We start from the raw sequence: 57,671 nt of genomic DNA, 5'->3' as shown, positions 1-57,671 counted from the left end.
TACCGTCCGCGTCGTCGTCGCCGGGGAAGTCCGTCGAGACGGGGGGAGCGGGGGAGTCCGGCAGGTCGGTGTCGTAGACGAAGCGGCAGTAGCCGGTGCTGGGCGAATAGGCGCTGCTGGTCGTGGCGTCCCAGGCGCGTACCCGCCACTGGTAGGTGACGCCGTTGTCGAGCCCGGTGAGGACGGCGGTGGCGGCGGCCCCGTTGGTCGTCGGCCTGCTGTAGACGGTCTTCGCGCCGGTGTCGGTTCGGGTGAGTTCGAACTCCAGCCTGCTGAGCACGCCGTCCGGATCGGTGGCCTTGGCGCCGATGGAGATGCTCGCGGACTTGCCGACCTTGATGTACGGGGCCGCGCTGGTGTCGCAGGAGCCGGGGCTCATGGTGAGGGTCGTCGGAGCGTTCGGCTTGCGGTTGTAGGTGATGGACACCGAGGGCGAACCGCCGCCCTCTGCCTGGAACTTCTTCCAGGAGTACGTGTCCGTCTCCAGGCTGCTGGCGGATCCCGTCGGCGCGGTGGACGCGGTGGAGGCGACCAGGCCCACGGTGAAGTCGGTCCAGCCGTTGTCCGCGACCTCCTGGGCCAGCGAGGTGACGGTGAAGTTGACGTAGGCGTCCGGGCAGGCGCTGTTGGACTTCCAGCCGTAGGCGAAGGACTTGGAGGTGATCTTCCGCTTCCAGGCCGGCTGGTTGTTCCAGGTGGTCTTGGTGCTGATGGGATCGGTGCGCCACACCTGCACGGTGCGCTTGCTGCAGGACCAGGAGTGGGTTTCGAGGACCTTCAAGGTGGCGCTGGAGACGACCGCGCCCTTGATCGCGCTCGCGATCTTCATCTTGAAGAAGGACCGGGCGGTGCCCCAGGTCTGCGCCTCGAAGCCGACGCGGGCTTCCTTGGTGTCCTCGTTGTAGTTGGCGCCGTCGTAGAAGCTGGAGCCCGGGTACTTCTTGTAGGCAGTGGTCCAGTTGGCGCGGACGGCGGTCGTGGAGGGGTCGACGAAGATCGGGTAGGTCAGGTTCTCGGTGGCGGTGAGGTAGTCCTTCGGCGGGATGACAGTCAGGACGCCGCCCTCGAAGTCGGCGGCCACGACGGCGGCGTGAGCACCGTCGCCGGGGCCGTTCACGGCGGGCAGGGCGAGTGTGCCGTTCGCCGCGGCGGTCAGTGTGTAGGCGGCCGGGTCGGCGTTCTGCCCGGCGGCGTCCGTGCCGTCCGTGCCGTCCGCAGCGTCCGTGCCGTCTGCGGTGTCCGCAGCATCCGGGGTGTCCGCGACGGTGCCTTCCACCACCTCGGGGTTCTCGTTGGTCCCGGTCGCGGCCTCCGGGTCGGCGGACGCGGTGTCCGTGTCGTGGGTGCCCGCGGAGTCCCACAGGAACGGGGTGGGGGAGACGGCTATCTCCTTGCCCACGCTGTCCTTGGCCATCAGTACGTCGGTCGACGGGTCGAGGGCGAAGGTGAGGCTGGACGAGGTGACGCGGTAGCGCGGCGGGGTGGCGGCCAGGTTCGCGGCGGCCTCGGGTGTGTGCACGACGAGGACGTGGGTGAAGCCGGTGTCGCGCGCGGACAGCATCAGGTCCACGCCGGGCAGTACGCCTTCGTACAGTGCGCGGTTGTCCTCGACGACCGGCTCGGGGAGCGCGCCGGGCCACTCGAAGCCGATCTCGTGGCCTTCGGCGGTCATCGTCAGCAGCGGGGTCCACGGGCTGTCGGCGGTGTCGTCGATCTGCTCGATCTGCTCGATCCGCTCGGCGGAGCGGCTCTGACCACCGGTGTGGAATGCGGCCGTCCGGACCGTGGAACCGGAGGTGCGCGCCGCTGCCTCGCGGGTCGTGCCGCCGCCCTTCCTGCCGGCTGAAAAGGTCACCGAGTAAGGACTGTTGACGGTGCGCCAGCCCTCGTCGCCCCGCTTCAGCGAGGTGTCGATCGGTGCCCATTCGCCCTTGGCGTTCTTCGCACGCACCGGTGCGACCGACGACGTGTAGGTGAACGACCCGTCGGCGTTGGCGTACGTCGTGGAGAACTCGTCGGTCAGCGTGGCGACTTCGACCTGCTTGCCGCTCTTGCGGGCCCGGCGTTGGGCCTCATCCTCGTCGACCGGCTTCGCGGCGCGCGTGGACTTGGCGTCGGCGGGGGCCGTGTCGTCTTCGCGCAGGGCGAGCACGGTGGCGCCGCCGGCCAGCATGGCGAGCGCGGCGGTGGCGGCCAGCGCGCGCCGAACACGCCGTCTGCCGGGCGGACTTGGTTCCGTGGCGGTGCCGAGGTCGCTCAAGGGGCCCTCTCCGTGTTCTTCGGAATGCCCTCTGACCTTGCGAACGCGCGACGCGTCGGAATGGGCGGTTGGAGTATGAACAGTTACTCCGGGTGAGATCAACACCCTTCGGACGGCTGCGGCTTGGCAATGTCGACGCAAAGAGCTCTGGACAAGTTTTTTGCTGTTTTTTGTCTGCCTTTGATCGGTGACATAACTAACACAGACTTGTCACATCTTGACGTGGATCTTCACAGCACCTTTATGTTCGTGCTCGTTCAGTAAAATACTGATCACCATGTGCCATCGGTCCGAGTGTTTCTGATGGTTTATGACTCGGAAAGGGTCGATTGGCCGTGCGTGTGGCGCTGTCTTGGTGCGGCAAGGGTTCGTTGGCGAGATCGCCGCGTGAACGTCTGGTCCGTCGTAGAGCCCGGGTCGGCCTCATAGCCGGGCTCGTCCTCGCCCTCAACGTGACTCTCCTGCCCGGCGCCGTGGCGTTCGGTCCCGCAGACACCCGTACGCCGGTCGAACTCGCCGAACTTCAGGAGACGGAACCCGTCCCTGTTGACGAGCAGTTGACCGACGGCCTCAAGGAGCTGTCCGGCCAGGTTCCGGCCGAGCCGGAGGACTACGTACCCGCGGCGGTCGCCGAGGTGCCGGAGGCGTCCGGCACCAAGGCTGTCGACGATCTCACCGCGGGCGGCACGACGGAGGTCGCCAAGTCGGACGACGGCACGATGAGCATCGGAGTCGGTGCGCCGGAGGACGCCTCCGCCGCCGAGGTCGACGCCCTCGAAGGTCAGTGGAGCGTCGCCGCCGCGTCCGAGGAGGAGGCCGTGGCCAACGGCGCGCAGGGCTTCATGCTCGCGGTCGACGCGCCCGACACCGCCACCGGCGAGGCGGTCGTCTCCATCGACGCCACCAAGCTCGCCGAAACCTACAGCGCTCAGTGGCTCGACCGGCTCTCGTTCACGCTGATGCCGCCCTGCTACGCCACGACGCCCGACGTCGAGGAGTGCTCCACCGGTGTCCCGGTGAGCACCGCGGTCGAGCGCACCGGCGAGACCGTCGACATCGCCGTGGACGCCGGGGACTCCTCGGGTTCCGAAGCGGACACCGGTGAGGACGGCGCGGACGACGAGGTCGTCGGCTCCACCGACGAAGACGTGCCGGTGCCGGAGACCTTCGTCAACATAACCCTGGACACGGCCGCGCTGCAGGCCGTCTCGGGCACCACGTCCACGACGACCGCCGACTCCGCAATGAGCAGCGGGAACGACTCCACCGTCAGCTCCGCGGTCTGGCGCGGCGGCCGTGCCGCGAACGCCGTGCAGCAGATCGCCGATTCGGCCGGCGGCGGGCTGCTGGTGGGCAGTTCCTACGGTTCGGGTTCCGGCGGTGACTTCGCCGCGAGCCCGATCGTGTCGGCGGGTTCCTGGACGGCCGGGGGGTCGTCCGGCGCGTTCACCTACGCGTACACGATGGCGGGTCCGCAGGTCCCGAACGGGCCGTCCCCGAACGTCACCCTCAGCTACAGCTCGCAGACCTCGGACGGGCGGACGTCCGCCACCAACAACCAGGTCTCCTGGGCCGGGGAGGGCTGGGACTACAACCCCGGCTCGATCACCCGGACTTTCGTGGGCTGTGCCGCGGACACCGCGAACGGCAACAACGACAAGCACTTCACCGGCGACCAGTGCTGGGGCAGCGACAACGCCGTCCTCTCCCTCAACGGGACCACCACCGAGCTGGTCCGTGTCGGCACCACCAAGGAGTGGAAGAGCGCCCGCGGCGAGAACACGCGGGTGGAGCTGCTGACCGAGGCCGACTACGAGTCCGTCGTCGGCAACGTGTCCCACACCTCGGGCAACGGTGACAACGACGGCGAGTTCTGGCGCGCCACCACCGACGACGGCACGCAGTACTACTTCGGTCTCAACCGCCTGCCGGGCTGGTCCTCGGGCAAGCCGGAGACGAACTCGGTGCTGAACGTGCCCGTCGCGGGCAACCACAGCGCCGACCCCTGCCACGCGGCGAAGTTCGCGGACTCCTTCTGCGACCAGGGCTGGCGCTTCCAGCTCGACTACGTCGTGGACACCAGCGGCAACGCGATGACGCTGTGGTGGGAGAAGGAGAAGAACGCCTACGCCCAGAACATGAAGGAGAAGCCCCCGGTCGCCTACGACCGGGCCGGCTACCTCACCCACATCGACTACGGCCAGCGCTCCGGCTCCCTGTTCAGCGACGAGCCGCTCGGCCGGATGCGCTTCCACGCCGCCGAGCGCTGCTTCGACGACCCCGCCCTGAACGTGGCGTGCTCGGACAGCAACTTCGAGTCCAAGCAGTCCGACCGCACCCGGCCCTGGTTCGACACCCCCGCCGACCTCGCCTGCGCGACCGGCAAGAAGTGCCAGACGTACTCCCCGACCTTCTGGTCGCGGAAGCGCCTGGCCTCGATCGACGCCTGCGCCCAGCGTGAGCAGGGCGTACGGCTGACCGAGTACACCTCCGACGCCGACGGCAACGAGAGCGGGCAGCGCAACGCCTGTGGCCTGGCCGGCGACTCGGCGACCACGACCCTGCTGTCGAAGGTCGACTCCTGGGGCCTCAAGCAGTCCTTCCCCTGGAACCTGACCGGCGAATACACCGCGCTCTGGCTGGAGTCCATCACCCGCACCGGCTACGCGGTGGACGGCTCCCCCTCCTCCCTCAACCCGGTCTCCTTCTCCCACAACGAGACCGCACTGCCCAACCGCGTCCAGAACGGCGCCTCCGACACCTCCCCGGTCTTCGCCCGGCTGCGCATCCAGGACGTCGTCTCCGAGTACGGCGGCCGCACCCACGTCGCCTACAAGTCGCCCGAGGGCAAGTGCCTCGTCAATACCGCGCGCGCGGTGATCGACAGGAACGACCAGCTCTGCTACCCGGCCTACTGGCACGCGGACGGCGAGCTGGAGGACAAGCGCATCTCCTGGTTCCACAAGTACGTCGTCGACAAGATCACCGAGTTTCCACGCCTGGCGGACGCGAAGGAGATCGTGACGCAGTACCGGTACGAGACCTTCCCCGACGCGGTGAACGGCGCCCTGTGGGCGAAGAGCCAGGGGGAGTTCTCCCGCCCCAAGACCCGCACCTGGGACGACTGGCGCGGCTACCCGATCGTCACCACGATCACCGGTGTGACGGACGCCGGCGAGGGCACCGCCGCGTCCAAGTCGGTCACCCGCTACTTCCGCGGCATGAGCGACGACGTCCTCGCCGACGACACCCCGGAGAAGGCGTCCGACGACGTCAAGCGCTCCTATGACATGACGGACGTGACCGGTGAGGTACTCGGAAAGGACCTCAAGGCGTACGCCGGCATGGTCGCCGAGTCGCTGACCTACCCGGACGCGAGCGCGGCCACCGCCACCGGCTGGACGGCCCGTTCGATCAACTTCCCCGACGCCCCGGTCCGCCTGGCCACCCGCAACCGCACCGACGGCCCCGACGTCGTCGCCGAGCGCGTCACGCTCGGCGAGACCAGGACCATCAGCAAGGCTTCGGTCGCAGGCCCGGACGGCAAGCTCCTGCGCACGGTGACCACCAAGACCGACTACGACTCCTACGGTCTGCCGACCAAGGTCCACGAGTTGGGCGACGAGTCCGTCACCGGCGATGAGTCGTGCACGGCGACGTCGTACGTGCACAACACATCGGGGACGAACCACCTCGTCGGCCTGGTCGCGCAGACCGTCACCACCACTGGTGCCGACACCTGCTCCGCCGACGTCACCAGCGCGACGGCGTTGACGCTGGTCAGCGCCTCGCGCATGTACTACGACGGTGCAGCCCTGCACACCGCCGCGCCCACCAAGGGCCTGGTGACCAGGACGGAAGCGCCGACCGGCGCGGGCACGGGCTGGGCGGAGACCAACCCCGAGTCGCGGACGGAGTACGACGCGGTCGGCCGTGTCGTCAAGGTCACCGACCCGACGGGCGTGGTCAACAAGACCGAGTACACACCGGACAGCGGCCAGGTCTACGGGATCAAGACCATCACCGGTAGCAAGGTCGAGGCCGGCGTGGACATCGGCTTCACCGACATCACCGTCCTGGAGCCGGGCCGCGGCACCACCGTCAAGTCGACGGACGCCAACAACCGCGTCACGTCGTACGAGTACGACCCGCTCGGCCGTGCCGTCGCAGCCTGGGACGCCACCCAGTCCGCGACCGACGACCCGACGGTCAGGTACACGTACAACACCGATTCGAACAAACCGGTGTCCGTGGTCGTCGAGTCGCTCTCGGAGAACCCGAGCACCGCCGCCGGCGACGGTACGTACAAGTCCTCCACCACTCTCTACGACGGCCTGGGCCGCCAGCGACAGACCCAGACCCCGGCGGTGGACGGCGGCCGCCTGGTCACCGACACCCTCCACAACAGTTCCGGCCAGGTGCGCTACACCCGCAACGCGTACTACATGGAGGGCGACCCGGACACCAACCTGGTCGTCCCCGATTCCGAGTCGCTGGTTCCCAACGCGACCACGTACACGTACGACGGTCTGGGCCGTGTCCTGACGGTCACGCCCGTGTACAGCTCGTACCCGCAGACGGGCGAGACGTTCACCAACGCCGGCAAGCCCGTGCCGACGACGGACCGCCGCACCCGTTATCAGTACGGCCTCGACCACACGATCGTCCGCCAGCCGCAAGGCACCCCCGCCTCCCGGGTGTGGACGGACGCGCTGGGCCGCACCACCAGCCAGGACACGTTCAGCGACACCTCGCTGACCGAGGCCGGAGCGGTCACCACGACCTACGCGTACGACCTTCGCGGCGACATGGTGACCAGCACCGACGAAGTCGGCAACACCCGCACGTGGAAGTACGACGCCCTGGGCCGGGTCACCGACACCACCGACCCGGACGCCGGCGCGACCCACACCGACTACGACGCGTTCGGCCGTGTGGACAAGGCGACCGACGCCCGAGGCCAGACCGTCTCGTACAGCTACGAGCGCCTCAACCGGGTGTCGGAGATCAAGGTCACCCCCAAGGACTCCACGACCGCCACCGTCGCCCAGGTGTACGCCTACGACGGCGCGCCCGGCGGCAAGGGCCAGCTCGCCTCGGCCACCCGCTTCACCGACGGCAAGCCCTACATCACCTCCATCGGCGGCTACACGGCCGACTACCAGCCGACGGCGATGACCACGGCCCTGCCCCCGGGCTCGACCGCGGGCTTGACCGCCGAGGGATTCGCCACCCAGTACACCTACACGTACGCCTACAACGACGACGGTCAGCTGAAGAAGTACACCGCCCCGGCGGCCGGCGGCCTCGACGCCGAGGACGTGATCACCCGCTACAACGAGGCAGGTCTGCCGACCTCGGTGTCCGGCCAGGACTGGTACGCCTCGGAGACGTCGTACTCGCCGTACGGGCAGGTGCTGCGCTCGACCGCGGGCGAGGTGGGCCGTCGGCTGTGGCAGGAGAACACCTTCAACGAGTCCACCGGCGAGCTGCTGACCACCAGGCTCGTCCGGGAGACCCCGACCCCCGACACGACCGTTGTTCCCGGCAGTGAGGTCAGCAAGCGTTCCTACGCCTACGACGCCTCGGGCAACGTCCTGTCCGTCGCGGACCGTATGGGCACGACGACCGACCAGCAGTGCTTCAAGTACGACGCGCTCGGCCAGCTGAAGGTGGCGTGGACGACGCCGGGCGGCGGCGCCTGCACCGCCACCGGCAAGACCGACGCCGAGCCGGTCTACTCCGACGGCACGGTCAACGTCTCCTCCGGCAACGACGGTTACTGGCAGTCGTACGACTACGACGTGCTGGGCAACCGCACGAAGAAGACGGCGTACAAGGCCGACCCGACCATCACGGCCGGGGTGCGCGACACCAAGGGCGACGTGGTCACCGACTACGCCTACGGCACCAGCGACACGGCGAAGAACGACCAGCCGCACACGCTGACCTCCTACACCACGACCTCCACGTCGGCGGCGGGCGCACAGGTCAAGACGCGCTCGACGCAGAGCTACGACGCCGCGGGCGCGGTGGAATCCCGTTCCACGGGCGGTGACACGGCACAGGCGCTGACCTGGACCTGGGACGGCCAGATCGAGTCCGTGACCGGCTTCGGCACGGACGGCTCCGGGGCCTGGACGGGTGCGGGCGACATGTGCCTGGACCTTTCCAACGGGAGCAACGCCGCGGGCACCGCCATCCAGATCTACGTGTGCAACGGCAGCAAGGCGCAGAACTTCCGGGTCCAAGCGGTCGATGCCGACAACAACGGCACGGTCGAGGACACCACGGTCGGGCAGTTCGTCGCCGGCGGGCGCTGCGCACAGCCGAACGGCACCGCGGCGGGCTCGGCCGTCCTGATCCAGGTCTGCGACAACGCCGTGGCCGCGCAGCGCTGGCAGACGCTGAGCACCGGCCAGCTCAAGCACGTGGCGACGGGCTTGTGCATGTCGGTGCCCACCGCCACGGTCACCACCGACCTGACCCTGGCGGCGTGCAACTCGACCGTCGCGACCCAGCTGTGGAAGCCCGCGTCGAAGACGTCGTACGTCTACGACGCGATGGGCAACCGTCTGCTGGAGCGCACCAGCGTCGGCGCGGTGCTGCACCTGCCCGACACCAAGGTCTCCCTGACGACCACGGGCAAGGTCCGCTACACCGAACGTACTTACGCGGGTATCGGCGGTCCGGCGATCACCCGTTACCGCGAGGGCACCAACAACGCGGCGGGCGTGACCGAGTACAAGTTCGCCCAGTCGACCGACCTCAACGGCACTCCGCTGGCCGAGGTCCGTCTCGACAGCGGCATGATCGTGCGCACGGCGAAGAGGGACCCGTGGGGCGAGGACCGTGCCGCGAATCTCGCACCGCGTTCGCACACGACGTTCCACACCGGCGACGACGACACTCAGTCGGGCCTGGTCCACCTGGGCGCGCGAGAGTACGACCCGACCACGGGCCGCTTCCTCTCGGCCGACCCGGTCCTGGACGACAGCGACCCGCTCCAGGCCAACGGCTACTCGTACGCCAACAACAACCCGGTGACCCATGCGGATCCGTCGGGTCTGACGTCGTCGGCGTCGGAGTCGTCGGCGTCGAGCTTCGACTCGTCGATCGCGGCGCTGGACGCGGAGATCGCGGCGCATCAGCGGACTTTGAACCGTTCTCTGGGCGATGTGATCCTGTCGACCGGTTGGGCTGTGTTCAAGGGGTTCGTCGGCTGGGACGACGTGGTGGGCTGCTTCTCGCAGGGCGATCTGTGGGCGTGCGGCAGCCTGCTGATGGATGCCGTTCCGGTCACCAAGCTCTTCTCGGGGAGCAAGAGGATGTGGGGGGCCTTCCAGAACACGCGGCGGGCGGTGAAGGCGTGGCGTGCGGCGAGGGCGGCGGCCGAGGTCGGCTTGAAGGCGGCCAAGGCGGCAAAGGCTGCTCTGATCAAGGCGAAGAAGGCCGCGGAGGCGGCTGCGGCGGAAGCCAAGCGCAAGGCGCGAGAGGCCGCGAAACGTGCCGCGGAGGCGGCGAGGAAGAAGTCCCATACGGGCTCGGCGGGCGCCCGCGGCAACCCGGCCCAGGCCAAGGCCGGCCGATCCGCCCAGTCGAAGGGCTCGGCGGGCGGCGGCAAGGCGGAGAACAAGTCGGGTGGGTCGCGGAGCGGGTCGGGCAAGGAGGACTCGGGGGGCGGGGGTGAGGGCGCGAGCTGCCCGACGCCCAACAGCTTCACCCCGGACACCAAGGTCCTGATGGCCGACGGCTCGACCAAGCAGATCAAGGACGTCAAGGCCGGCGACAAGGTCCTGGCGACCGATCCGGAAACGGGCGAGACCACGACACAGACGGTCACGGCCGAGATCCTCGGCAAGGGCGTCAAGCACCTGGTCAAGGTCACGATCGACACGGACGGAAAGAAGGGCACGAAGACCGCCGAGGTCACCGCGACCGACAACCACCCCTTCTGGGTCCCGGAACTGGGCGACTGGATCGACGCGACCGACCTGCGGTCGGGCCAGTGGCTCCGCACGGGCGCGGGCACGCTGGTCCAGATCACTGCGGTCAAGCGGTGGACGGCGCTGGACGCGACGGTTCACAACCTGACTGTCAGCGTGGTGCATACGTACTATGTGGTGGCGGGGGCCACGCCCGTACTCGTTCACAACTGCGGTTGGAGTGAACTCGCGGCCTATCGAGCCCGCGAAGGAATGCCCGCACGCGGCAGCGCGGACGATTCCTTCACGGCCGCCCGCCTGCAAATCGATGGGCAGGTCTTCTTCGGGAGGAACGCGCACGGTCGCGCGGTCGATATTCGTGTGAACGCTCAGACGAAGACTCATGCTGAAGCCGATGTGTTTCAGCAGGCGAAGGATGCCGGGGTGTCCGGCACCAGAGCAGTTCTCCATGTGGATCGGGACTTCTGTCGATCATGCGGAGCAACTGGTGGAGTTGGGTCCTTGATGCGTGGCCTGGGAGTTGAAGAGCTACTGGTCCATTCGCCCTCCGGTATATTTACAATCAACGCAGTTCGAAGACCATCTACGCCGAGACCGCTAGGGTAGGGTTCCATGATTAGGCTGGTAGGAGACGACCGCCACGGCTCCAAGACACGCGACTGGGAAGTTGAGAATCCGACGCTGGAACGAATCTCTCAGTCGATCGCGGATCTTGATGGAAGTCGATGGACTGAAGTTTCCGTGACAGATGATGACCCTTTTCGGTACCTCTCAATTGCGGGTGGTCCGGATCTCTTCTTGGTTACGGGTGAATCCCCCGATGGGGAAATTATCCAGTTGAAGAATCCCGAGTGCAGTGAGGAGGAGGTAAGGCTCGTATGCGGTGGCCAGATGGGGATTTTTCAACGATCTGATCTGGTTGACCGGGATCAAGCTGTCGAGGCTGTTTCGGAATTCCTGAATGGTTTTCCTGCCGGATTCAGATCGGCCTGGTCTGTAGAATAGGAAAGGTTGCCGGGGAGTGCGTTGTAGCACTTTCCCAGCGGCCTTCTTGTTCAGTCACCGCCCGTCGTTGACGGCAACGTCAGCGGACGACGGCTGCGGCGGGTGGGTCGTCGTGGTTGCCGTCGGTCGGGCTGAAGGTGTTGCCGAGGGTGTCGATGGCGTGGCGTTGAAGGCGGAGTCTTACGTGGGCGTAGACGCCGGCGGTGACGCCGATGTCGTGGGCAATGATGGGGCTTTGGAGGCTGACAACTATCGCTGGGTCGGAGCCGAGTCAGAGACTGCGCCCGGTGTGACTCTTGGGGACGGATGAACAGGCGCGTCGGGTGGCATGGTCAACGAATCACGGCGAGGCGCGCGGCCAACCGCAGGTGAAGTGCGGAATCAAGGGTTTGTGCATTACGACTCGGAAGGGAACTCCGCAGGGCAACTCTGGCGGTGCTACCCGCAGCGACCTGCGGTTACGTCCGCACGGGGGATGGTCTTCCGTAGTCACGGTTCGTTCGACGGTGCGGTCCCCGAAGAACAGACGGCGGCCGACGACTTCGCCGCACCGGCGGCCGTGCTGGACGCCCAGCGGTGGCCAAGCTGTCGTACGGACAAGGCGTCTCTCACCAAGGCCGAAGCGGGAGTGTATGAGGTGACCACGCCCCCCAAGGCGGAGGTCGCCGCCGCGGACGCGGTGGAGGTCGCCGACGACGCATGCCTGCCCCTGGGCCGCACGTTTGCCGGTTCCGCAGTGGGCGAACCCGCTGCCACCACCCACCGCCGTGCGACCGGCAACGCGAGCGCCGAGGCCACCCCCACCACGGAGGAGGCGGCCATCGACATCAACACCGGCGTGATCACCCTCGCCTCCTACGCGAGTGCGGATGCCGCCGCCGCTGCCCTGAAGTCCGTCAGCGACGCGGTGACCGCGTGCGCGAGCGGTCTCCGGTGGACGGCCGACGGCGAGGAGACGAAGGCGACCAAGATCACGAAGGACACGGCACCCGCGGCAGGCGAGGAAGCGGTCGCGTTCACCGCTGTCACTCCGCTCGCCGGCGTCGACACCCGCTGGAAGGCCGTCGTCTTCCGCTCAGGTGTCACCCTCGCCCACTTCACGTTCGCCAACGCGGGCTCGTTGGTCTCCGGTGGAGACTTCGCCTTCCCGGCCGAACTGGTCACCGCCCAGGCAGAGAAGCTGGCCTGACGCGCGGACGGCCACGGCCCCCTCAGATCGAGCCCGCGCGTATGCCTGCGAGGAGGCTCGAGAGGGGGCTGACGGTCGTGGTGAGGACGGTGGTCGGATCTTGGGATTCGCGGAGGTGGAGGGTGGTGGGGGTGGCGGTGAGTTCGAGGCAGTTGTTGCCGTCGCCGAAGCCTGAGAAAGACGACTTCTGCCAGTTGTCGGGGGGTGCAGCGTGCATCACAGTTCCTTCGTCAGCCTGTGGATGAAGTCACGCGAACGTTCGGGGTTCAGTGACGCTGCTTCCACCTTACGGAAGAGCGTTCGAAGTGCACCGAGTTGAGCCTCCGAGTCCATGTAGGCCGTGCCGTGCGGCGTATCACGCAACGCGGTATCCAGCTTGGGCACAATCCCTCCCGCGTACACCATGGCGCTTGCGGCACCGGCGAACCTGTCCAGGTCGAAGGGGATGACGCGTACGGTGACTTGGTCTGCTTCGGAGAGTTCGAGGACTTGAGTGAGCTGAACGCGGGAAGCGGCCCGGTCGCTGACTCGGATGCGCAGCGCCGACTCGTGGATCACCGCTTCATAGGGGATCGGGGCGGGGTCCTCGATGACGACCTTCCGGTCCATCCGGTGGCGCACGCGCAACTCAAGGTCACCGTAAGGCAGTTCCGGAACCCTGTAGGAGAAGATGGCGCGGGCGTAGTCCTCCGTCTGAAGCAGTCCAGGGATGTACAGGAACTCCACGTCGTATCGGTGAACGGCGTGGTGCTCCAGTTCGGCGAGGTCCAGGAAGGGCGTGGGCAGCAACCCCCGGTACTTCTCCCACCAGCCGTGCGTCCTGTCGGTGGCCATCGCAACCAGAGCGTCGATGAATGCCTCGTCCATACAGGCGTAGTGGGATGCCAGACTGCGCAACCGTTCTTCGCTCACGCCGGCGACTCCGGATTCCATCTGGCTCATCTGAGCCGAGTCGGTCCCGATGAGGGCGGCGGCTTCCCGCGCTTTGAGGCCTGCGGCTTCACGCAGTTTGCGTAGCTCGGCACCTAGGCGTTCCTGGCGTGCGGTGGGCTGCCGTCTGCGCGGCATGGCTTCCTCCTAGCCCCAACTGCCCTGAGGGCAGCGACTCGTTCGAGGGGCAGATTACGGCAACGGCTTGCAGCGTCCCAAATTTTACCCGTACTGTCGGTGACGCAACGCACACGCTGCGGAAGCGCACCGCTCCGTCCTGCCAGGACGGCTGAGGCATGCCACCGCCCGCGATCCGACTCCCTCCACCGAACCGGAGCTGACCCATGCCTGAAACCGGCCCCGCCCCCGACTCCTGGGAGTACTCCCTCTACATCCCCACCGACCCCCGCGCCGTCACCGTCTGCCGTCGCACCCTGCGCCTGATCCTCACCCTCCACGGCCTCGCCTACCTCGTCGACACCGCCGAACTCCTCGCCTCCGAGCTGATCTCCAACGCCGTCCTGTACACCAAGGGCCCCGCCTGCCTGCGCCTCCGCTTTCGGGACGGCGTCCTCCAGATCGGCGCGTGGGACGCCGACCCCGAACCGCCGGACCCGCCGCGCCGGTTGGAGGAACTCGGCGAGGAGGAGGGCGGCCGGGGCATGGCCCTCGTGCGGGCCTGTTCCGATCTCTGGCACTGGCAGCCGCTGTCCCGCATGGGGCACCGGGGCAAGCTCGTGTGGTGCGAACTGAACGCGGCGTAGCTCGTTGATCACGTCGGACAGACGCTCAGGCGCAGCGGATGTGGAGGGAACTCATGACCGCGATGCAGTACTTCTGGCGTCACCCCCTCGCAGAGGAGGTACGTGAACAGGGCCGCGAAGAAGGCCGCGAAGAGGGCCGAGTCGCGGACCGGGCCGAGATGACCCTTCGTATCCTCGAATGGCGTGGCATCCCCGTGTCGGACGCCGTCCGTGAGCGCGTCGAAGCCTGCGCCGACCTCGACCAGCTCACCACCTGGTCGCAGCGCGCGGTCCACGCCGCCGTCGCTGACGATCTCTTCGCGGCGACCGAGTAGCCGGTCGTCGGCCCGGCACCCGCACCGGCGTCCCCGCCACATGCGCCCGCCCCCCGCTGGCATGTCGGCGATGTCACAGAGAACGCTCCGCGCGATCTCTTTCTGCCCCTCGGTGTCGTAGATGTGAAGGTCGCGGCCTTGGGGGAGGGCAGCTCGTGGCTGAAGTTCGTCCGTCGACGCGCCAAGAGGAAGAAGGAGAACCCTCACAAAAGCGAAGCAAAATGAGGGGGCGACGGAGCAACGTCCACACCTGAGGCAACATCTAGGTTAACGACGAAGCCGCATGGGACGCGGTCGCCGTCGAGAGCCGGACGAAGTGAGGGACGTGGTGGAGCCGAGGATCGCCGTTGCCGTGGTGACCATGGGCAACCGACCTGCAGAGGTCGACGCGCTGTTGGAGTCCGTGGCCAAGCAGGACCTGGCCGCTACGCGCGTCGTGATTGTAGGCAATGGCTGTCGCCTCCCCGACTTCGCCGAGCGCCTTGCGATCCCCGGCGAGGTCACCACGATCGACGTCGACGAGAACCTCGGCTGCCCCGGCGGCCGCAACGTCGCCCTCGCCCGCCTCCGCGAGTTCGCTGACGTGGACGTCGTCGTCGAACTGGACGACGACGGGCTCCTCGTCGACGCCGACGTCCTGAGCCGCGTCCGGGACCTCTACGCCGCCGACCCCCGCCTCGGCATCGTCGGCTTCCGCATCGCCGACGAGCACGGCGAGACCCAGCGCCGGCACGTGCCGCGCGTCGGCGCTGCCGACCCGATGCAGGGCGGGTACGTCACCGGCTTCCTCGGCGGCGGTCACGCCCTGAGCATGGCCATGCTGGCCGAGACCGGCGACTGGCCCGCCGAGTTCTTCTTCGCGCACGAGGAGACCGACCTCGCCTGGCGCGCCACCGACGCCGGCTGGAAGATCCTCTACGCGCCCGAGCTGCTCCTCCAGCACCCCAAGACCTCGCCCGCCCGGCACGCCATATACCACCGCGTCACGGCCCGGAACCGGGTCTGGCTGGTCCGGCGCAACCTCCCGCTGCCTCTCATCCCGGTCCACCTGGGCGTCTGGATCGCCGTCACCCTCCTGCGCACCCGCTCGCTCGGCGGCCTCAAGGCCTGGTTCGGCGGGTTCGCGGAGGGCGTGCGGAAACCGGCGGGTCCCCGGCGTCCCATGAAGTGGCGGACCGTGTGGCAGCTGACCCGGCTGGGCAGGCCTCCGATCATCTGACCCGCCCTCAGCGCATTCGGGGGGCTCGAAGACAACGAGGCGCGGGGCCCCCGGTCGTTCACCTCCGCCGACCTGAGACCCCGCACGCCCCCGGAGCCGGCCGTGGCGGCGACACTCCCCCGAGTTGCGCGTCGACACGCGCGCGCCGTCGGGCCGGTTCCGATGATGTGATCACATCAGATCGCGCCAACGAGTCGCTAACATATGGCCAACGGTTCTCCGCGTCATCCCTGGTCACTGGCGTTCACTTGGCCTGAAGTCGTCGGACGAACACGGGTTCCGGCCAGACCGACAGCCGATTCTCGCCGGAACCGTCAGGGAACAGGATGGCGGAATATCGTCGTGCCGAGGGCGGGATTCCGCCCGGACGGTATGACGGCCCGGACGGACGGACGGACGGACGGTACGTCGGCCGGGTGGCCGGGTGGCCGGGTGGATGCGGAAGGGCGATGGGCGGCGTGATGCGGCGGCACGGGCTGCGGTTCGGACTGCTGGGCCCACCGGTTTTGTACACGCCGAACGACACGCCGGACGGCATAGCGGTCGAGACGCCGGACGACATACCGGTCAACACGCCGGACGGCGTACCGGGCGACGGTGACCTCCCGTACGACACCGTCCGCAGCCCCAAAGTGCGTGTCCTGCTCGCCGCCCTCCTTCTCGACGCGGGCCGGATCGTCCCCGTCGAGTCGCTCAAGGAGGCGCTGTGGGGCGGCACGCCGCCGGCGTCCGCGCAGGCCTCGCTGCACAACCACGTGACCAGGCTGCGTCGACTGCTGGACGACCCGGATCGGCTGCGGGCGGTGCCGCCCGGCTACCAACTCAGGGTCGAACAGGGCGAGCTCGACGTCCACGTGTTCGAGTGTCACGTCGCCGCGGCGCGCGGCGCGCATGCCGCCCGGAACTGGGAACGGGTCCTGCGCGAGTGCGCGGCGGCGCTCGCGCTGTGGCGGGGCGCCCCGCTCAGCGGCCTCCCGGCCGACCTGGGCGGATACGCCTTCGTGCGACGCCTGCGGGAGGCCCGGCTGCTTCTGCTGGAGTGGCGATACGACGCCGAACTCGCCCTCGGCGGAGTCGACGGGCTCGGCCCACTCGGTGGACTCGACGACCTCGACGGCCTCGATGGAACTCGGTTCGAACGCATCGTCCCGGAGTTGACGGCCCTGGCCGCCGAGTATCCGCTGCGCGAGGCGTACCAGCGTCAGCTGATGCTCGCCCTGCACCGCACAGGCCGTCAGGCCGAGGCCCTCGCCGTCCATCGCGACCTGCGCGCCCGTCTCGTCGAGGAACTCGGCATCGAACCGGGCCCGGCCATACGCGAGGCCCATGCGGAGGTGCTGGGCCCGACGGCGACCGACGATCTCCAGCCCCAGGGCCGGCCCGCACCTGCGACCCCGGCTCCCATCCCCGTCTCACCTCTGATCCCGGTCCTGTCTCCCCTCCCCGTCCCGACTCCGGTGCCCGACCCCTCCTCCCGACGCACCCCTCACCCGGTCCAACTCCCCGCCCAACTCCCACCACCACCAGCCCACTTCACCGGCCGCGGCGAAACCCTGCGCCAGCTGCTCCGCACCCTCGCCGCCACCTCGCCCAGCCCGTCCGACGCGCCCACCTCGCCCAGCCCGTCCGACGCGCCCACCCCGCCCGCAGACCTCACCGACAACCTCGCAGACCTCGCCGACGGCAACTACCCCGTCGTCGTCCTGAGCGGCATGGCCGGCGTAGGCAAAAGCGCGCTCGCGCTCCACGCCGCCCACGCTCTGAAGGAACGTTTCTTCGACGGTCAGCTCTACCTCCACCTGCACGGTGCCACCCCCGGCATGACCCCCCTCACCGCAGGCCAGGCGCTCGTCGCCCTGCTCCGCGACCTCGGTACCGAACCCCGGAACATCCCCGAACACCCGGACGCCGCAGCCGCGTTGCTGCGCACCCTGCTCGCCCCGACCCGCACCCTCCTCGTACTGGACGACGCCGCCACCGCCGCCCAGGTCCGCCCGCTGCTGCCGGCCGGCCCCGGCTGCGCGGTGATCGTCACCAGCCGCTCGCCCCTGACCGCCCTCGACGGAGCCCACCGCTTTCCGCTCGCTCCATTGTCCGGCGAGGACAGCGCGGCCCTGCTGCGTGCGGCCTCCGGTCCCGGCGAGGGGCGCGCCGGCCTGGACGCGGCCCACCCCCTCGTCGACCTCACCGGACGTCTCCCGCTCGCGCTGCGTGTCGTCGCCGCCCGCCTCGCCGCCCGCAGTGCCCTCACACCGGATGCGTTGGCAGGCCAACTCGCCGCGACGGAGGGCAGGTTGTCGCACCTGGAGTACGACGACCTCAGCGTCCGCCGCTCTCTCGCCGTCGCCCACGACGCACTCGCCGCCTCCGGACGCCAGGCCGACCGGGACGCCGCGCTCGCCCTCCGCCGCATCGGCGCGCTCGACCTCCCCGCCTACGGAGCCCCTCTGCTCGCCCGGCTCACCGGCACCGACGAACCCCGCGCCGAGGCCGCCCTGAACCGGCTGGTCGACGTCGCCCTGCTGGAGGAGCGGGCATACGGCCGCTACACCCCCCACGACCTGGTCCGGGACTTCGCCCGCGAGCTCGCGGAACTCGCGGAACTCGCGGAACTCGCGGAACTCGCGGAACTCCCGGGGGCCGACGGCACTGCCGACCCCCTGCGCACCGCACTCCACCACTACGCCGCCGTAGCCGAACGCGCCCTCACCGCCATCCTCGGAGCGGGCCCCGACGAGGACGACCGGCGCCGTCCGACCGCCGCCCAGCCGCCCGCCCACGCGGCGCACGTCACGGACGTACCCCCCTTCCCCGGCCCCGAAGAAGCCTTCGCCTGGGGCGACACGGAACTGGAGAACATCGTCGCGCTGGTGGAGGGCAGCACCACAAGAGATGAGGAAGCGGGCGCGCCCGTGGCTGCCCTCGTCTCCACCCTCCTCCGCCTCCTCTTCCCCTATCTCCAGCGCAAGGGCCGCGTCGCCGAGATGGAGGTGCTCGGGCGGACCGCGCTACGGGCGGCGCGTCGGCTCGGGGACGCGGCGGCCGAGGCGTACGCGCTCGGCGACCTCGCCGGCCTGCACTTCCTGACCGGCCGCCAGCAGGACGCCCTCGCCCTCAACGACCGGGCCCTCGCCATCTGGCGGCGGCTCGACCGGCTCTCCTGGATCCGGCGCTGCCTCAACAACCGGGGGCTGTTGCTGGAAGGCCTCGGCCGCTACGCGGAGTCCTGCACGGCGCTGCGCCAGAGCCTCGAGTACTCGCGGCAGTTGGCCGACCGGCACGGTGAGGCCGTCACCCACAGCCACCTCGGCAACCTGTACGAGCACACCGATCCGCGGGCCGCCATCGAACAGCACTGCCGCTCGCTCGCCATCGGGGACGAGATCGGCGCCGTCATCGTGCAGCACTCGGCGCACTGCAACATCGGCTACGCCCATCTCGCCCTCGGCGAACCGGCCGCCGCGCTCCCGCACTTCGAGGAGAGCCTGCGCATCCCCGGCGGCCATGACGACTGGCACGGCGAGTCCCAGACCCGGCTCGGCCTCGTCCGCGCCCTGCGCGCGCTGGGCCCGGACAGCAGCGCCCGCGCGCTGCGGGAGTGCGCCGAACTCCTGCGCCGCGCCGACGCCCGCGCCGACCGCTACACCGGGGGTCTGGCCCGGCACCAGCACGGTCTCCTGCTGCGGGAGCAGGGGGAGTGGGAGCACGCGCGCGAGGAGTGGCGGGCGGCCCTCGACGCGCTGGACGGGACGGACGAGAAGGCCGTCGTACAGGAACTCACGGAGCTGATCGACGAGCCGTTTCGCAAGCCGGTCCACGAGCCGGGCACCGGACCCGGCTGATCGCACCGCGCCTGCTCACACCGCGCCTGCTCACACCGCACCCGCTCACTTCGCGTCGGCATAGCACTCCACCACCGCCGCAGTGAACGGAAACCGTACCGGCGTCTCCCCGAACGTCAGTCGTCCGGCCAGGTCGGAGGCCTCCCGGATCGCGGCGACGACCGTCTCGGCCTCCTCCTCGGGACAGTGCACGATCACTTCGTCGTGCTGGAAGAAGACCAGTTCGGCCGCCATCCCCGCACAGGTCTGCCGCAGCGCGGCGAGCAGCAGCAGTGCCCAGTCGGCGGCGCTGCCCTGGACGACGAAGTTGCGGGCGAAGCGGCCACGCGCGCGTGCGTTGGTCGAGGCATACCCCGGCACCCATTCCTGGCCCGTAGGTTGTGCGCCGTCGTCCTCCGGGGTGATCGGGATGCCGGCCTCCTCCGCCGACTCGCCCCCCGCCCCGGCCGCCGGCGGGCAGGTCCGCCCCAGCCAGGTCCGTACGAGTCGGCCCTCCTCGCCGGCCTTGGCCGCGTCGTCGACGTACGCCACCGCGCGCGGGAAGCGGCGGCGCAGGGCGGCGAGGTTCTTCAGACCGTCCCCGGAGGTCTGGCCGTAGACCGCGCCCAGGACGGCGAGCTTGGCCTGGGCCCGGTCGCCGGAGAAGGCGCGGTCGGAGACGGACTGGTAGAGGTCGGTCTCCCGGCCCGCCACCTCCATCAGCCCGGGGTCGCGGGAGATCGCCGCCAGCACGCGCGGCTCCATCTGGTCGGCGTCGGCGACCACGAGCCGCCAGCCGGGGTCGGCGACCACGGCCCGCCGGATGACCTTGGGGATCTGCAGCGCGCCCCCGCCGTTGGTCACCCAACGGCCGGTGACCGTGCCGTGTGCGAGGAACTCCGGCCGGAACCGCCCGTCCCGCACCCAGTCCTGCAGCCAGGACCAGCCATGGGCCACCCAGATGCGGTACAGCTTCTTGTACTCGATCAGGGGCTTCACGGCCGGGTGGTCGAGGCTCTCGATCTCCCAGCGCCGTGTCGACTTGATCCGGATGCCCGCCTGCGCGAAGGCCTTGACGACGTCGGCGGGCAGGTCGGGGCGGACCCGGCGCCCGAACGCGGCGGACACCTCGTCGGCCAGCTCGGCCAGCCGCCGGGGCTCGCCGCCGCCCGCGTACCGCTCGCCGAGCAGGTCGTGCAGGACCGCGCGGTGCACCTCCGCGCTCCACGGCAGCCCGGCCCGGTTCATCTCGGCGGCCACCAGCATCCCCGCCGACTCGGCCGCCGTCAGCAGTCGCATCCGCGCGGGGTGTTCGGCCCGCTCGTGCCGCCGCTGCTGCTCGGCGTAGACGGCGAGGAGGTCGTCGAGCGGCAGCCGGACGGCGGTGTCCTGCGCCTCGAACAGCGAGGACTGCGCACCGGGCGCGGCGGAGCGCTGCGGCGGATCCGGCGGTACGGGGCCGCCGCGCAGCCGGGCCAGCGCGGCGGCCGCCGAACGGGGCTCACCGGAGCGCCCCTCGTGGCCCAGGAGGAGGGTCTCGGCGTCCTCGACGTCGTAGCACCGCTCGACTCGCACCCCCGTGGCGAGCAGACGCGGATACACCTCGGCCGTGGAACGCCAGACCCAGCGGGTGACGTCGGGCCGCTCGCGCACGGCCCGCGCCAGGTCTGCCTCCCGCAGCACCGGACCGGCGGGCAGCCCTGCCGGACCGAGGGGGGCGAGTTCCACGCCACCGTCCTCGGCCGGAGCGAGTGCCCACCGGTCGGCCATGCTGCGAGTGTGGCAGGGGGGTCTGACAACGGCCCCGATCGAACGCGCCAGGAACGCCCCCGACGCCCGACGCCCGACGCCCGACGTCCGACGCCGGACACCCGGCGGCTCAGGAAACTCAGGAAGCTCAGGAAGCTCAGGAACCCTCCTGCTCCCCCTGCTCCCCCTGCTCCTCCTCCGCGCGGGCCTTCACGAGCTTGGCCAGCGCATTCGCCACGTACTTCTCGGTCTCCGACTTGTCGACGCCGAGGCCGCTGAGCACGCCCTCGCCGTTCTCGTGCTCCAGCAGGGCCAGCAGGAGATGCTCGGTGCCGACGTAGTTGTGGCCGAGGCGGAGCGCCTCGCGGAAGGTGAGCTCCAGGGCCTTCTTGGCGTCCGGGCCGAAGGGGATCAGTTCGGGCGCCTCTCCGGCGCTGGGCGGGAGTGCGGCGGTCGCGGCCTCGCGGACCGCGTCCAGGGAGATGCGCTGCTCGACGACCGCCTTCGCCGCGAGTCCCTCCGGCTCGGCGAGCAGGCCGAGGACCAGGTGCGCGGGCAGGATCTCGGCGTTTCCGGCCGCCTTGGAGGCGCTGTGGGCGGCCATGACGACGCTCCGCGCGCGCGGGGTGTACCGGGTGAAGCCCTGACTGGGGTCGAGGTCGGCCGACTCCTTGGGCACGAAGCGCTTCTGGGCGGCCTGCCGGGTGACGCCCATGCTCCGGCCGATGTCGGTCCAGGAGGCGCCCGAGCGGCGGGCCTGGTCGACGAAGTGACCGATCAGGTGGTCCGCGACGTCGCCGAGGTGGTCGGCGGCGATGACGGCGTCCTGGAGCTGGTCGAGCGGCTCGTTGTGGACCTTCTTGATGGCGTCGATGAGGTCGTCGAGGCGGATGGAGGTACCAGGGCCGGTGGTGGCGGGTCGTGGAGTCGTCATATGTCAACCCTAGGTTGACAGTCCATGACTGTCAACCCGAGGTTGTCACTTGCTCGCGCGCGCATGGCACGATCGACCCGTGAGCAGCACAGTCGAACGAGCCTTCCAGGCCGCCCTCTACGAAACCGCCGACGCGGCCCTCGACACCGGCGCGTCGGTCCTCGCCGCCGACCCCGCGGCCGACGCCGAGCTCGCGCGGCGGGGCGCGGAGTTCGTGGCGGCGCTCTGGCGGCGCGGCTGGCAGCCCGCGGACGTGGTGCGGATCGTGCGGCGCGACCTGGACGCCGTCCACGCACGCGTGCTCGCGTCGCTGATCCGGGCGCAGTCGGCCGACGACCGTGCGCGCGGCCCCCGCTGGTCCGCGCAGCTCGAAGAGCTCGACGAGCCCACCACGGAGCCCTCGCCCCGCGCCGACCGCTTCTCGCACGCCACCACGGTCCTGGAGCTGTACCGCCTGCTGCTGCGGCTGCCCGCCCTCGAACCGCTTCAGGAGCGTCAGCCGGGCTCCGGGTCGGGCCGTCGGTCGGACTCCCGCATGCTCACCCGTATCCGCGCCCTGCTCGCCAAGGCCGAGGCGACCGGGTTTCCGCAGGAGGCGGAGGCGCTGACGGCGAAGGCGCAGGAGCTGATGGCCCGGCACAGCGTCGACGAGGCGCTGCTCGACGCCCAGGCCCCGGACCCGGACGCGCCCGGCGCCTGCCGGATCGGCGTCGAGCCGCCGTACGAGCAGGCGAAGGCGGTGCTGCTGGACGCGGTCGCCGACGCCAACCACTGCCGGGCGGTGTGGAACGAACCCTTCGCCTTCTCCACGGTCGTCGGCTTCGAGGCCGACCTGGAGACGGTGGAGCTGCTCTACACCTCGCTGTTGGTGCAGGCGCAGTCCGCGATGGCGAAGGCGGAGGCGGCCCAGCGGGCCGGCGGCCGCAGACGGACCAAGTCCTTCCGGCAGTCCTTCCTCGCCGCCTACGCCCACCGCATCGGCGCCCGGCTCGGCGAGATCGCGGCCGCCGCCGGGACCCAGGTGACCGACGACCTGTTGCCGGTGCTCGCCTCCCGCGAGGTCGCGGTCACCGCGGCCACGGACCGGATGTTCCCGGAGACGGTCTCCACCCGCCTGCGCGGCGTCACCGACGAGGCGGGCTGGACCGAGGGCGCCGAAGCGGCGGACCGGGCCAGGATGCACTCCCGGCCCCGGCTGCCGTGACGCCCTGGCTGCCGTGACGCCCCGGCCGTAGGTCAGTCGCCGGCCTGCTGGAAGGCGCTGACGGTCGCGTCCGCCGCGTCCGTGCTCTTCAGGGCGACCTCGCCGTACGACCACGGGAAGCTCTGGGTGGCCGAGGCGTTCGGCACCGCGTACTGCACCGTTTTGACGGCGAGGCTCTTGTCGCCGCCGTCCTCGCCGCGCACATAGGTGATCGTGAAGGTGGCGGTGCCCTGCGCCGGGAGGGTCAGCGCCTGGGCCTGGGCGGCCGCGTCGTTCGCCACGGTCGCGGAGCTGTCGCCGGCCTGGAGCTCGATCTTGGGGAAGCCCTCCAGGATGCACTCCTCGCCCTTGTTGGTGAGCGTGACGGTGACGTTGCCGCTGTCTCCGGCGGCGGGCGCGGCGTTGACGGGGCCGACCTCCTGGCCGAGGTCGCCGACGGCGCAGGTGGTCCCGTTGGGGCCTGCGGACTCGGCGGCGCTCGCGGTTTCGGCGGACTTGCTCTCGTCGCTGTCGGAGCCGCTGTCGTCCCCGCCGCCACAGGCGGTGAGGAGCAGGGCCGCGGCGAGGGCGGCGACGGTGAGGGGAACGGCGCGCATGAGTGATCCCTAGGGTTACGTGACGGTGCTCGAAGGATCATCACGCACGCGTGCGGCGAATTCTCGCGCGCCCCCGGCCTCGTGACCGCTTCGCTACCCGAGGCCGGGCGTCACCGGAAGCCCGTCGTCATCCGAGGCCGGGGGTCACCGGAGTCCGTCGTCATCCGAGGCCGGGCGTCGGGAGTCCTGACGGCCACTGGCCGCCCTCCGCCTTGGCGAAGGTCTCCTTGCCGACCGCGCCGGTCCAGGTGACCGCGAGGGACTTCGTGTCGACGGAGTCGACCATGCCGGTCGTCCGTGCGCCGTCCGTCCCGCTGGTGCACTTGAGGTGGATCATCTGCATGCCCGCCTCCTCGCCGGCGGTCCCGCTGCACACGGTCCCGCCGGTCACGAAGAGCGCGGCCTGCTTCCCGGTGACGATCAGGGCGACGGCCTTGCCGTCCGTCGTGGCCAGCCAGCTGCCCTCCAACTCGGCGGAGACGGAGACGGAGGAGGAGGAATCCGTCGCGCTGCTCGTCGCCCCGGCGCCTGCGGCCGACGTCGACGTGGACGTGGACGCCGTCGTGGGCGTGGCCGACGAGCCGGCGTCGGACCCCCCGTCGTCGCTGCACGCGGTCAGCACGAGCGTGCCCGTCAGCGCGGCGGCCACGGCCGCGGCCCGCACCGGCCGACGGGACATGCCTCGCGAGAAGATCGCCGAAGTCACTGCAAGCTCCCAAGCTGTAGCCGGGCCGGCTCGGTCGACCGGAGGAGCCCGATCGACCGGGAAGGACCGCAGCAAGCTACCAGCAAGCCTCAGCAGAACCCTGGGGACGGCCTGTGATCTTCGGGGACTACCAGGACGACTTCCGGACCCCGGGCAGAAACCCCGCGTGCGCCTGCTGTCGCAGCCCCACTCGGGACAGCCCGAACGTGCGGAAGTACCCGCGCGGGCGGCCGTCCACCTGGTCCCGATTGCGGACGCGCGTCGCGCTGGCGTCCCGCGGCTGTGCGCGCAACTCCCGCTGCGCCGCGTCCCGCTCGGCCTCGGTCGACGACGGCCGCCGGACGATCTCCTTCAGTTCGGCCCGCCGCGCCGCGTACCGCGCGACGACCTCCTGCCGCTGGTCGTTCTTCGCGATCTTGCTCTTCTTCGCCATCAGACCCGCACCCCCCGCGCGCGGATGCGCGCCACGGCCGCCTCGACGCCGATCACGTCGACGGTCTTGATCCCCTTCGTGCTCAGCCGCAGCCGTACGTGGCGGCCCTCGCTCGCCAGCCAGTACCGCTTGCTCTGGATGTTCGGGTCGAAGCGGCGGGACGTGCGCCGGTGGGAGTGGGAGATGCGGTTGCCGAAGCCCGGCTGGGCGCCGGTCAGCATGCAGTGCGCGGACACGGGTGACGTACCTCTCCTCGGTCGATGCCAGGATCGATAGTGCTAATGGAATTCATTTTCAGTAAGATAGCAGCATGGCACGCAACGAACTCCGCCCGGTCATCAAGCTCCGGTCCACGGTGGGCACGGGCTTCACCTATGTGACCCGCAAGAACCGCCGCAACGATCCGGACCGCATGACTCTGCGCAAGTACGACCCCGTCGTCGGCCGTCACGTCGACTTCCGAGAGGAGCGCTGAACCACCGCCATGCGCAAGGGAATCCACCCGGCCTACGGTCTTGTCGTCTTCCGTGACCGCGCCGCGAACCACGCCTTCCTCACCCGCTCCACCATGAGCGGCGACAAGACGATCGAGTGGGCGGACGGCAACACCTACCCCGTCGTCGACGTCGAGATCTCCGACGTCAGCCACCCCTTCTACACGGGCACGGCCCGCGTCCTGGACACGGCCGGCCGCGTCGAGCGCTTCGAGCGCCGCTACGGGAAGCGGGGCGGGGCGTGAGCCTGTCGGTCGTGATCGTCGGCGGGCTGCACGCCGACGCCCGCCGGGCGACGGTCGCGCGTCTGCTCGCCGACGTCCCCGGCAGCGTCGTCCTCCACCACGACCTCGCGACGGCCGCGGGGGGCACGGTCGTGCGGACCGTCGGCGACGCCACCGGCATCCTCTCGGCCGGCGAGGCGCCCCTGGTCAACGACTGCGCCTGCTGCGCGCTGCGCGAGGACCTGGTGCCCGAGCTGCGCCGGCTGGCGGACGACGGCGGCACGCGCCTCGCGGTGGTCGAACTGTGGGACTCCGTCGAGCCCAAGGCCATGGCCGAGGTGGTCGTGGCCGGCGGGCTCACGGTCACCGGCGTCGTCACCGCCGTCGACCCGGCACTGCTCCTGCCCTGTCTCGGCAACGGCGACGACCTCGCCGACGTCGGCCTCGCCGCGGCCGCCACCGACCAGCGCACCGTCGCCGACACCTTCGCGCGGCAGCTGGAGTACGCCCCCGTCCTGGCCGTCGTCGACTCCGAGGAGGCCGACGACGAGGACCGCGAGCTGCTGGCGCAGCTGCACCCGACGGCCCGCCAGGTCAGGATCACGCCACCCGCCCGTGCGGATGCACAGCCAACGGAACTGTCGTATGCGCAGTCGCCGTTGGCGCGTGCCGTGCTGGCCGGCTTCGACGTCGAGTCGGCCGCCGCGGCCCAGCACCCGGCCTGCGCGCTCCTCCCCGCCGAGGCCGACGGACACGGTGTGAGCACGTTCGTCTGGCGTCGGCGCCGCCCGTTCCACCCGGAGCGGCTGTACGCCGCGCTGGAGGACCTGACCTGCGCGGCCGCCCGCAGCCGGGGCCGGTTCTGGCTCGCCGACAGACCCGACGTGCTGCTGCACTGGGACGCGGCCGGCGGAGCCCTGTGCGTGGAGTCGGCCGGTCCCTGGCTGGCGTCCCTCCCCGACGCGGCCTGGGACCTGGTCCCGCCGGTGCGCCGCGCCGCCGCCGCGCTGGACTGGCACCCCGAGCACGGCGACTGCTGCCAGCACCTGGTCTTCACGTCCCCCGGTCTCGACCGCGACGGTCTGGCACACCTCCTGGAGTCCTGCCTGCTCACGGACGCCGAGTACGCCGCCGGCCGCGCCGCCTGGAAGCGGCTGCCGCCCGCCTTCGACACCCTCCTGGAGGTCTGACCCCCATGTCCCCCACGTCCCGCAAGCCCGAGCGCAGGCCCGCCAAGCCCCGGCCCAACCCTCTCGACCAGGCGGACATCACCTACATCGACTACAAGGACACCGATCTCCTGCGGAAGTTCATCTCCGACCGGGGCAAGATCCGCAGCCGCCGAGTGACCCGAGTCTCCGCACAACAGCAACGCCAACTCTCCCGAGCGATCAAGAACGCCCGGGAAATGGCCCTCCTGCCGTACGCCCCGACCCGCTGACCCTGCCCCGACCGCGTACCTGACGTTCAGCCGGCCTGCACCTGACCTGCACCCGGCCTGCACTTGGCCCGCACATGGCGTCCCCGCTCCTACCCCCGCGTGTCCTGTACGCGCCTACCCTGTCCACCCACCCTTCGCCCGGCCCCGCCGCCGTCCGTACATTTGATCCATCCGTCTCCGTACAGGGTCCCCATCATCTGTACGAGCACAATCGGACCTCCAGTCCGCTGATCCCTGGCCACTCGCCTGCGTCGTCTGCCCGACGACCAGCCGATCCCGGCCTCATGCACACAGCCGCCGCCACCCGATCCGCGTCGCCGATCTCACCGTCGTACGCGGGGGGCGGCGGTTGTCGTCGTCCGTGGTCGGGGGATACGGGGTCCCGGGGCGGCCCGCGTCCACCGGTGCGGGACGCATCGTCGTCGGACCGACAGGGTGTCGGGGGTTTTCGGCGTCGGCGGGCCGCCGTCCGCGCGCCCCGACGTCCGACCGTCCGCCGCCGATCGCCCCTGGCGCCGGCGGCGCGGCCCCACATCCGGAGGTGCGGCCTACCGTGCCGAGCGGATGCCGGGCGTCCGCCGGAACCGCCTCTTTCAGGACGGTTTCGGCGGTGCCCTCGACCTGCCCTCCGCCGATCCGGTGCCGCGTCGACGGAACAGGACGGCCGTGTCACGCGTCTGTTCCTAGTACACGAGTGGTTTCGATCCGGACGACTTTCACATGGCCCGCACGACGGCCGACGAGCCGAACGAGTCGGGTAAAGAGGGCGTCAAAGCTGTAACCGCGCAAGTACCCCGTGTGCACGTGCATCTGCTCATGCGACTGCACGTGAACGGGGTTATGATCCGGGACAGTTGACCACGGCACCAATGGCCACAACAGCCAGTGCACCACCAGGGAGCGACCTGTGGACCACCACGTTGACGGGGGGCATGACGTGTACAACGGCATGACGGCCACACAGCTGTACGGGGTTGCCTGGCAGAAGAGCAGGCACAGCAACTCGCAGGGTTCCTGCGTGGAGTTCGCGCGGCTGCCGGGCGGAGACGTGGCCGTGCGCAACTCGCGTTTCCCCGACGGCCCCGCGCTCGTCTACACGCGCGCCGAGATCGAGGCGATGCTGCTGGGCATCAAGGACGGCGAGTTCGACCACCTGATCGCGAGCTGACGTCCCTGGACGTCCTCGATGTTCTCGGCATCCCCGACGCCCTCGCCGTCGCCGCACACTTCGTACATGTCGTGGGAAAACACCTACAACGCGCGTAGAACCGCGGCGTCAAGAAACGCCGCGGTTCGTCATTCGGCCGGCGTGTGCAGCCGGAACAGCGCCCAGACGACCTTCCCGCCCAGGCTGCCCGACAGCGGGTGCCAGCCCCAGCTGTCGGCGAAGGAGTCGACGAGGAAGAGCCCGCGCCCCGACTCGGCCGAGAAGTCCTCGCTGTCCCGGGGCAGGGGGCTGTCCTTACTGGGGTCGCGCACCGCGCACACCAACCGCTCGGTCCACCGCATCAGATGCAGCCGCACGGGCGGATGCTGCTGATCAGGCGCGCCCGAGTGATCGAGTGCGCACGAGCCGCCGTCCTCGGGGGACGACAGTCCGTGTCTCAGTGCGTTGGTCACCAACTCCGATACGACCAGACAGACATCGTCGAAACGGTCGCCGACGTCCCACTGGCCGAGGGTCCTCTTGGTGAACTGTCGTGCCTCGCGCACCGCTTCGAAGCGGGCGGGCAGAGCGCAGGAGGCGGCGTTGGACACGGCCGCGGGATCCAGCGGCGGAAGGCCCTGCCGTAACGGCTCGAGCATGGTCGATCCATTCGTCCCCATGCGAGGCACTCCCGGGATTCGCGGTCGTTGCGATGCAGCGGTGGCGCGAGACCATGGTTTCTGATGCGCACTGCGGATGCAAGGGCAGATGCACGTGCACGTGACCGAAATGGACCCGCCCGTACCGCTTCTTGGCCATTTTTTCCGCCAACTTCTCGCTCATCGCGGGCACTTCTCTTGCTTTCCCCTCACTCTTCCCTCGCGCTGCTCTGTGCGTATCCTTTGGCTTCTTTCCATCTCTGTAATCGGACGAGTACTGCTCGAAGTGTTTTAGTGGCAGACTGCGGCCCCTAAGACGGTTGGGGAGGCTGGCGAACGTGAGCGCGGGAGAGCCCGGATCGGTGGTGCGGCGGATGCTGCTCGGCTCGCAACTACGGCGGCTGCGTGAGGCGCGAGGCATCACGCGCGAGGCGGCGGGTTACTCGATCAGAGCGTCGGAGTCGAAGATCAGCAGGATGGAACTGGGCCGGGTGAGCTTCAAGACCCGGGACGTGGAGGACCTGCTGACGCTGTACGGCATCTCGGACGACGCGGAGCGCCAGTCGCTCGTCGGACTCGCCCGCGAGGCCAACGTGGCGGGCTGGTGGCACAGTTACTCGGACGTCCTGCCCAACTGGTTCCCCACCTACGTCGGCCTGGAGGGCGCGGCCGCGCTGATCCGCGCGTACGAGGTCCAGTTCGTGCACGGTCTGCTGCAGACCGAGGCGTACGCGCACGCCGTCGTCAGCCGTGGCATGAAGGGCGCGAACGCGGCCGACGTCGACCGGCGTGTGGCCCTGCGCCTGGAGCGGCAGAAGTACCTCGTCGCCGAGAACGCCCCCGACTTCCACATCGTCCTCGACGAGGCCGCCCTGCGCCGGCCCTACGGCGACCGCGAGGTGATGCGCGGGCAGCTCCAGCATCTGATCGACGTCTCCGAGCGCCCCAACGTACGGCTTCAGGTCATGCCGTTCAGCTTCGGAGGGCACTCCGGCGAGTCCGGCGCCTTCACGATCCTGAGCTTCCCGGAGTCCGACCTGCAGGACGTCGTCTATCTGGAACAGCTCACCAGCGCCCTCTATCTGGACAAGCGCGAGGACGTCGCCCAGTACGAGCAGGCGCTGAAGGAGCTCCAGCAGGACAGCCCCGGCCCGGACGAGAGCCGCGACCTGCTGCGCGGCCTGATCCAGCTGTCCTAGTCCAGTCCTGGCCCGGTCCTGGCCCGGTCCTGGCTCAGCCCCGGCTCAGCCCTGGCCCACGTTCCCGAACCCTGTTTCCGGCCCGGTACCTAGGGATTCCCCTAGAGGGTCCGAGATGCTCCCCAACTTGCCCCCCAACTCCCTTGAGTCACCCGTACGATGACGTGTGATCAGATGGGATCGGGTCAGATCATGATGCCGATCGATCGCGGCCGATCGCAGCAGGGGATTGAGGGATCACATGTCGTCGTCGTACTTCACCGACCTGGCCCAGCAGTACATCGACGGTGAGTGGCGTCCGGGTACGGGCGACTGGGACATCATCGTCTGCAATCCCTATGACGGCGAGAAGCTCGCCTCGATCACCATAGCCACCGTCGGCGAGGTCGACGAGGCCTATCAGGCCTCCGCCCGCGCCCAGAAGGAGTGGGCCGCGACCAACGCCTTCGCCCGCCGCGCGGTGTTCGAGAAGGTGCTGCGGCTGGTCGAGGAGCGCGAGGCGGAGATCAGCGAGATCCTCGTCAACGAGGCCGGCGGCACGTTCGGCAAGGCCGCCTTCGAACTGCACCTCGCCAAGGAGTTCCTGCGCGAGTCGGTCCATCTGTCGCTGCGCACCGAGGGCAGCATCCTTCCCTCGCCGATCGACGGCAAGGAGAACCGCGTCTACCGCGAGCCGGTCGGCGTGGTCGGTGTGATCAGCCCCTTCAACGTGCCGTTCCTGCTGTCGCTGAAGTCCGTCGCCCCGGCGCTCGCCCTCGGCAACGGCGTGGTGCTCAAGCCGCACCAGAACACCCCGTTCTCCGGCGGCACCGTGATCGCCAAGCTCTTCGAGGACGCCGGTCTGCCGCCGGGCCTGCTGAACGTCGTCGTGACCGACATCGCCGAGATCGGCGACGCCTTCCTGGAGCACCCCGTCCCGCGGGTCATCTCCTTCACCGGCTCCGACAAGGTCGGCCGGCACGTCGCCACCGTCGCCGCCTCGCACTTCAAGCGGGCCGTCATCGAACTCGGCGGCAACAGCGCGTTCGTCGTCCTCGACGACGCCGACGTCGACTACGCGGTCGACGCGGCCGTCTTCAGCCGCTTCGTCCACCAGGGCCAGGTCTGCATGGCCGCCAACCGGGTCCTGGTCGACCGGTCGATCGCCGACGAGTTCACCGAGAAGTTCGTCGCCAAGGTGCGGACCCTCAAGGCCGGCGACCCGCGCGACCCGCAGACCGCGATCGGCCCGGTGATCAACCCCTCGCAGGCGGAGGCGGTGTCGAGCGTTGTCGAACAGGCGATAGCCCAGGGCGCGAACCCCCTCGTGCACGGCACGACCACCGACAACCTCGTCGAGCCGTCCGTCCTGGCCGACCTTCCCGCCGACTCCGCCCTGCTCCGGCAGGAGGTTTTCGGTCCCGTCGTCTTCCTCAACACCTTCGACGGCGAGGAGGAGGCCGTACGCCTGGTCAACGACACCCCGTACGGCCTGAGCGGCGCCGTCCACACCGCCGACACCGAGCGGGGCGTCGCCTTCGCCCGGCAGATCGTCACCGGCATGTTCCACGTCAACGACGCCACCGTCCACGACGAGCCGCTCGTCCCCTTCGGCGGCGAGAAGAACTCCGGCGTCGGCCGCCTCAACGGCGAGACGACCATCGAGGCCTTCACCACCACCAAGTGGATCTCGGTCCAGCACGGCCGCAGCGGCTTCCCGTTCTGAGCGTCCGCGCGGCGGGGCCACGCGACGGGGCCGTCAGGCCGAGGTCATAACCTGGGCGCATGTCAGCGATCCGTCTTCTCGTGCTGGGCGCCGTGCGCCAGCACGGGCGGGCCCACGGCTACCAGGTGCGCGGCGACCTGGAGTACTGGGGCGCCCACGAGTGGTCCAACGCCAAGCCGGGCTCGATCTACCACGCCCTGAAGCAGATGGCCAAGCAGGGACTGCTGCGCGAGCACGAGACGGCGCCGTCCACCGCGGGCGGCCCGCCGCGCACCGAGTACGAGATCACCGAGGCAGGCACCGAGGAGTACTTCAGGCTGCTCCGCGAGGCGCTGACCTCCTACGACCAGAAGACGGACGTGAAGTCGGCGGCCATCGGCTTCGTCGTCGACCTCCCGCGCGCGGAGGCGGTGTCGCTCCTGAAGGACCGCATCCGCGGCATCGAGGCGTGGCGCGCGGCCGTCACCGAGCACTACGTCCCCGAGGACGGCCCGGAACAGCTGGGCCACATCGGGGAGATCATGAACCTGTGGATCCACACCGCCGACGCCGAGGCCGAGTGGACCCAGGGCCTGATCGCGCGGATCGAGGGCGGCGCGTACACCTTCGCGGGGGAGGGCGAGCCGTTCGTCGGCGTCCTGGCGGAGGGTGCGGAGAACCCGTACGCGACGGGGGAGCGGCATCCGGGGGACTCCCGCTGACCCGGTCATCCGGCGATCCGGCTGGCTAATCAAGTTTGACGAGTGATGTCCGTGGAGTTACTTTGGGTGAGTAATCAAGTTTGATTAGTTGACGAGCTGGGGGACTGCCATGGTTGACCGGGCGATCGCCGTCGAAGGCGTACGCAAGAGGTACGGCGACACACAGGCACTGGACGGGCTCGATCTCACGGTCGCCCGAGGCACCGTGCACGGCGTGCTCGGACCGAACGGCGCGGGCAAGACGACCCTGGTCAGGATCCTGTCCACACTGCTGCGACCGGACTCCGGACGCGTCGAGGTGGCCGGCCACGACGTGGTGCGCCAGGCCCGGGAGGTCCGCCTGCGCATCGGTCTGCTCGGCCAGCACGCGGCCCTCGACGAGGAGCTGAGCGGCCGGCAGAACCTGGAGATGTTCGGCCGCCTCCACCACCTGGGCGCCCGCCCCGCGCGCGGGCGCGCCGACGAGCTCCTGGAGCGTTTCGACCTCACCGCCACCGGCCGCAAGCCCGTCAGCGCCTACAGCGGAGGCATGCGCCGCCGCCTGGACCTCGCCGCCTCCCTCATCGGCAACCGACACGGCATCGACCCGGAGGTGCTCTTCCTGGACGAGCCGACCACCGGCCTCGACCCGCGCGGGCGCGCCGAGGTCTGGTCCGCGGTCCGCTCACTGGTCGGCGGCGGGACGACGGTCGTGCTCACCACCCAGTACCTGGAGGAGGCCGACCAGCTCGCCGACCGCATCTCCGTCGTCGACCGGGGCCGGTTGATCGCCGACGGCACGGCCAACGAGCTGAAGACGCTGACGGGCGGCGACCGCATCGACGTCGTCCTGCGCGACGCCGGCCAATTGGGCACCGCCCTCGCACTGCTGCCCCTGCCCGAGGAGGACGTCACCGTCGACCCCGACCGCCGTCTGCTCAGCGCTCCCGTCACCGACCGGATGGCCGCTCTCGCCGGCGTCGTCCGCGCCCTGGAGGAGGCCGGCGTCGAGGCGGAGGACGTGGCCCTGCGCCGCCCCACCCTGGACGAGGTCTTCCTCCACCTGACCGGCCACGACGACCGCACCAAGGAGCCCGTGTGAACACGTACCCGCTGACCGATTCCTGGACGATGACCCGGCGCGAACTCGCCCATTGGGCAAGGCATCCGGGCCGGGTGGTCGTCGGGCTCGTCTTCCCGGTGATGCTGCTGCTGATGTTCGGCTACCTGATCGGCGGCGGCCGCGGGGTGAGCGGCGACTACCTCGACTACCTGATGCCCGGCATGCTCGCGCTCACCATGGCCTTCGGCCTGGAGGGCACGATGCTCGCCGTCACCCAGGACCTGAACAAGGGCGTCATCGACCGCTTCCGGGCGATGCCGATGGCCGACGGCGCCGTCCTGGTGGGCCGTTCGGCGGCCGACATGCTTCAGTCGGTCCTGGGGCTGGCCGTGCTGATCGTCGTCGGCCTCGCCCTCGGCTGGCGTCCCCAGGGCGGACCGGGCGCCTTCCTCGGCGCGGTGGGTCTCCTCCTTCTCTTCCGCTTCGCGATGCTGTGGATCGGCATCCATCTGGCACTGGTGGCCGGGAAACCGGAGATGGTGCAGGCCGTGCAGATCCTGGTCTGGCCGGTCGGCTTCCTCTCCAACGCCCTCGCCACCCCCGCCGCCATGCCCGGCTGGCTGGGCACGGCCGTCGAGTGGAACCCGATGTCCCGGACGGCGACAGCGGTGCGCGACCTCTTCGGCGGTCTGGGCGCGGACCCCGCCCACATCTGGACGGCGGTCGGCTGGCCCCTGGCCCTGCTGGCGCTCTTCTTCCCCCTCACCGTAAGAAAGTTCGCCCATATGAGCCGCTGACCCCACCGACCCCACCGACCCCACCGACCCCGCGCGGCTCCCGCCGGCCGCCGCCTCTCCCGACGGCCGAGACGCCGCCCGCACGGAACCGGGCTGCCACCGAAACCGTCGCGGGCGACCTCGACCCTCATGCAACCGCTAGTGGTGGAACCCGGTCGCCGCCTCCCTGTCCCTCGTCGACGGCTCCGACTGTTGCCGGAGATCCGGCAGCAGTCGGGTCAGGTCCTCCACGAACAGCTCGGCGAGGTCCTCCGAGAAGCCGTTTCTGCAGACGACTCGCAGCACGGACAGATCCTCCCGGTTCGCCGGGAAGGTGTACGCGGGCACCAGCCACCCGCTCTCGCGCAGCCGCCGGGAGACGTCGAAGACGTCGTACGACTTCACCTCCGGAGCCGTGGTGAAGGCGAACACCGGCAGCTCGTCGCCCCGCGTGAGGAGCCGGAAGTCGCCGAGCGCCTCCACCCGCTCGGCGATGCCCCGGGCCACGTTCCGCGTGGACTGCTGCACGGCTCGGTAGCCCTCGCGGCCCAGCCGCAGCAGCGTGTAGTACTGCGCGACGACCTGCGCGCCCGGCCGGGAGAAGTTGAGCGCGAACGTCGGCATGTCGCCGCCCAGGTAGTTCACGCGGAACACGAGTTCCTCCGGCAGGGCCTCCTTGTCGCGCCACAGCGCCCAGCCGACCCCCGGGTACACGAGCCCGTACTTGTGCCCCGAGGTGTTGATGGACCTCACGCGCGGGAGGCGGAAGTCCCACACCAGGTCCTCGTCGAGGAAAGGCGCGATCATCGCGCCGGACGCGCCGTCCACATGCACCGGGATGTCGAGGCCGGTCCGCTCCTGGAGAGCGTCCAGGGCCAAACACAGCTCGGCGATCGGCTCGTAGGACCCGTCGAACGTGGAGCCGAGGATGCCGACGACCCCGATCGTGTTCTCGTCGCACAGCTCGGCCGCCGCCTGCGGGTCGAGATGGAACCGGTCCCCCTCCATGGGGACCTGACGGGCCTCCACCTCCCAGAAGTTGCAGAACTTGTCCCAGCAGACCTGGACGTTGACCCCCATCACGAGGTTCGGACGGGCGCCGGGGTAGCGGTCGGCGTTGCGCAGCGACCACCGCCGCTTCAGTGCCATCCCCGCGAGCATGCACGCCTCGCTCGACCCGGTCGTCGAACAGCCCACGGCCGCCGAGGGATCGGGTGCGTTCCACAGGTCGGCGAGCATCGCCACACAGCGCCGCTCCAGCTCGGCGGTGCGCGGATACTCGTCCTTGTCGATCATGTTCTTGTCCCGGCATTCCACCATCAGCACCCCGGCCTGCGGCTCCATCCACGTGGTGACGAAGGTGGCCAGGTTGAGCCGCGAATTGCCGTCCAGCATCAGTTCGTCGTGCACCAGCTGATAGGCCGTCGACGGCGGCATCGGCGAGTCCGGCAGCCGGTGCTTCGGCGGCGCCTCCGTCATTCCGCCGACCGGGTTGGCCTCGCCGTAGAAGGGATTCACGGACAGAGGACGCTCGTCGGGCTTCTGCGGGCCTTTGTGGAGGGGCATGGCTTGTTCTCCCAACTGGCGGAGCGGCGACCGCCGAGTGGCGTTCTGCCGCTTCATCGGATCGAGGGGCCTGTTCGGTTCACACGCTCAGCGCACCGCCGTTCCATCGTCGCGCAACTGCATCTGCGGCCGTCCTGTCACCAGCAGCCAGGCGGGCAGCGAGGCGAAGCAGAGCAGGGCGATGATCGCGGGCGAGGCGACGAGGGCGGCGGCCGTGAACAGGCTCAGCCAGCCCTGCCGGGTGATGGCGAGGAGCACGCCCAGCACGCCCCCGGCCACGCCCACCGCCGGGTGCACACCGGGCACGAGGGCATGGGCGGTGAGGCCGAGGGCGACGCCGACGAACACGGCCGGGAAGATCCGACCGCCCCGGAAGCCGCAGGAAGCGGCGACGAGCAGCGCCGCCAGCTTCACCACCGTCATCGTGGCGAACTGGCCGGCCGACCAGCCCTCGGGATCGGCCGCGAGCTCCCCGATCTCGTCCAGTCCCTTGAACAGCGTCAGATGGCCGCCCAGCGCCCCCAGCAGCCCCAGGACGAGCCCGCCGGCCGGCAGCGCCAGCATCGGGTGTCCCAGGCGCGCGAACGCGCCGTGGACGTACGGGAACGCGCACACGGCGCACAGGGCGAGCAGCGCGCCCACCGACGCGATCACGAGCACCGCCAGCAGATCGCTCCACCCGGGCTGCCCGAAAGCGGGCAGGTCGAGGTCGAAGGTCGGATGGTCCACCAGGGTGGTCGTCATCGAGCCGACCGCGGCGGCGACCAGCGGTGCGAAGACGCTGTCCCACAGCGGCCCCTTCGTCTGCCGCCCCGCCAGCGCCTCGGAGATCAGCAGCGCCGCCGCCACCGGTGTCCCGAACAGCGCGCCGATCGTCGCCGCCTCCGCGAGCACGGACCACAGCCCGCCCGGCGCCCGGGGCAGCAGCCGGTGTCCCAGCCAGAAGGCGAGCCCGACGTTCACGGCGATGATCGGGTTCTCCGGGCCCAGACTCGGCCCGCCCGCCAGCATCAGCGCGGTAGCCACCAGCAGCCCGGGGAGCACGGCCGGCGGCAGCACGCGCGCGTCCAGCCCCAGCGTGGCCGGATCGGGCCCCGCATGCCCCGGCACCTTCCACACCACCAGCCCCACCAGCACCCCGGTCGAGGTGAGCATGACGAGCATCCACAGCACCGAGTACCGGCCCACGCCCAGCGCATCCGGCAGGTTCTCCCACAGCACGTGCTGCAGCAGCTCGGCCGACTCGCTCACCAGCACGAACAGCAGGCTCGCCAGCACGCCGACGACGAGCGCGGGCAGGATCAACGGCAGCAGGGCGCGTGCGGGGGTCGCCGGAGCGGTCGGCGCCTGCTGCGCGGAGTCCTGGGCCACGGGGTCACGATAAGCGGATGAAACGGACACGACATCCGGGCGGGAGCGGACGAGGACGGCCGTGAGCGGACGGGAACGGGCGCGGACGCGCGCCGGAACGCGCACACGGGCGGAATCGCACTTGCACCTCACGTGACGTGAGGGCTCACCGTGGAGCACGTACCGAGAAGGGAGCGGACGAAGTGAGTTACTCCGTAGGACAGGTCGCCGGATTCGCCGGGGTCACAGTGCGCGCACTGCACCACTACGACGACATCGGCCTGCTCGTTCCGAGCGGGCGCAGCCACGCGGGTCACCGGCGCTACAGCGACGCCGACCTCGACCGGCTGCAGCAGATCCTGTTCTACCGGGAGCTCGGCTTCCCGCTCGACGAGGTCGCCGCCCTGCTCGCCGACCCGGCCGCGGACCCGCGCGCGCACCTGCGCCGCCAGCACGAGTTGCTGACCGCCCGGATCGAGAAGCTGCAGAAGATGGCGGCGGCCGTGGAGCATGCCATGGAGGCACGCAAGATGGGCATCGACCTGACACCCGAGGAGCGCTTCGAGGTCTTCGGCGACAAGGACCCCGAGCAGTACGCCGAGGAGGCGGAGCAGCGCTGGGGCGGCACGGAGCTGTACGCCGAGTCACAGCGCCGCGCCGCCACCTACACCAAGGACGACTGGAAGCGCATGCAGGCGGAGATCGACGCCTGGAACGCGCGGTACGGCGAGTTGATGGACGCCGGTGAACCGCCGAGCGGCGACCGGGCGATGGACATGGCCGAGGAACACCGGAAGCACCTGTGCGCCTGGTTCTATGACACCTCGTACGCGTTCCACCAGAGCCTCGGCGACATGTACGTGTCCGACGAGCGCTTCAAGGCGTTCTACGACTCCACGCGCCCGGGCCTCGCCGAGCACCTCAAGGAAGCGATCAAGGCGAACGCGGCGAGGCACGTGTCGTAGATCCGGCACACGGCGCAGGTCCGGGACCCGGTGCAGGTCCGGCACGCGTCGCACGGCACACGCGTCGCAGGGCACACGCGTGTGGGGCGGCCTGGTCCGGGGGCTACTCCCGGACCAGGATCACCGCGGTCCCGTAGGCGCACACCTCGGTGCCCACGTCCGCCGCCTCCGTCACGTCGAAGCGGAACGCCAGCACGCCGTTGGCTCCACGCGCGTGTGCCTGTTCGATGAGCCGTTCCATGGCCTGGTTGCGGGTCTCCACGAGGGTCTTCGTCAACCCCTTGAGCTCGCCGCCGATCATCGACTTCAGGCCGGCGCCGATCTGACTGCCCAGGTGCCGCGAGCGCACCGTCAGCCCGAAGACCTCTCCGATGACCTGTTGCACCCGGAACCCGGGTGCGTCGTTCGTGGTGACGACCAGTACGTCCGGCTGAGGGCCCTGCCCGCCGCCGTAATCATCGATGCCCATGTTCACAGGTTTGACCAAGCGGGAGCACAGTGCATCCTGGGGGAGGCCCTGGGAACCTGGTTCTGTGGCGCCGCGTTGATAGCTTTGGGCGGTCCCGCCGCCGCACCGCCGCCTTCACCCCTCAGGAGCCCGGAACCCGTGACTACCCTCGCCCTCGGCCCCGAGTGGATTACTCCGGACTATCTGATCTCGACGTTCGGCCTGATCGGCATCCTGGTCATCGTGTTCGCCGAGTCGGGCCTGTTCGCCTTCCTCCCCGGCGACTCCCTGCTGTTCACGGCCGGTCTGCTGGTCGCCGACGGCAAGTGGATCCACCAGCCGCTGTGGCTGGTCTGCACCCTGATCGTGGTCGCGGCCGTCCTCGGTGACCAGGTCGGTTACCTGATCGGCAAGTTCTTCGGACCCAAGCTGTTCAACCGCCCCAACTCCAAGCTCTTCAAGAAGGAGAACCTGGAGAAGGCGCACGAGTTCACGGACAAGTTCGGCCCCAAGGCCATCGTCCTGGCCCGCTTCGTCCCCATCGTGCGCACCTTCGCGCCGATCGTGGCCGGCGCCGGCCGCATGAAGTACCGCACGTTCATCACGTACAACGTGATCGGCGGCATCCTCTGGGGCACGGGTGTGACGGTCGCGGGCTACTTCCTCGGCCAGATCGATCTCATCAAGAACAACGTCGAGGCGATCCTCGTCCTGATCGTCGTCGTCTCGGTCGTCCCGGTGATCATCGAGGTCCTCAAGGCCCGCAAGGAAGCCCGCAACGCGCCTCCGGAGCAGCAGCAGCCCCACCAGCCCCACCAGCAGCAGCCCCCGGTCATGGACGACGCGACGACCCAGCTCCGCCGGATCGACCAGCACGACCCGTACGGCCAGCAGGGCCACAACGGCCAGAACGGCCACAACAGCCAGCAGGGTCAGCAGGGCCAGCAGGGCCAGACCCACGAGAACGACTACGACTACTACGGTCAGCAGCCGTACCCGCAGCAGCAGTACCCCCAGGAGTGGCAGCAGCAGCCCCAGCAGCAGCCGTACGGCGCCCAGCAGAACAGCCAGTACCCGTACGACGACAGCCGCGGCTACTGAGGCTCTTGATGTTCCCCAAGGGGCGCGGGGCCGTCAGAACCCCCGCGTCCGCTTGGCGGCCCGCCGCTTCTCGGGGGAGCCGACCCGCAGGAACAACCGCGACACCTCGGATCCCAGGTTCACCCCGATGGCGATGGCCATGGCCAACGCCGCAGCCTTGGTGAGCGACACCAACCCCGCGTCCACCTCGTTCTGCGCGATCGCCAGCAGCCCGAAATACGTGGCCGACCCCGGCAACAGGGGCCCGATCGCAGCGGTGGTGTACGGCAGCGCGGAAGCGAACCGGTAGCGCGAGAGCAACTGCCCGAACAGCCCCACGACCCCCGCCGCGACGGCCGTGGAGGCGACCGGCGAGATCTCGCCCGCGTAGTGCATCGCGCCGTACACCGACCAGGCGACTCCGCCGTTCAGGGTGACGGCCAGCACGGTGGATCGTTCCTGCTGGAGCAGCACCGCGAACGTCAACGACACCAGCATCGAGGCGCCGATCTGCCACAACGGCCGCTTGGTGATGCCCAGGGCCGCGTCGGGGTTGAGATGCGCCCCGAGCTGCACGCCGACGTAGAGCATCAGCAGCACTCCGACGACGATGCCGACGAAGAAGTACATGACCTCCAGCAGACGCGCGGCAGCCGTGATGTAGAAGCCGGTCAGGCCGTCCTGGACGCCCGCCACCAGCGCCCGTCCGGGCAGCAGCGCGAACAGCCCGCCGGTGATGACCGCGGACGCCTTCACATCGACGTCCGCCACCGTCAGCGCGACGCCTATGGCGGCCGGCGGCATGGCGGCGACCAGGAACTGGTAGAACTCCGGCAGTCCGCGCCCCGCACACAGCCAGGCCAGCCGGTCGCCGAGCATCGCGCCGAGCGCGGCCGCCACGAACACGACCAGGTCACCGCCGACCAGCACCGAGGCCGCGCCCGCGAGCAGCCCGCTCGCCGAGGTCAGCACCCAGGTCGGGTACGGATGCCGGTTGCGGCGCATCACCGCGAGCCGCCGGTAGGCCTCCTCGAGGGAGAGATGGGCCTCCGGGTCGCTCAGGTCGTCGACGAGCCGGAAGACGGCCGCCAGGCGCGTGTAGTCGGTGCCCCGCCGCCGCACCGTCCGCGACGCCGTGACCGGGTCCTCCACCAGGGACGGCTGGTACGAGATCGACAGCAGCGTGAAGGTGACGGTCGGCTCGCAGCGGTCGAGCCCGTACGAACGGCAGACCGCGAACATCGCGGCCTCCACGTCCTCGGCGCCTTCCCCGCCCGCGAGCAGCAACTCACCGATGCGCAGCGTCAGGTCGAGCACGCGCGGGACGGCCGGAGCGCCCTCCTCCGCCTTGGGCCCCGGCTCGGGTGCGGGCCGCTCGGTCACCGGCATCCGCAGCATCGTGCGCATCCGGTCCTGCCAGGGCACGTCCTTGGTCAGACTCACCAACGGCACCCCGTCGGGCGGCGTGAAGGCGGCCGGGGCGTCCCGCGCGCTGTATGTGCGAGGCAGGCTGAACGCCGATCCCTCGGTCTCCCCGGCGGCCGGCGGGCCCACGTCCAGCCCCTCGGGAACGGCGAACTCCGACGTGGTCTCCGATTCGCCGCCGGCCTTCGGGACGGCCAGCCCGGCCGGGATCTCGAACTCGGACGTCATCTCCGGGTCGAAGGCACTCCTCGCCTCGTCCGACTGCGGCTTGCGCGCCTCCGCCTCCGACACCTCGCAACGCTCCCTGAACGACACCTTCCGTGGGCCTCAGTATGCGCACAGACACGCGAAAGGGCCGCACGCGTACGCGTGCGGCCCTTTACGCACCTCTACACAGCCGAGGCTCAGTGGCCGCCCTGGTCCTTGAAGCGCTTGTAGGACCGCTCGATCTCGATCTCGGCGTCGGTACGACCGACCCAGTCGGCGCCCTCGACGGACTTGCCGGGCTCCAGGTCCTTGTAGACCTCGAAGAAGTGCTGGATCTCCAGGCGGTCGAACTCCGACACGTGGTGGATGTCGCGCAGGTGCTCCACGCGCGGGTCGGTCGCCGGGACACACAGCAGCTTGTCGTCGCCGCCGGCCTCGTCCGTCATCCGGAACATGCCGATCGCGCGGCAGCGGATCAGACAGCCGGGGAACGTCGGCTCGTCCAGGATGACCAGCGCGTCCAGCGGGTCGCCGTCCTCGCCGAGAGTGTTCTCGACGAAGCCGTAGTCGGTCGGGTAGGCGGTCGAGGTGAAGAGTCGACGGTCCAGGCGGATCCGACCGGTCTCGTGGTCCACCTCGTACTTGTTCCGCGAACCCTTCGGGATCTCGATCGTGACGTCGAACTCCACCGGTGGCTCCTCCATGATCAACACATAGTTCTGGTGGTTAAGTGTCCCTCACGCAGGTGTGTGATCGCGAAAGGGGCTGGTGTTCGTGCCAGAGCTGAGGCTTTGGCGGGCCGCGAGACCGCATGTGGTGCGGGTCGCGGACGCCGTACGACCGCGTCTGGCACGGGCCGCAGGAATCGTACGGCCCCGCCTCGCGCGCGTGACGGCGACCGCAGGACCGCAGCTCGCACGGATCGCCCGGGCGGCGAAACCGCAGCTCGCGCGAATGCGGATCACGACGGCCGGTCCGAACATCAGGTCCTGGCAGTACACCGCGGGTGCGGCGACCGCCGGGCTGGCACTGGCCGCCGGTGTGGTGACAGCCGCCGGCCCCTGGGACTCCACCGGTCAGCGTACGGCCGAGCGGGACCGCGCCGCCGCACTGGAGCGGACGGGTGGCACAGATCACGGACGTTCGGACGATTCGTCCCGGTCGTCCGACACGGCGGCCGCAGCGCCCCGGCCCGCCCCCAGCGCCGCCGCCGTCCTGGCGGGCCTCGGCGGCACCGCCAACACCGTGAAGTCGGCCCCGGACGCTCTCCCGACCGGCACGGGCCTCGCGGGCGTCCTGGACCCCCTCCTGGGCGATCCGGCCCTGGGCGCCCGGCACACCGCCGCGGTCGTCGACGTGGCGACCGGAAAGCGCCTGTACGGCGTGGGGGGCGGCGACGGGCTGACCCCGGCGTCGACCACGAAGATCGCCACCGCGGTCGCCGCGCTCTCCGCGATGGGCGGCGAGCACCGTCTCACCACCCGCGCCATGCTCGAACCCGACACCAAGGAGCTCGTCCTCGTAGGCGGCGGCGACCCCACCCTCACGGCCCGTGCGGACGCCCAGGGCTGGGCCAGCCTGCACACCCTCGCCGACGCCGCCGCGGCCGCCCTGAAGAAGCGCGGGATCACCAAGGTGACGCTCTCGTACGACACGACCCTGTACGCCGGAACCGAAGTTCACCCCATCGGGGTCAACCCCAACCTCGCCCTCGTCACCGCCCTGTCCGCCGACGAGGGCCGCACCGACGACTCCACCAGCGGCCCGACGACCCGCGTGAGCGACCCGGCGGCCGACGCGACGGTCAAGTTCGCGAAGTTCCTCAAGGCCGCCGGCATCACGACCACGGCCCCCGGCCCCTCGAAGGCGACCACACGCGCGCAACGACTCGCCACGGTCTCCTCGCCCCCGCTGTCCACCCTGGTCGAACGGATGCTGACCAACAGCGACAACGACATCGCCGAGGCCCTCGCCCGCCAGACCGCCCTCGCGACCGGCGTCCGCGCCGACTTCGCCGGGGCCGGCAAGGCCGTCCAGGCGCAGCTGAAGAAGCTCGGACTGCCCACGGCCGGGGCCCGGTTCAAGGACGGCAGCGGCCTCGACCGCGCCAACCGGCTCACGGCGAACCTGCTGACCGCCCTCCTGGTCAAGGCGAGCGACCCTGCGCGCTCCGACCTGCGCCCCGTCCTCACCGGACTCCCCGTCGCCGGCTTCACCGGCACCCTCACCAGCCGCTACGCCGACGGTGCGGCCGGCGTCGTCCGCGCCAAGACCGGCACGCTGACCGGCGTGAACGCCCTCGCCGGCACGGTCGTCGACCAGGACGGCCGGCTCCTCGCCTTCGCCCTCCTGGCCGCCGACACGACCGACCCGGCGGCCGCCCAGGCTGCGCTGGACCGGGCGGCCACGGCGCTGGCGGGGTGCGGCTGCCGTTGAGGGCAGGGCCCACCACCCCTGAGCCACCCCCACCGCCGACCCTGACATCTCCCTGACCGGCCTCCTGCGACCTGCCCGCAACGGCGGCGCTCACGTACGGTTGACGCATGACGAGCATCGGTGGCGCTGCTTCTTCGGGGATGGTCGACTGGAATCTCGCGGTGGCGACCGCGACCCGGCTCGTACGGCCGGGACCCGAGGTCAGCCGTGACGAGGCGCGTGCCGTCGTCGCGGAACTGCGCCGACACGCCAAAGCCTCGGAGGAACACGTCCGGGGCTTCACTCGTATGGGCACCGACGACACCCACGACACCCCGATCCTCGTCGTCGACCGCCCGGGCTGGGTGCGGGCGAACGTGGCGGGCTTCCGGGAGATCCTCAAACCCCTTCTGGACAAGATGCAGGAACGGCGCGGGAGCACCCCGGGCGGCGCGGTCCTCGGCGCCGTCGGCGGCAAGGTCACCGGCGTCGAACTCGGCATGCTGCTCTCGTTCCTGTCCTCCCGGGTTCTCGGCCAGTACGAGACCTTCGCCCCCGCCACCCGCGAACTCCCGGCCGGCGCCAACGGCGGCGGCCGGCTGCTGCTCGTCGCGCCGAACATCGTCCACGTGGAACGCGAACTCGACGTGGAGCCCCACGACTTCCGCCTGTGGGTGTGTCTCCACGAGGAGACGCACCGCACCCAGTTCTCCGCCGTGCCCTGGCTGCGTGACCACCTGGAGGGCGAAATCCAGTCGTTCTTGGGCGAGACCGACGTCGACCCCATGACGTTCCTGGAGCGGATCCGGGATGCCGCCCAGTCCCTCGCCGGCGGCCGCCCCGAGGGCGAGGAGGACGACGGCGGGCGTTCTCTGGTCGAACTCGTGCAGACGCCGGCGCAGCGCGAGATCCTCGCGCGCCTCACCGCCGTGATGTCGCTCCTGGAGGGACACGCCGACTTCGTCATGGACGGAGTCGGTCCGGAAGTCGTCTCGAGCGTCGCCGAGATCCGCGAGAAGTTCCAGCAGCGCCGGGCGAAGGGAGCCTCCCGACTGGACATCGCGCTGCGCAAGTTGCTGGGCCTGGACGCCAAGCTCAAGCAGTACCGGGACGGCGAACGCTTCGTACGGGCCGTGGTCGACCAGGTCGGCATGGACGGCTTCAACCGGGTCTGGACCTCCCCGAACACACTTCCGACCAAGACCGAGATCGCCAAACCGGCGGACTGGGTCGCGAGGGTGCACCGCAAGGCCGAGTCGTGAACCCCCGGCCAGGGTGGTGAGCCGAATCCGGCCGTCGGCAGGCGAACGCCCCCGCAATCACCCGTCCGAGGGACCGTGAGGCTCGTGCAGGCGTGCAATGCTCAGGGAACGGCCCGGTTCTGTCACCATCTACACACTCTGAGTGACCGAACCTCGGGCTCACCCCCGAAAACTTCATGAAGGGAACCGGACAATGGGTCCCCATCCTGCGGTCGCGGCGATACGCCTGGCGGTCCGCCGCGTACTTCACGACATCCTCAACGACCACCCCATCCCCGAAGCGAGCCCGCACGAGCGCCCCCCGGCGCCGCTCGTGCTTGTGGCGTGCTCCGGCGGCGCCGACTCCATGGCGCTCGCCTCCGCCCTCGCCTTCGAGGCCCCCCGGCTCGGCATCCGGGCCGGCGGCGTCACCGTCGACCACGGCCTGCAGACCGGCTCCGACCTGCGCGCCGCGGAAGTCGTCCTGCGCCTGCGCGAACTCGGCCTCGACCCCGTCGAGTCCGCCCCCGTGACCGTGGGCCGCCAAGGCGGACCCGAGGCCGCCGCCCGTGACGCGCGCTACACCGCCCTGGACGCCGCGGCCGAACGCCACGGCGCCGCCGCCGTCCTGCTCGGCCACACCCGGGACGACCAGGCCGAAACCGTCCTGCTCGGCCTCGCCCGCGGCTCCGGCATCCGCTCCCTGTCCGGAATGGCCGCGGTCTCGGGGGCCGACGGCCGCTACCGCCGCCCCTTCCTCCAACTCGACCGGCAGACCGCCCGCAAGGCCTGCATGGTCCAGTCCCTGCCCGTCTGGGACGATCCGCACAACGCGGATCCGGCCTACACCCGCTCCCGGCTGCGCCACGAGGGCCTGCCCGCCCTGGAGAAAGCCCTCGGCAAGGGCGTCGTCGAAGCCCTCGCCCGCACGGCCCAGCTCTCCCGCGACGACGCCGACGCCCTCGACGCCTGGGCCGGCCAGGCCGAGTCCTCCGTACGGGACGCCGCAGGCCTCCTGGAGTGCGCCAAGCTCTACGCCCTGCCGCCCGCCGTACGCCGTCGGATCCTGCGCCGCGCCGCCATCGAGGCGGGTGCTCCGGCCGGTTCCCTCTTCGCCCGGCACATCGAGGAGGTCGACCGGCTGATCACCGGCTGGCGCGGCCAGGGGGTCATCAATCTCCCCGGCAAAGTCGTCGCCCAGCGCCAGGGTGGCAGACTGGTGATTCGGCAAGGCTGAATCCGGGCCCTCCGGCAGGACCGCTTGCGTGGTCGCGGGCGGTTCCGGTGGCCGGTGGGACAACCGAAAGTGATGCGGGTGGACGCGAAAGACATGGGCACCGACCTCAAAGAGGTGCTCATCACCAAGGAAGAGATCGACGCGAAGCTGGTCGAGCTGGCCGCGAAGATCGACGCGGAGTACGCGGGCAAGGACCTGCTCATCGTCGGCGTCCTCAAGGGCGCGGTGATGGTCATGGCCGATCTCGCACGAGCGCTGTCCACCCCCGTCACCATGGACTGGATGGCTGTGTCCTCCTACGGCGCGGGCACCCAGTCCTCCGGTGTGGTGCGGATCCTCAAGGACCTCGACACCGACATCAAGGGCAAGCACGTCCTCATCGTCGAGGACATCATCGACTCCGGCCTGACCCTGTCCTGGCTGCTCTCCAACCTCGGCTCGCGCGAGCCCGCCTCCCTCAAGGTGTGCACGCTGCTGCGCAAGCCCGAGGCGGCGAAGGTCGCCATCGACGTCGAGTGGGTCGGCTTCGACATCCCCAACGAGTTCGTCGTCGGCTACGGCCTCGACTACGCCGAGAAGTACCGCAACCTCCCGTTCGTCGGTACGCTCGCGCCTCACGTCTACGGCGGCTGAACCCGAAGGGCCCAAGGTCCGTACGAAGATCGGGAACCCCGACGGGCCTCGCGCCGTTGGAGCATGCAGACGGGTGCCCCAGCCGTCCCGTGCGGCTTCGCCCGACAAAGCTGGGGTACCGTCAGAAGAACTGTCTTTATCAAACTCACTATGGCAGGAGGGACGGGGCGACACCGCTCCGTATGGATGGACGTGAAGCGATACTTCCGTGGGCCGGTCATGTGGATCGTGCTGGCCGTCCTTGCCGTGGTCGTGTTGATGCAGGTCGTCGGCTCGTCCGGCGGCTACAAGACGGTGGACACCGGCCAGGTCATTGCAGCGATCAACGACAACAAGGTCGAGTCGGCCAAACTCACCACCGGTGACGAGCAGACCATCAAGGCGACGCTCAAGGACGGCACAAAGATCGAGGGCAGCTCGAAGATCCAGGCGAGCTACATCGGCGATCAGGGCGTGACCATTGCCAACACGCTGCAGACCAAGTACCAGGACAAGCAGATTCCGGACGGTTACACGGTCTCGCCGACGAAGCAGAACGCCTTCGTCGGGATCCTGCTGTCCCTGCTCCCCTTCGTCCTCATCGTGGTCGTCTTCCTGTTCCTGATGAACCAGATGCAGGGCGGCGGCTCCCGAGTCATGCAGTTCGGGAAGTCCAAGGCCAAGCTCATCACCAAGGACACCCCGAAGACGACGTTCGCCGACGTCGCCGGTTCGGACGAGGCCGTCGAGGAACTCCACGAGATCAAGGAGTTCCTGCAGGAGCCGGCGAAGTTCCAGGCCGTCGGCGCCAAGATCCCCAAGGGTGTGCTCCTGTACGGGCCGCCCGGTACCGGCAAGACCCTGCTCGCACGCGCCGTCGCCGGCGAGGCGGGCGTCCCCTTCTACTCGATCTCGGGTTCCGACTTCGTCGAGATGTTCGTCGGCGTCGGCGCCTCGCGAGTCCGTGACCTCTTCGAGCAGGCCAAGGCGAACGCCCCGGCGATCGTCTTCGTCGACGAGATCGACGCGGTCGGCCGCCACCGCGGCGCCGGCCTCGGCGGCGGTCACGACGAGCGCGAGCAGACGCTGAACCAGCTGCTCGTCGAGATGGACGGCTTCGACGTGAAGGGCGGCGTGATCCTCATCGCCGCCACGAACCGTCCGGACATCCTCGACCCGGCGCTGCTGCGCCCCGGCCGCTTCGACCGCCAGATTGCGGTCGACCGCCCGGACATGCAGGGCCGTCTGGAGATCCTCAAGGTCCACCAGAAGGGCAAGCCGGTCGCGCCCGACGTCGACCTGTCCGCCGTCGCCCGCCGCACCCCCGGCTTCACGGGTGCCGATCTCTCCAACGTGCTGAACGAGGCCGCTCTGCTGACGGCCCGCTCGGACCTGAAGCTGATCGACAACCACATGCTGGACGAGGCGATCGACCGTGTGGTCGCGGGCCCGCAGAAGCGGACCCGGATCATGTCGGACAAGGAGAAGAAGATCACCGCGTACCACGAGGGCGGTCACGCCCTGGTCGCGGCGGCGTCTCCGAACTCCGACCCGGTCCACAAGATCACCATCCTGTCCCGTGGCCGTGCGCTCGGCTACACGATGGTGCTCCCGGACGAGGACAAGTACTCGACCACCCGCAACGAGATGCTCGACCAGCTGGCCTACATGCTGGGCGGTCGTGCGGCGGAGGAACTGGTCTTCCACGACCCGACCACCGGCGCGGCGAACGACATCGAGAAGGCCACGGCGACCGCGCGGGCGATGGTCACCCAGTACGGCATGACCGAGCGGCTGGGCGCGATCAAGTTCGGCGGCGACAACACCGAGCCGTTCCTCGGCCGTGAGATGGCTCACCAGCGCGACTACTCGGAAGAGGTCGCCGCGCTGGTGGACGAGGAAGTCAAGAAGCTCATCGAGAACGCGCACAACGAGGCCTGGGAGATCCTGGTCGAGAACCGCGACGTCCTCGACAACCTGGTGCTTCAGCTGCTCGAGAAGGAGACGCTGAACAAGGAGCAGATCGCCGAGGTCTTCTCCGCCATCGTCAAGCGCCCGGCCCGGCCCGCCTGGACCGGCTCGTCGCGGCGCACCCCCTCCACCCGTCCGCCGGTGCTCTCCCCCAAGGAGCTCGCACTGACGAACGGCGCCAACGGCGCGACGCCGGCGATCTCGACCGCGAAGTCCACCGCGGTGGAGCCCAGCCCGGTGGCCGAGCCCAGCCCGGAGGAGCGTCCCGAGAGCTGACCCGGCTCCGGTAGGCCCCACCAGGCCCGGAATGGATGCCGCGCCCCCCAGGTTCTAGCCTGGGGGGCGCGGCATTTCCGTATGTCTGGTTTTTATGCCGCAGATGAGGCGCGTGACCCATACGCGCGACCCGCACAGGAACGAGGCACCAGATGACCGACCCCGTGACGCTGGCCGGCGAGGGCTCCATCGGCGAGTTCGACGAGAAGCGCGCCGAGAACGCCGTACGCGAGTTGCTGATCGCGGTCGGCGAGGACCCGGACCGCGAGGGACTCCGAGAGACTCCGGCGCGGGTGGCGCGGGCGTATCGGGAACTCCTGGCCGGGCTGACGCAGAAGCCCGAGGACGTCCTGACGACGACGTTCGATCTCGGCCACGACGAGATGATCCTGGTGAAGGACATCGAAATCGTAAGTCTGTGCGAGCATCACATGCTGCCGTTCCATGGCGTGGCCCATGTCGGCTACATCCCGGCGGACAACGGCAAGATCACGGGGCTGTCGAAGCTCGCGCGACTGGTCGAGGTGTTCGCCCGACGCCTGCAGGTGCAGGAACGTCTCACTACGCAGGTCGCGGACTCCCTCATGCAGATCCTCGAGGCCCGCGGTGTGATCGTCGTCATCGAGGCCGAACACATGTGCATGTCGGTGCGGGGGATCCGCAAGCCCGGTGCCAAGACCACGACGTCGGCCGTGCGCGGTCAGCTCCGGGACGCCACGACCCGGGCCGAGGCGATGAGCCTGATACTCGCCCGCTGACCGGCGTGGTGTTCCGTCGGGACGGTCGTCAGGCCGCCGACGCCGCACCGTTCTCGTGGTTGTTGTCGTCCTCCGGGAGCTTGCACACGCGTTCCAGGAAGATGGCCGCCGCTATCACCGCGAGGCCTGCCAGGACCGAGAAGCCGGCGTAGATGGCCTGGTCACGGCGGGCGGGGATGTCGAGGGACTCCAGGAGGAAGACGCCCGTGCCTCCGTACATGCCGGAGACGAGGGCGGCCACCAGGGCGCTGGCCTGGCCGAAGACGACCGCGCGGGCGGCCATCAGGGGGTCGACGCCCTTGGCCTCGGGGCGGCGCTCGCGCTGGGCCTTGAGGCGGCCGCGCAAGGACAGCGCCGTCGCCAGCAGGACCACGGCGATCAGCGCGAGGACGATCGGGGCGGCCAGCGGAACGCTGGGGAGGGTCCCGATCGAGTTCCACAGGCGGGCCCCCGCCCAGGACAGGATCGCGGCGACGACGAACACGCCGGCCAGCACCCTGATGCGCAGCTCTCTCACGGTGTCCCTTCAACTCCCCCGAGCCCGCGGGTGTGAACATCACGCGGGCAGTGGTCTTCTCGGCCTCTCTTCCTGACCTTAACGACTAGTCGGGCAGGTGGAGTTCCAGGTCCTGGCGGGCCGCGACGCCTTCGCGGGTGAGGGTGTCGAGGAGGGCGGCGACCGTGCCCCGGCCGGGCAGTTGGGCCTCGGGCTCCACGTCGTGCCAGGGGGCCAGGACGAAGGCGCGCTCGTGCGCCCGGGGGTGGGGGAGCGTGAGGTGCGGGTCGTCGTCGACGACGTCCGCGTAGGCGACGATGTCGACGTCCAGCGTGCGCGCGCCCCAGCGCTCCTCCCGTACCCGGTGGAAGGCCTCCTCGACGGCGTGGGCGCGCTCCAGGAGGGAGGACGGCGGGAGGGTCGTCTTCAACAGGACCACCGCGTTGAAGTACGACGGCTGGCTGCCGGGCTCGACGCCCCACGGCTCGGTCTCGTACACCGGCGAGACGGCCTTGATGCGGACGCCGGGGGTGTCCTCGAGGGCGTCGATGGCTCCCTGGAGGGTCTCCAGGCGGTTGCCGAGGTTGGAGCCGAGGGCGATCACGGCCCGTTTGGGGTTGTGCAGGGTGGTGTCGGCGGCGTCGACCTGCTCGACGACGGAGGCGGGTACCGGCTGTACGGTCGGGTCGCTCTGACCCTCGGTGAAGAATGCGGTCATACTCGGCTCCGGGTGATGGTGACGGTCACGTCGTCGAAGGGAACGGTGATCGGTGCGTCCGGTTTGTGGACGCAGACCTCGACCTCCTGTACCCCCTCGTGCTTCAGACAGGCCTGGGCGATGCGCTCGGCGAGCGTCTCGATGAGATCGACGGGCTCGCCCTGGACGACGGCCACGACCTCCTCCGCCACGATGCCGTAGTGCACGGTCTTCGCCAGGTCGTCGTCGGCCGCGGCCGGTCGGGTGTCCAGGCCCAGGACGAGATCCACGATGAAGGTCTGGCCCTCCTCGCGTTCCTTGGGGAACACGCCGTGGTACCCACGGGCCTTGAGGCCGCGCAGCGCGACACGATCCACGCGAATCACTCCTGCAATCGTCGGTTTTCGGCCGGTGCGTACCGGGTGCGGACGGCACCTGGGCCTGGAACGAATCTACCTGCGAGCACTGACAGCCCCGGCCGCGACCGCGGTGGCCCGGATCGGAGCCGGGAGTTTTCACCGGGCGTTTTCCTTGGGGAACCCGGCGGCTCACGGGTTGGTAGCCGCCCCTACCCACGGGTTCGTGATTCCAACCACTTCTTGCTCCGGGTGGGCTCAGGACGAAGGGTCCTCGTCCTCTGCGTCCTCGGACTCATCGGTTTCGGCCAGCACCGGGGAGGCGTGGTGCGACCACAGCTTCCAGCCCTGCGCGGTGCGCCGGAACACGTTCGTGGCGACCACCAGCTGGCCGACGAGCGGGCCGAGCTCCTCGCCGTCGTCCGGCGCGGGGCCGCCGCTGAGGATGTTCTCGGTGCAGGTCACCAGCGCGGTGTCGCCGGTGACGGAGACATGCACATCGGTGAGGAAGAACTGGATGTAGTCGGTGTTCGCCATGATCAGCGCGTACGACCTGAGAACCTCGCCCCGGCCGGTGAGCACCGGCCAGCCAGGATGCACGCAGGAAACCACGCCGACGTCCGCCGGGTCGTGGTACGTCTCGTCCACGCCCAGGTCGGCCGGGGTGAGCCAGTGGGAGGACACCCCCTCGAAGTCGCCCTGCTCCAGTGCCTCGTAGAAGGAGGTGTTGGCGGCCTCGACCTCCTCGACGTCGGTATGGGGGGCGCTCACCGGGCTCCTTCCGCGCGGGGGGTCTCGGTCGCGGTCCGCGTGTCGTCCGGCCTGTCGCTCGCTTCGCGCGCCCACTCCACGGCGCGCGCGACCCGTACCGCGTCCGCCGTCGCGCGGACCTCGTGCACGCGGACCGCCCAGGCGCCCGCCTGCGCCGCGAGGGCGGAGACGGCGGCCGTGGCGGCGTCGCGCTCGCGCGCGGGCGGCGGCGCGCCCTTCGGGTCGGCCAGAACGCGACCGAGAAAGCGCTTGCGGGAGGCGGCGACGAGCAGGGGGTGCCCCAGGGAGTGCAGCCGGTCGAGGTGGGCCAGCAGATGGAGGTCGTGATCGGCCTCCTTGCTGAAGCCGAGGCCCGGGTCGACGACGATGCGGTCGGGCGAGATGCCACCGGCCAGGACGGCGTCCACGCGCGCGTGGAGTTCGTCCACGACCTCGGCGACCACATCGGCGTAGACGCCCTTGACGTTGCCGCCTTCGAGGAAGCCGCGCCAGTGCATGACGACGAAGGGGGCGCCCGAGTCCGCGACGGCCGGGATCATCGCCGGGTCGGCGAGGCCGCCGCTGACGTCGTTGACGAGGGCGGCGCCGGCTGCGAGGGACTGGGTGGCGACGGAGGCCCGCATCGTGTCGACGGAGACGACGACGCCTTCGGAGGCGAGTCCGCGGACTACGGGGATGACCCGGCGCAGCTCCTCGGCCTCGTCGACGCGGGTGGCGCCGGGGCGGGTGGACTCGCCGCCGACGTCGACCAGGTCCGCGCCCTCGGCGACGAGCTGAAGGCCGTGTTTGACGGCGGCCGTCGTGTCGAACCAGCGGCCGCCGTCCGAGAAGGAGTCGGGGGTCACGTTGACGACCCCCATGACCGCGCAGCGGTCCCATTCCGGAAGGCCGACGACGCGCCCGCGTCCGCTCTGCTTGCTCATACGTTCAGCGTAGGCCCCGGACGGAGCCGAGCCATGGTGCGGCCCGGGCGGAAGCCCCAGGGCTGGGGGGCTGGGCTTCCGCCCGGACCGGTCTCGGCGGCCAGGGGCCGATCTCTGCCGGGCCGGGCCGGGCCGGACTCCGCAGTCGGCCGCCGCGGCCTCGTCCGGACGGCGCGGTCGGCGCGGTCGGTGCGGTCGGTGGCCCAGGCCGGCCCGGCCGCGGCTATGCCGCCCGTACGTCGCGCTCCGCCACGGCGTGCGCACACGCGCGTGCCGGCTTGGAGCGGCGGCGCAGGAAGCGGGGCAGCGGCAGAGCGAGGTTGACGAAGCCCTCGGCCTGCATGGCGGCGAAGCCGATGCGGGGGAGGTCGCCGGAGGCCCGGTAGACCACGAAGCGGGGCTCCCAGCGGGGCTGGAACTTGGCGTTGAACTTGTACAGCGATTCGATCTGGAACCAGCGCGAGAGGAACACGAGCAGTCCGCGCCAGGCGCGCAGCACCGGGCCGGCGCCGATCTTCTCGCCGCGGGCCAGCGCCGAGCGGAACATGGCGAAGTTCAGCGACACGCGCGCGATGCCGAACTTCGGGGCGGCCTGGAGGGCGGCGACGATCAGCAGTTCGTTCATGCCCGGGTCGGCCGACCGGTCCCGGCGCATCAGGTCCAGGGAGGCGCCGTCCGGGCCCCAGGGCACGAAGTGCAGGATCGCCTTCAGATCGCCGTATTCGCCGGGCTCGGGGTCGGCCTTGTGGGCGGTGGCGATGAGGCAGTCCCCGTCGGCGGCGTCGCCGACGCGGCCCAGGGCCATCGAGAAGCCGCGTTCGGTGTCGGTGCCGCGCCAGTCCTCCGCGGCCCGCCGGATGCGCTCCAGCTCGGCGTCGCCGAGGTCACGGACGCGCCGTACCCGGGTCTCGTAACCGGCGCGTTCGATGCGCTTGACCATCTGGCGCACGTTGCGCATCGCGCGGCCGGCGAGGGAGAAATCCGCTACGTCCACCACCGCCTCGTCGCCCAGTTCGAGGGCGTCCAGGCCGGTCTCCCGGGTCCAGACCTCGCCGCCCGTCTCCGAGCAGCCCATGACGGCGGGTGTCCAGGAGTGGGCCTTGGCCTCGTCCATGAAGCGTTCGATGGCGCCCGGCCAGGCCTCGACGTCGCCGATGGGGTCGCCGCTGGCGAGCATCACGCCGGAGACGACGCGGTAGGTCACCGCCGCCTTGCCACTGGGGGAGAAGACGACGGCCTTGTCGCGGCGCAGCGCGAAGTGGCCGAGGGAGTCGCGGCGGCCGTGCTTGTCCAGCAGGGCGCGCAGCCGGGTCTCGTCCTCCTCGGTGAGGCGGGCGGCCGGGTGCTCGGGGCGGAAGGCGAGGTAGATCGTGGTGACCGCGGTGATCCAGCCGAGTGCGCCCAGGGAGAAGGCGACGGTCCAGGACGTGTTGCCCGCGTAGTCGACCGGGCCCTCGAAGCCGAAGAGGCCGTACAGGACGTGCGTAATGCGATCGGCCAGGCTGGGGTCGCCGATCAGGCGCTTCGGGTGGACGCTGACGATGACCAGTCCGAGACCGAGGGAACCGGCGCCCATGAGGACGAAGTTGGCGAGCGCGCGCCAGCGGCTGCGCGGGTCGGGCAGCGCGGCGAACTGGTCGCGGTGCACCAGCAGCGGCACCAGGATCGCGACCGAGATGAGCGCGCCCACGATCGAGTGCCGGTACACGAACTGCGCCAGCGCGCCCGCCGGGAGCAGCACCACCGCGGCCCGCCACGCGCGCCGCTTGCTCCGCCTGAGGCCGTGCGCGAGCAGCAGCAACAGGACGCCGGCACTGAGCGACAGTGCGGCCGCGAACGGCCCGAACGCACCGGGCAGCACCTCGGCGACGGTGTGCATACGGCTGTGCCGGAACCGCGGGAAGACGCCCGCGGCGACATCGAGCAGGCCCACGAGGGCACAGGCCCTGGCGACCAGGGCGGGAACGGACTCAGGGCGCGGACCTCGCACTATCCGCCGCACCCGGCTTGATCCGCGCGGAACCCCGCCCGACATTTCCGCATCTTCCGTGACAGACATCGCATCCCGTAGTTCCGCGAGAGACCTTGGATCCGGTGCCGATTCGGGCATCCGGCGACATTGCGCCCTCTAGGACGGTGTCTTGGGGACTGAGGTTCACTCAGCTCCTCAAAGCCACTGAAAAGGCGAAGGAAAGTCCGGGACAAGCCCTCGCGAAGGAGTCGGGGGAGCGGGCGTGATCCCGGACAGAGAGCAGGCAGGAAACCAACGCATGGGTCTCACGAGCAACAAAGTGCTGCTGCTGTCAGTGCTGTTCGCCTTACTGCTGTTCGTCGGCACGGTGTGGCTGTGGCCGCGGCTGGCCAAGCGCGGCTGGCGGGCCGTCAGCGGGCGGATCGGGCTGCTGCTCGCCACCCAGTTGGCGCTCTTCGTGTCCATAGGCCTCTCCGCCAATCAGGCGTTCGGCTTCTACGCCAGCTGGGCGGACCTGTTCGGTCAGGAGACGGACCAGGGCGTGGTCGTGGACCACGCGGCGGGCGGCGCCCCGGCGGGGCCGCTCCAGGTGGTCGACACGCGGCGCGTGGACGGCGGCGCCGGCGGGCGGCCGCAGATCGGCGGCCAGATCCAGAAGATCGCCGTCCAGGGGCGTACGACGCACATCGCCACGCCCGCGTACGTGTACCTGCCGCCGGAGTACTTCGCCCCGGAGTACCGCACGCGCACGTTCCCGGCGGCCGTGGTCCTCACGGGCTACCCCGGTACGGCAGAAGCGTTGGTGGACAAGCTGCACTACCCGCGCACCGCGCGGCAGCTCGCCGAGGACGGCCGCATGCAGCCGATGATCCTGGTGATGATGCGGCCGACCGTGGCGCCGCCGCGGGACACGGAGTGCGTGGACATCCCGGGCGGCCCGCAGACCGAGTCGTTCTTCGCCAAGGACCTGCCGGACGCCGTGACGGCCCACTACCGGGTCGGCAAGAAGCCCGGCAGCTGGGGCATCATCGGGGACTCCACGGGCGGCTACTGCGCGCTGAAGCTGGCGATGCACCACCCGGAGGTCTATGCGGCGGGCGCGGGTCTGTCGGCCTACTACAAGGCGCCGATCGACCCGACCACGGGAGACCTCTTCCACGGGAACAAGGAGCTGCGCAATGAGGCGGATCTGCTCTGGTATCTGAAGAACCGTTCAGCTCCCAAGACCTCGCTGCTCGTCACCAGCAGCAAGGAGGGCGAATCCAACTACAAGGCCACGCTGAAGTTCATAGGGCTGGCGAAGGCGACCGGCCGGACGAGGATCTCGTCGATCATCCTGGAAAGCGGCGGGCACAACTTCAACACCTGGCGGCGGGAGATCCCGCCGACGCTGGAGTGGATCAGCGGGCGGCTAGCGGGCGGCTGAGCGACCGGTGAGCACCGCGGTCCCCCCGGCCCGGCGCCCCGCCCAGAAATGATCTTGCCTCTTGTCGAATTCGGCGACCGCTCGGTTTCCTGATGCCATGTGAAGGCTTCGGTATGACTGTGTTTTTGCGGGGCGGGGCGCCAACAATCGCCTACGCGCGGTAAGTTTCTGGCCATGCCACGTGGACGTCACCGCCATTCCCCGCCTTTGCACAGGCTGCTGCCTCCCACGGCGATCGCAGGCGTTTCCCTTGTCTGCGCCCTCGGCCCCTGGGTGTTCACGGAGCAGACGCCGCTCCGAGTTCTGGCCGCGGCCGCCGCGGCGACGGCTGTCGTCGGCGCGGTCGTGATGCGCCACTGGGACATTCAGGCAGGCAAACAGGTCGCCGACCTCACACGCGCGCGTGCCGGTGACGAGTGGCGTTTCGAGGAACGCGTCGCCGAGCTGGAGAGCGACCTCGACGAATCGCGTGAGCTGCGGGTCAAGCTGGAGCAGCGGCTGAGGGCCAAGCGCGCCGAGCTGGCGGGCCTGCGCAACGAGCACGCCGCGCTGCTGCGCCGCTACGCCACCGCGGAGACCGAGCGCGCCACCGCCCTGGAGGGCCGCCGTCTCCTCGAGATAGAGGCGGCGCCCACACCGGCGCTGCCGGCCGCCCGCGCGGCGCAGGACGAAGCTGAGGCGCTGGATGAAGCCCAGGCGCTGGACGAGGCCCAGGAGGCGGCCGAGGCTCAGGAGGCGGCCGAGTCGACCGACTCCGTCGTCGAGGCCGACGAGTCCGCCGAGGCCAGCGAGTCCGCCGAGGCCAGCGAGTCCGCCGAGGCCAGCGAGTCCGTCGAGTCTGCCGACGAGGAGCCGAAGGCCCCGGCGGCCTTCTCCCCCGAGGGGTCCAAGCTGTTCCTGCGGGCGCAGGCGGCCCTCGCGCGGTTCGACGTCGACGGCGTCAAGGCGGCGAAGAGCGACGGCCCTGCCGACGCCGAGGCGGAGGCCGCACAGGAGGACGAAGTACGGGGGAAGCCCGAGG

General features: G+C 70.1%; 48 protein-coding genes and 2 pseudogenes (2 of these 50 running past the window's edge). 28 read left to right on the top strand and 22 right to left on the bottom strand.

What is annotated here, in order from left to right; genetic code table 11:
• Window positions 1-2,260: the 5' portion of a DNRLRE domain-containing protein gene (locus ACWD4O_RS25325; protein WP_451283096.1), read on the bottom strand. 1,226 nt of this gene lie to the left of the window's left edge; 2,260 of the gene's 3,486 nt are visible here — the first part of the coding sequence; its start codon is at window positions 2,258-2,260; the stop codon falls past the left edge of the window.
• Between the two features lie 371 nt (window positions 2,261-2,631).
• Between ACWD4O_RS25325 and ACWD4O_RS25320 the strand changes: the two genes are divergently transcribed.
• Both ACWD4O_RS25320 and ACWD4O_RS25315 read left to right on the top strand, forming a co-directional pair.
• Window positions 2,632-10,812 carry an RHS repeat-associated core domain-containing protein gene (locus ACWD4O_RS25320; protein WP_451283094.1) on the top strand — a complete coding sequence of 2,727 codons (8,181 nt, stop codon included), beginning with the start codon at window positions 2,632-2,634 and terminating at the stop codon, window positions 10,810-10,812.
• Window positions 10,813-10,818: 6 nt separating this feature from the next.
• The gene (locus tag ACWD4O_RS25315) at window positions 10,819-11,211 is read left to right on the top strand and encodes a hypothetical protein (protein ID WP_451283092.1); all 393 of its coding nucleotides are present in this window, start codon (window positions 10,819-10,821) and stop codon (window positions 11,209-11,211) included.
• A 79-nt stretch (window positions 11,212-11,290) separates the two neighbouring features.
• On the opposite strand, the pseudogene ACWD4O_RS25310 reads toward ACWD4O_RS25315, so the two are convergent.
• A pseudogene (locus ACWD4O_RS25310) lies at window positions 11,291-11,425 on the bottom strand (site-specific integrase); the annotation flags it as partial.
• Window positions 11,426-11,686: 261 nt separating this feature from the next.
• Between ACWD4O_RS25310 and ACWD4O_RS25305 the strand changes: the two are divergent.
• Complete coding sequence (locus ACWD4O_RS25305; protein ID WP_451283090.1) at window positions 11,687-12,400, top strand: hypothetical protein; 714 nt, start codon at window positions 11,687-11,689, stop codon at window positions 12,398-12,400.
• Window positions 12,401-12,422: 22 nt separating this feature from the next.
• On the opposite strand, the gene ACWD4O_RS25300 is transcribed toward ACWD4O_RS25305, so the two are convergent.
• Together ACWD4O_RS25300 and ACWD4O_RS25295 are read right to left on the bottom strand one after the other, a co-directional pair.
• Window positions 12,423-12,617, bottom strand: a complete 195-nt coding sequence (locus tag ACWD4O_RS25300; protein WP_451283088.1) for a DUF397 domain-containing protein — start codon at window positions 12,615-12,617, stop codon at window positions 12,423-12,425.
• Window positions 12,617-13,468: a helix-turn-helix domain-containing protein gene (locus ACWD4O_RS25295; protein WP_451283087.1), complete on the bottom strand. Its 852-nt coding sequence runs from the start codon at window positions 13,466-13,468 to the stop codon at window positions 12,617-12,619. Before ACWD4O_RS25295 ends, ACWD4O_RS25300 begins: the two co-directional genes overlap by 1 nt.
• 206 nt (window positions 13,469-13,674) lie before the next feature.
• On the opposite strand from ACWD4O_RS25295, the gene ACWD4O_RS25290 reads away from it, so the two are divergent.
• From ACWD4O_RS25290 to ACWD4O_RS25275, 4 genes and pseudogenes are all read left to right on the top strand, one after another.
• Window positions 13,675-14,094: an ATP-binding protein gene (locus ACWD4O_RS25290; protein ID WP_451283085.1), complete on the top strand. Its 420-nt coding sequence runs from the start codon at window positions 13,675-13,677 to the stop codon at window positions 14,092-14,094.
• 20 nt (window positions 14,095-14,114) lie between these two features.
• A pseudogene (locus ACWD4O_RS25285) lies at window positions 14,115-14,408 on the top strand (hypothetical protein); the annotation flags it as partial.
• A gap of 325 nt (window positions 14,409-14,733) precedes the next feature.
• Complete coding sequence (locus ACWD4O_RS25280; protein WP_451283083.1) at window positions 14,734-15,627, top strand: glycosyltransferase family 2 protein; 894 nt, start codon at window positions 14,734-14,736, stop codon at window positions 15,625-15,627.
• A 449-nt stretch (window positions 15,628-16,076) separates the two neighbouring features.
• The gene (locus ACWD4O_RS25275; protein ID WP_451283081.1) at window positions 16,077-19,469 is read left to right on the top strand and encodes a BTAD domain-containing putative transcriptional regulator; all 3,393 of its coding nucleotides are present in this window, start codon (window positions 16,077-16,079) and stop codon (window positions 19,467-19,469) included.
• Window positions 19,470-19,514: 45 nt separating this feature from the next.
• Here the strand turns inward: ACWD4O_RS25275 and ACWD4O_RS25270 are convergent, their stop codons facing one another.
• Both ACWD4O_RS25270 and ACWD4O_RS25265 read right to left on the bottom strand, forming a co-directional pair.
• Window positions 19,515-21,218 (bottom strand): bifunctional 3'-5' exonuclease/DNA polymerase, encoded by a 1,704-nt coding sequence (locus ACWD4O_RS25270; RefSeq protein WP_451283079.1) that lies wholly within the window; start codon window positions 21,216-21,218, stop codon window positions 19,515-19,517.
• A gap of 136 nt (window positions 21,219-21,354) precedes the next feature.
• Window positions 21,355-22,131 (bottom strand): Clp protease N-terminal domain-containing protein, encoded by a 777-nt coding sequence (locus tag ACWD4O_RS25265; protein ID WP_451283077.1) that lies wholly within the window; start codon window positions 22,129-22,131, stop codon window positions 21,355-21,357.
• 79 nt (window positions 22,132-22,210) lie between these two features.
• Here ACWD4O_RS25265 and ACWD4O_RS25260 point away from each other — a divergent pair, with 79 nt between their 5' ends.
• Window positions 22,211-23,335, top strand: a complete 1,125-nt coding sequence (locus ACWD4O_RS25260) for a DUF2786 domain-containing protein (RefSeq protein ID WP_451283075.1) — start codon at window positions 22,211-22,213, stop codon at window positions 23,333-23,335.
• 32 nt (window positions 23,336-23,367) lie between these two features.
• Here the strand turns inward: ACWD4O_RS25260 and ACWD4O_RS25255 are convergent, their stop codons facing one another.
• The 4 genes from ACWD4O_RS25255 to rpmB all read right to left on the bottom strand — a co-directional run bounded on the left by ACWD4O_RS25255 (window position 23,368) and on the right by rpmB (window position 25,306).
• A complete protein-coding gene (locus ACWD4O_RS25255; RefSeq protein WP_451283074.1) occupies window positions 23,368-23,931 on the bottom strand; it encodes a DUF4232 domain-containing protein in 564 nt (187 codons plus the stop codon).
• A gap of 160 nt (window positions 23,932-24,091) precedes the next feature.
• Window positions 24,092-24,637, bottom strand: a complete 546-nt coding sequence (locus tag ACWD4O_RS25250; RefSeq protein WP_451283072.1) for a hypothetical protein — start codon at window positions 24,635-24,637, stop codon at window positions 24,092-24,094.
• A 127-nt stretch (window positions 24,638-24,764) separates the two neighbouring features.
• A complete protein-coding gene (rpsN, locus tag ACWD4O_RS25245; RefSeq protein ID WP_450950865.1) occupies window positions 24,765-25,070 on the bottom strand; it encodes a 30S ribosomal protein S14 in 306 nt (101 codons plus the stop codon).
• Entirely contained in the window at window positions 25,070-25,306 is a 237-nt protein-coding gene (gene rpmB / locus ACWD4O_RS25240; protein WP_351915465.1) for a 50S ribosomal protein L28, read from the bottom strand. Before rpmB ends, rpsN begins: the two co-directional genes overlap by 1 nt.
• Window positions 25,307-25,380: 74 nt before the next feature.
• Between rpmB and rpmG the strand changes: the two genes are divergently transcribed.
• From rpmG to ACWD4O_RS25215, 5 genes are all read left to right on the top strand, one after another.
• Window positions 25,381-25,545: a 50S ribosomal protein L33 gene (gene rpmG, locus ACWD4O_RS25235; RefSeq protein WP_358802673.1), complete on the top strand. Its 165-nt coding sequence runs from the start codon at window positions 25,381-25,383 to the stop codon at window positions 25,543-25,545.
• Window positions 25,546-25,554: 9 nt separating this feature from the next.
• Window positions 25,555-25,809 (top strand): type B 50S ribosomal protein L31, encoded by a 255-nt coding sequence (locus ACWD4O_RS25230; protein ID WP_451283069.1) that lies wholly within the window; start codon window positions 25,555-25,557, stop codon window positions 25,807-25,809.
• The gene (locus ACWD4O_RS25225; protein WP_451283067.1) at window positions 25,806-26,978 is read left to right on the top strand and encodes a CobW family GTP-binding protein; all 1,173 of its coding nucleotides are present in this window, start codon (window positions 25,806-25,808) and stop codon (window positions 26,976-26,978) included. The genes ACWD4O_RS25230 and ACWD4O_RS25225 overlap by 4 nt, the downstream gene beginning before the upstream one ends.
• 5 nt (window positions 26,979-26,983) lie before the next feature.
• Window positions 26,984-27,229, top strand: a complete 246-nt coding sequence (rpsR, locus tag ACWD4O_RS25220; RefSeq protein ID WP_351915458.1) for a 30S ribosomal protein S18 — start codon at window positions 26,984-26,986, stop codon at window positions 27,227-27,229.
• A 949-nt stretch (window positions 27,230-28,178) separates the two neighbouring features.
• The gene (locus ACWD4O_RS25215; RefSeq protein WP_052183895.1) at window positions 28,179-28,397 is read left to right on the top strand and encodes a DUF397 domain-containing protein; all 219 of its coding nucleotides are present in this window, start codon (window positions 28,179-28,181) and stop codon (window positions 28,395-28,397) included.
• 128 nt (window positions 28,398-28,525) lie between these two features.
• Here the strand turns inward: ACWD4O_RS25215 and ACWD4O_RS25210 are convergent, their stop codons facing one another.
• Complete coding sequence (locus ACWD4O_RS25210) at window positions 28,526-29,035, bottom strand: ATP-binding protein (RefSeq protein ID WP_451283065.1); 510 nt, start codon at window positions 29,033-29,035, stop codon at window positions 28,526-28,528.
• A gap of 374 nt (window positions 29,036-29,409) precedes the next feature.
• Here ACWD4O_RS25210 and ACWD4O_RS25205 point away from each other — a divergent pair, with 374 nt between their 5' ends.
• From ACWD4O_RS25205 to ACWD4O_RS25185, 5 genes are all read left to right on the top strand, one after another.
• Complete coding sequence (locus ACWD4O_RS25205) at window positions 29,410-30,234, top strand: helix-turn-helix domain-containing protein (RefSeq protein WP_351915511.1); 825 nt, start codon at window positions 29,410-29,412, stop codon at window positions 30,232-30,234.
• 241 nt (window positions 30,235-30,475) lie between these two features.
• Window positions 30,476-31,939, top strand: coding sequence for an aldehyde dehydrogenase family protein (locus ACWD4O_RS25200; protein ID WP_451283063.1), 1,464 nt, complete (start codon window positions 30,476-30,478; stop codon window positions 31,937-31,939).
• Window positions 31,940-31,998: 59 nt separating this feature from the next.
• Window positions 31,999-32,640 carry a PadR family transcriptional regulator gene (locus tag ACWD4O_RS25195; protein WP_451283061.1) on the top strand — a complete coding sequence of 214 codons (642 nt, stop codon included), beginning with the start codon at window positions 31,999-32,001 and terminating at the stop codon, window positions 32,638-32,640.
• Between the two features lie 109 nt (window positions 32,641-32,749).
• Window positions 32,750-33,721 carry an ATP-binding cassette domain-containing protein gene (locus ACWD4O_RS25190; protein WP_451283059.1) on the top strand — a complete coding sequence of 324 codons (972 nt, stop codon included), beginning with the start codon at window positions 32,750-32,752 and terminating at the stop codon, window positions 33,719-33,721.
• Window positions 33,718-34,479: an ABC transporter permease gene (locus ACWD4O_RS25185; protein ID WP_451283057.1), complete on the top strand. Its 762-nt coding sequence runs from the start codon at window positions 33,718-33,720 to the stop codon at window positions 34,477-34,479. Before ACWD4O_RS25190 ends, ACWD4O_RS25185 begins: the two co-directional genes overlap by 4 nt.
• A gap of 138 nt (window positions 34,480-34,617) precedes the next feature.
• On the opposite strand, the gene ACWD4O_RS25180 is transcribed toward ACWD4O_RS25185, so the two are convergent.
• Complete coding sequence (locus ACWD4O_RS25180; RefSeq protein WP_451283055.1) at window positions 34,618-36,024, bottom strand: glutamate decarboxylase; 1,407 nt, start codon at window positions 36,022-36,024, stop codon at window positions 34,618-34,620.
• Between the two features lie 87 nt (window positions 36,025-36,111).
• The gene (locus ACWD4O_RS25175) at window positions 36,112-37,395 is read right to left on the bottom strand and encodes an ion channel protein (protein WP_451283053.1); all 1,284 of its coding nucleotides are present in this window, start codon (window positions 37,393-37,395) and stop codon (window positions 36,112-36,114) included.
• A 182-nt stretch (window positions 37,396-37,577) separates the two neighbouring features.
• On the opposite strand from ACWD4O_RS25175, the gene ACWD4O_RS25170 reads away from it, so the two are divergent.
• The gene (locus ACWD4O_RS25170) at window positions 37,578-38,339 is read left to right on the top strand and encodes a MerR family transcriptional regulator (protein ID WP_451283051.1); all 762 of its coding nucleotides are present in this window, start codon (window positions 37,578-37,580) and stop codon (window positions 38,337-38,339) included.
• Between the two features lie 103 nt (window positions 38,340-38,442).
• Here the strand turns inward: ACWD4O_RS25170 and ACWD4O_RS25165 are convergent, their stop codons facing one another.
• The gene (locus tag ACWD4O_RS25165) at window positions 38,443-38,808 is read right to left on the bottom strand and encodes a YbjQ family protein (protein ID WP_450950877.1); all 366 of its coding nucleotides are present in this window, start codon (window positions 38,806-38,808) and stop codon (window positions 38,443-38,445) included.
• Window positions 38,809-38,946: 138 nt separating this feature from the next.
• Between ACWD4O_RS25165 and ACWD4O_RS25160 the strand changes: the two genes are divergently transcribed.
• Window positions 38,947-39,888, top strand: coding sequence for a DedA family protein (locus ACWD4O_RS25160; protein ID WP_451283048.1), 942 nt, complete (start codon window positions 38,947-38,949; stop codon window positions 39,886-39,888).
• Window positions 39,889-39,921: 33 nt separating this feature from the next.
• Here the strand turns inward: ACWD4O_RS25160 and ACWD4O_RS25155 are convergent, their stop codons facing one another.
• Together ACWD4O_RS25155 and ACWD4O_RS25150 are read right to left on the bottom strand one after the other, a co-directional pair.
• A complete protein-coding gene (locus tag ACWD4O_RS25155; RefSeq protein WP_451283046.1) occupies window positions 39,922-41,583 on the bottom strand; it encodes a threonine/serine ThrE exporter family protein in 1,662 nt (553 codons plus the stop codon).
• 113 nt (window positions 41,584-41,696) lie between these two features.
• Window positions 41,697-42,188: an inorganic diphosphatase gene (locus ACWD4O_RS25150; RefSeq protein ID WP_450950880.1), complete on the bottom strand. Its 492-nt coding sequence runs from the start codon at window positions 42,186-42,188 to the stop codon at window positions 41,697-41,699.
• Window positions 42,189-42,267: 79 nt separating this feature from the next.
• On the opposite strand from ACWD4O_RS25150, the gene dacB reads away from it, so the two are divergent.
• The 6 genes from dacB to folE all read left to right on the top strand — a co-directional run bounded on the left by dacB (window position 42,268) and on the right by folE (window position 50,009).
• Entirely contained in the window at window positions 42,268-43,935 is a 1,668-nt protein-coding gene (dacB, locus tag ACWD4O_RS25145) for a D-alanyl-D-alanine carboxypeptidase/D-alanyl-D-alanine endopeptidase (RefSeq protein ID WP_451283044.1), read from the top strand.
• A gap of 107 nt (window positions 43,936-44,042) precedes the next feature.
• Entirely contained in the window at window positions 44,043-45,176 is a 1,134-nt protein-coding gene (locus ACWD4O_RS25140; protein ID WP_451283042.1) for a zinc-dependent metalloprotease, read from the top strand.
• Between the two features lie 193 nt (window positions 45,177-45,369).
• On the top strand, window positions 45,370-46,392 hold the full coding sequence (gene tilS, locus ACWD4O_RS25135; RefSeq protein WP_451283040.1) for a tRNA lysidine(34) synthetase TilS: 1,023 nt from the start codon (window positions 45,370-45,372) through the stop codon (window positions 46,390-46,392).
• A gap of 72 nt (window positions 46,393-46,464) precedes the next feature.
• Window positions 46,465-47,025 carry a hypoxanthine phosphoribosyltransferase gene (gene hpt, locus ACWD4O_RS25130; protein ID WP_093780137.1) on the top strand — a complete coding sequence of 187 codons (561 nt, stop codon included), beginning with the start codon at window positions 46,465-46,467 and terminating at the stop codon, window positions 47,023-47,025.
• Between the two features lie 186 nt (window positions 47,026-47,211).
• Window positions 47,212-49,251: an ATP-dependent zinc metalloprotease FtsH gene (gene ftsH, locus ACWD4O_RS25125; RefSeq protein WP_450950883.1), complete on the top strand. Its 2,040-nt coding sequence runs from the start codon at window positions 47,212-47,214 to the stop codon at window positions 49,249-49,251.
• A gap of 152 nt (window positions 49,252-49,403) precedes the next feature.
• The gene (gene folE / locus ACWD4O_RS25120) at window positions 49,404-50,009 is read left to right on the top strand and encodes a GTP cyclohydrolase I FolE (protein ID WP_451283038.1); all 606 of its coding nucleotides are present in this window, start codon (window positions 49,404-49,406) and stop codon (window positions 50,007-50,009) included.
• 28 nt (window positions 50,010-50,037) lie between these two features.
• Here the strand turns inward: folE and ACWD4O_RS25115 are convergent, their stop codons facing one another.
• The 6 genes from ACWD4O_RS25115 to ACWD4O_RS25090 all read right to left on the bottom strand — a co-directional run bounded on the left by ACWD4O_RS25115 (window position 50,038) and on the right by ACWD4O_RS25090 (window position 55,287).
• Window positions 50,038-50,526, bottom strand: coding sequence for a DUF3180 domain-containing protein (locus ACWD4O_RS25115; protein WP_451283036.1), 489 nt, complete (start codon window positions 50,524-50,526; stop codon window positions 50,038-50,040).
• Window positions 50,527-50,611: 85 nt separating this feature from the next.
• The gene (folK, locus tag ACWD4O_RS25110) at window positions 50,612-51,223 is read right to left on the bottom strand and encodes a 2-amino-4-hydroxy-6-hydroxymethyldihydropteridine diphosphokinase (protein WP_451283034.1); all 612 of its coding nucleotides are present in this window, start codon (window positions 51,221-51,223) and stop codon (window positions 50,612-50,614) included.
• The gene (gene folB, locus ACWD4O_RS25105; protein ID WP_450950887.1) at window positions 51,220-51,579 is read right to left on the bottom strand and encodes a dihydroneopterin aldolase; all 360 of its coding nucleotides are present in this window, start codon (window positions 51,577-51,579) and stop codon (window positions 51,220-51,222) included. Before folB ends, folK begins: the two co-directional genes overlap by 4 nt.
• Window positions 51,580-51,816: 237 nt before the next feature.
• Window positions 51,817-52,329, bottom strand: a complete 513-nt coding sequence (locus ACWD4O_RS25100) for a nuclear transport factor 2 family protein (RefSeq protein WP_451283032.1) — start codon at window positions 52,327-52,329, stop codon at window positions 51,817-51,819.
• The gene (gene folP / locus ACWD4O_RS25095; RefSeq protein ID WP_451283030.1) at window positions 52,326-53,252 is read right to left on the bottom strand and encodes a dihydropteroate synthase; all 927 of its coding nucleotides are present in this window, start codon (window positions 53,250-53,252) and stop codon (window positions 52,326-52,328) included. Before folP ends, ACWD4O_RS25100 begins: the two co-directional genes overlap by 4 nt.
• Window positions 53,253-53,475: 223 nt before the next feature.
• The gene (locus ACWD4O_RS25090; protein ID WP_451283028.1) at window positions 53,476-55,287 is read right to left on the bottom strand and encodes a phosphatidylglycerol lysyltransferase domain-containing protein; all 1,812 of its coding nucleotides are present in this window, start codon (window positions 55,285-55,287) and stop codon (window positions 53,476-53,478) included.
• A 235-nt stretch (window positions 55,288-55,522) separates the two neighbouring features.
• Here ACWD4O_RS25090 and ACWD4O_RS25085 point away from each other — a divergent pair, with 235 nt between their 5' ends.
• A complete protein-coding gene (locus ACWD4O_RS25085; protein WP_451283026.1) occupies window positions 55,523-56,650 on the top strand; it encodes an alpha/beta hydrolase in 1,128 nt (375 codons plus the stop codon).
• Between the two features lie 174 nt (window positions 56,651-56,824).
• On the top strand, window positions 56,825-57,671 hold the 5' portion of the coding sequence (locus ACWD4O_RS25080; protein WP_451283024.1) for a hypothetical protein. The gene runs 635 nt beyond the window's last position; the window shows 847 of its 1,482 coding nt (coding positions 1-847); its start codon is at window positions 56,825-56,827; its stop codon lies off the right edge, out of view.

The sequence above is a fragment of the Streptomyces sp. NPDC002623 genome (genome assembly GCF_053592635.1).
This window is presented reverse-complemented; position numbering and strand designations above follow the sequence as displayed.

Excerpts from the sequence above, each read along its gene's own strand:
- ACWD4O_RS25165 (WP_450950877.1), bottom strand. The coding sequence starts at position 38,808 with ATGGGCATCGATGATTACGGCGGCGGGCAGGGCCCTCAGCCGGACGTA.
- ftsH (WP_450950883.1), top strand. The coding sequence starts at position 47,212 with ATGGACGTGAAGCGATACTTCCGTGGGCCGGTCATGTGGATCGTGCTG.
- rpsN (WP_450950865.1), bottom strand. The coding sequence starts at position 25,070 with ATGGCGAAGAAGAGCAAGATCGCGAAGAACGACCAGCGGCAGGAGGTC.
- ACWD4O_RS25205 (WP_351915511.1), top strand. The coding sequence starts at position 29,410 with ATGCTGCTCGGCTCGCAACTACGGCGGCTGCGTGAGGCGCGAGGCATC.
- ACWD4O_RS25200 (WP_451283063.1), top strand. The coding sequence starts at position 30,476 with ATGTCGTCGTCGTACTTCACCGACCTGGCCCAGCAGTACATCGACGGT.
- ACWD4O_RS25275 (WP_451283081.1), top strand. The coding sequence starts at position 16,077 with ATGGGCGGCGTGATGCGGCGGCACGGGCTGCGGTTCGGACTGCTGGGC.
- ACWD4O_RS25230 (WP_451283069.1), top strand. The coding sequence starts at position 25,555 with ATGCGCAAGGGAATCCACCCGGCCTACGGTCTTGTCGTCTTCCGTGAC.
- folE (WP_451283038.1), top strand. The coding sequence starts at position 49,404 with ATGACCGACCCCGTGACGCTGGCCGGCGAGGGCTCCATCGGCGAGTTC.
- rpsR (WP_351915458.1), top strand. The coding sequence starts at position 26,984 with ATGTCCCCCACGTCCCGCAAGCCCGAGCGCAGGCCCGCCAAGCCCCGG.
- ACWD4O_RS25305 (WP_451283090.1), top strand. The coding sequence starts at position 11,687 with ATGGTCTTCCGTAGTCACGGTTCGTTCGACGGTGCGGTCCCCGAAGAA.
- ACWD4O_RS25190 (WP_451283059.1), top strand. The coding sequence starts at position 32,750 with ATGGTTGACCGGGCGATCGCCGTCGAAGGCGTACGCAAGAGGTACGGC.
- folP (WP_451283030.1), bottom strand. The coding sequence starts at position 53,252 with ATGAGCAAGCAGAGCGGACGCGGGCGCGTCGTCGGCCTTCCGGAATGG.
- ACWD4O_RS25295 (WP_451283087.1), bottom strand. The coding sequence starts at position 13,468 with ATGCCGCGCAGACGGCAGCCCACCGCACGCCAGGAACGCCTAGGTGCC.
- ACWD4O_RS25300 (WP_451283088.1), bottom strand. The coding sequence starts at position 12,617 with ATGCACGCTGCACCCCCCGACAACTGGCAGAAGTCGTCTTTCTCAGGC.
- ACWD4O_RS25210 (WP_451283065.1), bottom strand. The coding sequence starts at position 29,035 with ATGCTCGAGCCGTTACGGCAGGGCCTTCCGCCGCTGGATCCCGCGGCC.
- ACWD4O_RS25215 (WP_052183895.1), top strand. The coding sequence starts at position 28,179 with ATGACGGCCACACAGCTGTACGGGGTTGCCTGGCAGAAGAGCAGGCAC.
- ACWD4O_RS25140 (WP_451283042.1), top strand. The coding sequence starts at position 44,043 with ATGACGAGCATCGGTGGCGCTGCTTCTTCGGGGATGGTCGACTGGAAT.
- ACWD4O_RS25180 (WP_451283055.1), bottom strand. The coding sequence starts at position 36,024 with ATGCCCCTCCACAAAGGCCCGCAGAAGCCCGACGAGCGTCCTCTGTCC.
- ACWD4O_RS25255 (WP_451283074.1), bottom strand. The coding sequence starts at position 23,931 with ATGCGCGCCGTTCCCCTCACCGTCGCCGCCCTCGCCGCGGCCCTGCTC.
- folK (WP_451283034.1), bottom strand. The coding sequence starts at position 51,223 with ATGACCGCATTCTTCACCGAGGGTCAGAGCGACCCGACCGTACAGCCG.
- ACWD4O_RS25085 (WP_451283026.1), top strand. The coding sequence starts at position 55,523 with ATGGGTCTCACGAGCAACAAAGTGCTGCTGCTGTCAGTGCTGTTCGCC.
- hpt (WP_093780137.1), top strand. The coding sequence starts at position 46,465 with ATGCGGGTGGACGCGAAAGACATGGGCACCGACCTCAAAGAGGTGCTC.
- ACWD4O_RS25090 (WP_451283028.1), bottom strand. The coding sequence starts at position 55,287 with ATGTCGGGCGGGGTTCCGCGCGGATCAAGCCGGGTGCGGCGGATAGTG.
- tilS (WP_451283040.1), top strand. The coding sequence starts at position 45,370 with ATGGGTCCCCATCCTGCGGTCGCGGCGATACGCCTGGCGGTCCGCCGC.
- ACWD4O_RS25265 (WP_451283077.1), bottom strand. The coding sequence starts at position 22,131 with ATGACGACTCCACGACCCGCCACCACCGGCCCTGGTACCTCCATCCGC.
- ACWD4O_RS25290 (WP_451283085.1), top strand. The coding sequence starts at position 13,675 with ATGCCTGAAACCGGCCCCGCCCCCGACTCCTGGGAGTACTCCCTCTAC.
- rpmG (WP_358802673.1), top strand. The coding sequence starts at position 25,381 with ATGGCACGCAACGAACTCCGCCCGGTCATCAAGCTCCGGTCCACGGTG.
- ACWD4O_RS25195 (WP_451283061.1), top strand. The coding sequence starts at position 31,999 with ATGTCAGCGATCCGTCTTCTCGTGCTGGGCGCCGTGCGCCAGCACGGG.
- ACWD4O_RS25315 (WP_451283092.1), top strand. The coding sequence starts at position 10,819 with ATGATTAGGCTGGTAGGAGACGACCGCCACGGCTCCAAGACACGCGAC.
- ACWD4O_RS25270 (WP_451283079.1), bottom strand. The coding sequence starts at position 21,218 with ATGGCCGACCGGTGGGCACTCGCTCCGGCCGAGGACGGTGGCGTGGAA.